Genomic DNA, 57,671 nt, shown 5'->3' with positions numbered 1-57,671 from the left:
ATAATAGCGTATCGGCAAACGAGACTCAGATAGCGCAAGACGTTGTACTGCTTTTCTTGGATGGCACTTGGCGAAAGGCCTATAAATTACTGCAACTGAACCCTTGGTTACAGGATTATCCAGCCTTACACCTTGACCTGGATTCTGCTTCAAATTACACCATACGTAAGGCGAGCCGCAGCGATAGCTTATCGACTTTAGAGGCTGCAGCTATGATGATTAAAGCGATTGATAACACGCAAGATGTCACTCCATTAACCAATGCATTAAGTGCAATGGTTGAGCAAAGATTAGCATCAATGCCTGCAGAGGTTAGAGCGCGATATCGTTAGAAATATGGGCTTTGCTGATAATGACCTTTGCCTGCTGTAAAACATCTAATTGAATGTGGACTTTTGTGATTTGTATTGGTAATTGATTGAGGAAATCTCGTCGAAATCACGCAAATTTTTTGCCCAATGAGGTCTAATACTTTTGTCATCTAAAGATGATAGGAGTAGCTACGCCGGCACAAGCTTTTGCAGGGAGCGATACTGAATAACCTATTCGGTGTGCTTGGCGTAGTTGCGCTTCTATTCAGTCTTGTTAGGCGTTACAGCTAGCTAAAGACAGTTGTTCTGTATGGGTTAGTATTTGTACTGAAAATGTCTTTGCTTTTACAGGCTTACCGAAATAAAAACCTTGTCCCATACCCTTGCCGATAGTTAGCAGCGTATCGCGCTGATGTTGGTTTTCAATTCCCTCAACGATAAAACAGATATCTAATGTTTGCGCCAATTGAATCACGGCTTTGCAGAGTTTTTGCCCTTGTGGGCTATCTAAAGCTTGAGCAAAACCAGAGTCAATTTTTAGTGCATCTATAGGTAAACTACTGAGTCTACTTAGCGATGATAATCCGGCACCAAAGTCATCAATTGCGATGCTGATATTCATCGACTTTAATTGATTTAATACCTTAGTTATTAGCGCAGGACGTCGAATTAGAGCGCTTTCTGTTACTTCAATCACTAACGCGTCTGCTGGCAACTGTGTGCGATCTAAGGTATCGCGAACCATACTAATAAAATCCGGATGCTCTAGCTGAGAAGCTGAAATATTAACACTAATTTTAAGCGTTGAATTAAACTCTTTATGCCACTGGACCATCTGTAAGCATGCTTGCTCTAAAACCCATTGACCAACACTGACCATAGAGCCTGTTTCTTCCAAAAAAGGTAAGAAATCATGGGCTTCTATCATCTCGCCATTATTACGCTGCCAGCGTAATAATGCTTCCACGGCAACCAGAGCGTTAGATTCAAGATCTACCACACTTTGGTACACTAGGCTAAATTGTCTTAGGCTTTGGGCGTGGCGTAAGTCATTGAGTATGTGTAGTTTCTCTTCAGCAGCTTCACGAATTGTCGCATTATAAAAACGAATATGGCTAGGGCTGTTCTTAGCGGAATACATAGCTGTATCTGCCATGCTCAATAATTGATTTGGTTCATCACTTTGTTGTGGAAACAGAGAGATCCCTATGCTGGTTCCAAGGTAAAATTTTTGACCATTGATTTCGAATGGTGCTTCAAATAACGATAAAACCAACTCAGAAAAAGCTTCTATCTCTTCGGTTGTGCGGCACTCTGGTAGCACTAGTGTAAATTCATCACCACCGAGGCGAGCAATTTCCGCATTTTCAATACAACAAGCTTCTAAGCGCGCTGCGACCAGCTGCAAAACTTTATCGCCAGTTGAGTGACCAAAGCTGTCGTTAATGTTTTTAAATCCGTTAAGGTCTAAAAACATCAACGCTCCCATCAAGCCTGGAGATTGCTTAATATTGCTAATCGCTTTATTGAGTATTTTGATTAAATGAAAGCGATTTGGCAGGCCAGTTAACCTGTCGTACATGGCTTGTTGAGTGAGCTTGGCTTCAAGGGCTTTTTTCTCGCTGATATCACTAAACAAGTTGACGTAAAAAACTTGCTCATCGGCGTATATGCGGCGGCAACTTTGCCATGCTGGAAAAGTAGAACCATCAGAGCGACACTTCCACACTTCTCCCTGCCAGCTACGTTGGCTCGTTGAGCTGTTATTTGATTTGCTTAGCTCAAGATTAAGATCGGCTGGTTTCTTATTCAGTAAGTGCTCAGCGCTGTAACCGCAAATGCGACACATGGCTTTATTAACTGCCAAGATCTGATCATGCTCATCTGTGATATAAACGGCTTCAGCACTGTCTTCAAGCGTTACTGACATTAGCTCTTTAGGTAAGGTTTCAAAGCCGTTACTGATCTTTTTTCGAGTACGTTTACGTCTATCCATCGGCTGGAAAGAGATTACGGTTATCGGGGTGTCGTCTAATTCTGCAGGGTGTAAGGTGAGCATGGTTGGCAGCTCTTTACCTTGTTGACTCATGTGTAGCCAGCTAAAAGAAAGGGTTTCTCCTTTAGCCGCTTTTTTTAGCATCTGCTGGCCATATTCAACGCTACTCTTACCCGAGGATTGAATGCGTGGCGAAAAGTCGAATGGCGTTGCATGCAGAAAGTTTTGTTCTTGGCTCTCAAAGTAATTAAGAGTAGAAGTGTTGGCAGCAATAAATTGTTGCCCCTGAATAATGGCTAATGCTGGAGATTCCGCAGTGGTCTGCGCAAGCTTGAGTTGCTCTAGTAATGTCGGATCTGTGGCCGTTACACGGGAGTATAGTTTGGACCACATTGACGCACTCATACACTCTTCCCTTTTGGCATGACATTATTCAGTTGAAAAATAACGCAAATATTGATTTAAAAATCATCAATTCGATGGAGTTTTAATAATTAAGCGTCAAAAATACCTTTATTTGACGCTTTGCACAATTAAGATGTAACAAAATTGAATCTAGAGAACATTAATTTGAAAATATTGCGACAACGCCAAAATTAATAGTCACTTGTCGTTAACTTAACCGCTAAACGGTTATCGCAGCAGTTATTTTAAAGCGCTGCTTCAATTATAATCAAATAAAGAATATTGGATTCTGGCGCTATCGGAAAAATAGAAACCTGTGATGCTAGGTAACAAGGAAAAGGTTAACCATGAATATATTTGTAAAGATTAGTCATCCACTTATTTTGCTAGTTGCTGCATTGAGTAGTTTTGCGGTAATTGCTAGTGATGACCCGACCCAAAAGCGCGCTGACTCTTTGTCGCAGCAAGCTGAGCAGGTAAAGCAACAAGTTGAACAAGAACAGTTACAAAAGGCCCGTGATGCAGCTGAGCAAAGGACGCAACGAGAAGCAGATGTATTGAAACGACAACAGCATGGTGATTGGGAAAACGATCAAATAGAAAAAGCACAGCAACAATTTAAGCAACGAGAATCGCGAGAAGAAAAATATTTACGCGAAGCGCGAGAAGCGGCCAATAAACAACGTAAAATACCTAAGCCGTTTTAAGTTGTTTCAAATTGGTAATTACCAGTTGAGTGATAGTAGGAATATCTTTTGAGTCATTGTCCTTTATGCCAGCAGCATAGTTTAGTCGCTTTTCATCAAGATAAATTTAGACGTTATATGCGTTGTGGCCACTGCTTATTAGTCAGCGTGCCGAGTGAGTTTCTATTGAGTAGTACAGATGAAAAAGCGATTTACGATCAGCACCAAAATAATGCCGAGGATTTAGGTTATCGGCAGTTTTTGTCACGTGCAGTTGATCCTATTTTAGCGCGAGTGAACGCTAACAGTCAGGGCCTAGATTTTGGCTGCGGCCCAGGCCCTACCATTAGTGTTATGGCAGCAGAGCAAGGGGTTAAAGTTGATAACTATGATCTTTACTACTTTAACCAGCCTGAAAAGCTCACACGCCAATATGATTTTGTCACTATGACGGAAGTCATAGAACATGTAGCTGATGCCAAAGCGCTGTTAACGACACTCGATAACCTATTAAAACCCGGTTCATTGATGTTAATTATGACTAAGCGTGTCAGTGATCAAGCAGCATTTAGCAAGTGGCACTATAAAAACGATTTAACCCATATTAATTTCTACTCGACTGAAACTTTTGAGTGGATAGCGCAGCAATATAACTGGTCATTAGAAGTGTTAGGCAATGATGTGGTGTTATTTACTAAGTGTTAAAAGCGCTTGATAGCACTGCCGGCTTGTGACTAAAGTGTTTGGCAAAATATGAACAAAGGAATGAGTAGTATGAAAGCGACAGTATCGACACTTATCTATGGCATGTGGTTTTGTTTGAGTATCTCATTATCGGGTACCAGCTTAGCAGCTACCAGCGATTCAATAGCATTTCTTAATAAGGTTGATGCTGCAACTGTATTAACTCAAGAGGATGATTTTGTTGGTGGTATTAGCCAATTTGATATGGCGTCACGCATGAAGCGTGCAGACAGCCCAAGCAAAGCGGAATACTTAGCTTTTGTTGCTAGCCAAACTTTAGATTGGAGCGAGCAAGAACGGATAGCGGTGGAGCAAGCGTATGGTAAAATATTACCTAAACTTAAACAGTTAAATGTGTCTTTACCTAAGCCGATTCAGTTTATTAAAACCTCTGGCCTAGAAGAGGGCGGCGCGGCTTATACTCGCGGTCAGGCTATTATTTTGCAGCAAAAGCAGTTAAGTCATGCTGACGGCCTCCCAGGTTTGGTTGCCCATGAAATACTGCATATATTTTCGCGCTTTAACCCAGAGGTAAAACAAAAGCTGTATCAAGCAATTGGCTTTTATCCGGTTGGTGAAATTGCTTTTCCTAGCGACCTTTTGAAACAAAAAATTACTAACCCTGATGCACCTATTAATAACTTTGCAATTCAAGTGAGTTATCAAGGCAATATGGTTTGGGCAGTACCGATTCTTTATTCTGCAGAGCCGCAATATAGCCTAGAAAAAGGCGGTGAGTTCTTTGACTATCTTGAGTTTAACTTTGTTATTGTTGGGGATTCTGAGCAAGCGAGCACTAATATTTATGACCCTGACAATGCTCAAATTGTAAAAGTTTCAGAGTTAAAAGGATTCTTTAAACAGATTGGCCGCAATACCAATTATATTATTCATCCTGAAGAGATTATTGCTGAAAATTTCTCCTTTTTAATGACTGGAGAAACTGAGCTTAAATCACCTAAGTTGTTACATCACATTGAGCAGGTGTTTCTTGCGCGGTAATTAAGGTATCGCAGCAGTGATGGATTCGTTTATCGGGTGACTGCTGCGCTATTCAGTTAGCTGTTTAAGTGCTGTAGTACCACTTTTTGCACTAAATCTTCGGTTTCTTCAGCGCTAGCATCAATGATAAAACCATATTGGGCTAGCCCGGTTTGCGCTTCTAATTGCTGATTTTTTAGGATCACAGCAATAGTTTTAACTTCATCATCGAGCTCAATTTTAAGACGAAACTGACTATCTATAACAAAGTCTGTTCTAGCATCACCGGCAAAAGCACCGCCTTTGATTGAAATATCCTTCAAATGCCCGCTCAACACTACATCGCTAGCATCTGCCGAAATTAGGCTAGCTTTGATATTTATAGGTACACGAGAGTGTTGTCTTAAAGATACGGTTTGCAGCTCTTTGGGGTAGGTGATGATTAACCATTGCCCAGTCTCGCTGACGACTTTTTGAATCGTGCTGCGAAACGCTAAAATGTTAGCATCTTGCTCATCGCTATTGACCACGCGGATCACTACGCTCTGTCTTTCCCGGATATATGGGTTAGCGGTTTGCCAGCTCTTATCGTTACCTAAGGTTAAAATTACCGAGCGCCCGGGATCGACGCCGATTAAACGGCTACGCAAACGTATGGTCTGAGTGGGAGTGAGTAACTGCAAATGTACGTCTGTGTTGCAGTTGAGCGTATCTAATGTATTGAAGTCCTTTTCTGACTGCATAAGCGGCCTACCTCTCGCGGAACAGAATTTGAAACTAGCATAAAACCCTTGCTAACAAAACGTCATTACAGCTTTGTTAAGCCATGTTTACCTAGGGTTACAAATATTTGCTGTCATTAATTTGATTTTCATCGCCATTTGCTTTTTGATGGGGGCGGAATTCATAGTGAGAATCGCTATGATTTATAGCCGAAAGCCGAGTTTTGGTTATATTGTGGCTATAAAAATCAGCATATAACAAGAGTGCTTATAACAATCAGTATAAAACGTTGACTAGCACAACTTCTTATACTGGTTGCTATTAAACAAGGAGCGAATAATGAAGCGCTATACCAAGGCATTATTTTTAAGCCTAGGCATGCTGCTGGCAATGCCGATGGCACAAGCCACAGAAGCCAAAGATATTCAAAGTTTCACTTTGGACAATGGCATGAAGATTATGGTGTTAGAGGACAGTTCAATCCCTAACGCCAACATGTACCTTTTCTGGAAGGTTGGTTCACGGAATGAAGTTCCGGGGATCACTGGGATCTCACACTTTTTCGAGCATATGATGTTTAACGGCTCTAAGAAGTATGGCCCAAAGATGTTTGACCGCACTATGGAAGCGGCCGGTGGTGCAAACAATGCCTACACTACCGAAAACTTAACAGTGTATACCGATTGGTTCCCAGCCAATGCCATTGAAACTATTTTTGATCTTGAAGCCGATAGAATTGAAAACCTCGATATTAATGAGCAGATGGTGGAAAGTGAGCGCGGTGTGGTTGCATCAGAGCGTTTAACAGGGCTGGAAAATTCTAACTGGCGAGTGATCCAAGAAGAGCTAAAAGGAGCGGCATTTAGAGCGCACCCTTATAGCTGGTCGGTGATTGGCCATGAGTCAGATATTGAGGCTTGGACCTTAGATGATTTAACTCAATACCATAAAACGTACTACGCGCCGAACAATGCCGTCGTGGTGATTGCAGGTGATGTAAAGCTGGCCGAAGTGAAAAAGCTCGCCAATAAATACTTTGCTCCAATTCCGGCACAAGCACCGCCAAGAGAGGTGAAGACCGTTGAGCCGCTACAAAAAGGTGAGCGCCGCGTATTTGTGCAAAAAGCCTCAGTGAGCACGCCAAATGTAATGTTGGGTTACCACGTACCAGCTACATCAAATAGCGACTACTATGCGCTGGATCTATTGGCATCGATATTAACCACAGGCAACAGCTCACGTATGTATCAAGGCTTAGTAGATAAGCAAGTTGCCATCGAGGTCGATACTTATATGCCTATGTCGTTTGACCCTAACTTATTTTACGTTATGGGGGTGGCAAACCCAGGGGTAACAGCACCTGAACTTGAAGATGCAATGATTAGTGAAATCAATCGAATTTCACAACAAGGTGTGACAGAAGCTGAGCTTGAAAAGGTTAAAAACATTAAGCTGATGGGCTTTTACCGTGCGATGGAGACTATTAATGGTAAAGCCAATACGATTGGTACTTATGAGCTATTTTTTGGCAGTTACGACAAGTTATTTAACGCGCCAGAGGCTTATAACAAGGTGACGCCTGCAGACATTCAGCGTGTGGCACAAACTTACCTAAAACGTTCAAATCGCACCGTTGCTGTGCTGGCTGCAGAAGAGGAGGCTGACCAATGAAGACCTTATATTCAACCTTAAGCGGCAGAACGTTACAGCAACCTAAGCAGCTGCTCACGGCAATCGCCGTTGCGGGCGCGTTAGCTTTATCTGGTTGTGCAACGACGCAAGCACCAACCACCATTGATACTGGTAGCTTTAGTGTTCCAGCTTATCAACAGGTTAAGCTTTCTAACGGCTTAACTGTGTATATGATGCCGCAACGTGAAGTGCCACTCATTACCATAGATGCCACAGTACGAGTTGGTGCCGTTAACGATACAACTTCTGGTGTTGCAGAGATGACCGCTGCTGGTTTGATGCTAGGCGCCGCGGGCAAGACTAAGCTTGAAATTGAGCAAGAAATTGACTTCTTAGGTGCGAGCTTAAGCAGTGGTGCAGGTAAAGAAGGTAGCTTTATTAGCAGTAATTTTATGGCAAAAGACGCTGATAAAATGTTGCCGCTAATTAAAGACATGCTGGTTGCGCCGGACTTTGATGCCACCGAGTTTGATAAATTACGCCAACGCGAAATCGCCGGACTATCGCAAGCAAAAGAGAGTCCGCGAGCGGTGATTAGTCGTTACTACGACAAGCTTATTTTTAGCGAACATCCTTACGGCAACGCAACATCAGGCAATAGCACATCACTTGCAGAGCTAACCATCCCGCAGCTACGTGCATTCCATAAGAGCTACTATCAGCCATCAAATACGGCAATTAGTGTAGTTGGTGATTTTGAGCCTGCGCAGATGCAGGCCAAGTTAGAAAAGTTATTTGCTAACTGGCAAGACTCAGAACCAGTGACTTTAGTCGACCTTTCTAAAGGTTTGCCTAAACTAGAAGAAGCCGATGTCTTGTTAGTGGATAAGCCAGACGCCATTGAAACAACGTTTTTGATTGGTGGCATGGGGATTAGTCGTGACAACCCAGACTATGTAGGCCTTACAGTGATAAATACCATTTTAGGTGGCCGTTTTACCTCATGGCTTAATGACGAGCTTAGAGTTAATGCGGGTTTAACCTACGGTGCTCGCTCAGGTTTTAGTGCTTACTCGGCGTCAGGTACCTTTAAAATCAGTACCTTTACCCAAACGGCGACCACTAAGGAAACTATCGATCTAGCCTTAAAAACTTATGCAAGACTGTGGGAGCAGGGCTTAGATCAAGTCACCCTAGACTCGGCTAAAGCCTACGTTAAAGGGCAGTTCCCGCCTAAGTACGAGACCAGTGGTCAGCTTGCAGGGCTAATGTCTGATATGTATTTATATGGTTTTGACGATGCGTTTATTAATGAGTTTCAGGCTAAAGTTGATGGCTTAACGCTAGAAGAGTCAAAGCGCTTAATTGATACTTATTTCCCTAAAAAGAACCTGCAGTTTGTCATCATAGGTAACGCCGCTAAGATTGCGCCGATAGCCCAAGAGCATGGCAAGGTTAAGCAAGTGAATATGACCGATGTAGGTTTTGGTGGATAAGCATAAGTTTTAGATTGCTTACATCAGCTTAAATAGCCAAAAGCCGCGATTATCGCGGCTTTTTAATGTCTGGAACATTTATGGCAAAAGCCCATGGATGGGCAGCTTTTGGCGTTGTGTCTGGAACATTTATGGCTGTATTTTTTTAGCTAAGATTTACACGCCTGCGTAATCTAGCTGACGCCAAGCCTCATAGCTGATAATGGCTACCGCATTCGACAGGTTTAAGCTGCGGCTAGTAGACATCATCGGGATGCGTAGGCGCTGCTCAGTTGGAATCGAATCGATGATATCTGCCGGCAAGCCGCGGCTTTCTGGGCCAAATAGCAATACATCGTCTTGCTTAAATGTTAGCTCTGAGTGCGGTCGGCTGCCCTTAGTCGTGCAGGCCATAATGCGTTTGCCAGCCATTGCTTCAAGGAAGGCTTCAAAGTTTTTATGGTGGGTCACATTGGCTAAATCGGCGTAGTCTAAACCGGCGCGGCGTAGCTTCTTATCTTCTAAATCGAAGCCTAATGGCTCAATCAAATGCAAATGGCAGCCGTTGTTAGCGATTAAGCGGATGATATTACCCGTATTTGGGGCGATTTCGGGTTCGTAAAGCGCGATATTAAACATGCTGATCTGCCTAAAAATTAGTGAGCCGAGATTATACGGTAAAAATTGCTAAGCGGAAAATAGCTATCATTGCCAAGTCAGGTCGCATAAGGCAATGCAATCGCGTGCTTACGTGAGGCGGCTCGTAATAATCGCAACAGGTAATATACGGCTGCTAGCTTTACTACTATATTGCAGCCTATCGATACCTGCTTTTAGGCTCATTAATGGATCTCGCCAAACTCTCGCGGATCAGCATGAAACATCTGATCACCTTGCATGTGATGCTCGACACCTTGAGCGTTACAGCCAGTGCTGAGCGATTATGCTTAAGTCCATCTTCGGTGAGTAAAACCTTAAGTCAGTTAAGGCAAAGCCTTGATGATGAGTTGTTTTATCGACACGGTAACAAGCTGGTGGCAACCCCATTAGCGAGGCGGCTCGGGCCGAGTGTGCATCAAATTATCAATGATATGAATCAGCTGATGACTCAAGAAGCTTTCAATCCTGCAGAGTATAGTGGCCGTTTTTCATTGGCGATGCGTGAGAGTACCTTTGAACTACTTGCCGCTAAATTTAGCGCGCATATATTGCGTTTAGCGCCGAATATTCGTTTCGATATTTGCGCTAAAGATAGCGTTGGTTTTTACGGTTTAGTTAAAGGCAATTTAGATTTTATTGTATTGCCTCATGATAGAAGTCAGCCGCCAATTTCACAGCAAGAATTGGTTTGGCAAACTTTGATTACTGACGAGATGGTGTGCTTGATGAACCCGGAGCATCCACTTGCACAGCAACAACAGATGTCGATCCACGACTACCTCAGCTTTAGTCATATTGGCATTAGCGATACTGACCTCAATACGCCTTTTTTTGAGATGCAATTAGCCCAGCAGTCGCACAATCGCGCAGTACCTATTTCGGTGGCCGACTTTGGTAGTGCGGCATTACTGTGCCATCACAGTGAATTACTGTTTACCTGCTCACGGCGTTGGGCTGAAAATGCTATTCAAGCCAAAGGCTTAGTAACTAAGGCTATGCCGCTGGATTATGGTGAGGTGGCTTATAGTTTGGTGTGGCACAAGCAAAGTATGAATGACCCAGCACTGCGGTGGTTGCAACAACAGTTAGTTGAGTTTGCGCGCCAAGCGTTTTAGCAAGTTAAAACAAAAGTAAACCGCTACATAGGTTTTGAATTAATTACGTTTTCTAGGGGATTGGTCATGACTATTCATATTCGTAAAGAACAAGCGAATGACGTACAAGCTATAGATTCGGTAACCGTCGCAGCATTTCTTGAAGCGCCGCACACAGATCATACTGAACAGTTTATTGTTAAAGCGCTGCGCAGTGCTGGGGCATTATCGATATCGCTTGTGGCCGAAGAGGGTGACGCGATTGTGGGGCACGTGGCAATTTCTCCGGTAACGATTAGTGATGGGGCTGAGCATTTGTATGGCCTAGGCCCAATATCGGTATTGCCAACAGAGCAGGGTAAAGGGATCGGTAAAGCATTAATGCTGGCCGCCATAGATGAGTTAAATGCCCTTAATGCGGCAGGTTGTGTAGTACTTGGGGAGCCAAGTTATTACGGCCGTTTTGGTTTTAAAGCTAAGGCTGAACTCGTGTTAGCCGGTGTGCCAGCGGAGTATTTTCAAGCGTTGCAATTGCAAGGTGATTTGCCAGCGGGTGAAGTGCATTACCATGAAGGTTTTGCAGCACAAAGTTAGCTTGATTTAACGGTCGATAAAATCATTGCAAGTGACTGGCTGAGGCGTTGTAGTGAATAACTCTTCTGTTGCTAGCTTTAACGCTAACTAACAGAGCTAACTCTCCTGAAGTGGCCTTTGAGTAGTTTTTAAACGCAAACAAATAAAAGTTTGACACGCGTCACGTTTTCTTGCTAGTTTGAACTCAGCGGTTTAGGTCGGAGAGTTCATTGATATAACGAGGACTCAATCGACTGGGAGTTCGACATTAGCTAGCTCCGCTGGCTGGGCCGGATTCGACAGAGCTGAGGCATTGTTATTAGAAGCTTCGACCGGACTACTTTTCAATCCGACTCTTGAGTACATTTTCGGATACCCATTGAGTTACTTTCGAGTAACTTTGAAAGTCTAAGTAGTTGAGTTTTATCTTAGGCTGTAAAACAAAAAAGCATCCCAATGGGGTGCTTTTTTTTTGCTTTGAGTTTTGGGTTGATGGTTAGACGTTGTCTAACAATTCACATTGTGGCTTTGCCACTTATCAGGCTACGCCTGAACTTGAGCAATTAAGCTGCGCTTAATAAACGTCGTGGGATTCCATCCCACACCCGGGCAAGGAGGACTGCTCGTCCTATCCTCCTTGCATCCACCATGACGGCCCTAACGAAGTTGTTGATCCTCAGTCATTTTCAAAAATCGCTATCGCCTCAGAATCGCCATCCATGGCTCTACTAAGGCTACCTCGTCATCCATGACTCGCTCACGCCATTTATCTTCAATGACCTCGGCAACTCCGATGGGGAATCGGTGTATCCAGTAAATTTGGGAGTACTCTTAATAAAAGTTTTCTTATATCTAGATTTAGAATCAAACTTTGTTCAAGAGTTTGTTTTTATTTGCTTAAAACATAGTTGGGTAAGATACTGTTTGCCTGCTTAAGCATTCAATTTAAGAGAAATTATGAAGTTAGAAGGTGGTTTTGACTGGTCTGAAGAACTTAGTATTGAAAGTGGATCTCAACCTTTGGAGCTTTTGCCGCCTGATAGGTTAGGTAGAAAGAAATACGCTGAGTTCATTGCAAAGTTTTTAGTTTCTCAAGGTTACGATGCTCAAAACGATAAGCGTCATAACTATGTTCTTAATTTGAATGCAGAATGGGGAGCGGGAAAGACTTATTTCCTTAAACGATTAGCTGAGGAGCTAAAACCGCATCACCCGGTTGTATATATTGATGCATGGAAGCAAGATTACTCTGACGACCCTTTAATGACGGTTATCTCATCGATGATTAGCCAGCTAAGAGAACAAGCTGGGAAGAATGCTGATGATAGTATTTATAAAGCTCCGAGAAAGGCGATGGGTTTACTAAAAGCTGCTGCACCTGCAATTGTGGGCGGAATAACAAAGAAGTTTTTAGGTATAGACCATGTAGCTATTTTGAATGCTGTTGAAGATGAAGGGGATATTGGTGAGAAAGTCACAGATGAAAAAGGTCAGCCTATCGATATGGGCGCAGCAGCTTCTCAATTAGTTAAACATTTAATTGATGAGCATGACGCAAAGGCTAAATCGATTGAAAACTTAAAGGTTCATGTTAAGGAGTGGGTCGAGGCGGTAATTGGTTTAGACCAAAACAAGCACAAAGAGCTTAAACGGCGCTCATTTCCTGCATTTGTTTTTATAGATGAACTTGATAGGTGTAGACCTAGTTATGCAGTGGAAATGCTTGAAACTATCAAGTACATCTTTGATATTCCTGGTGTAGTTTTTGTGGTTGGTACAGACACTGAGCAGCTTCAACATGCTGTAAAAGCTATCTATGGAGAAGGCTTTAACGCGAGAAATTATTTAGGTCGATTTTTTAATAGCCGTTTTACGTTGAGACAACCAGACATTAAAAGTTTACTAGCAGTCCATTGTGACAGCAGCAAGTTAACAGGGGGATATTTCCGAGATTTGAGGATATCAGTATGGCCTGAGAATGAAAGTGCTGAAGATAATATCGCGAATATAGCAGCTGTTATAAACTGTTTTAATTTACCCGCTCGAACCGTTATTCAGATTACAGACAGAGTGATTGCAACACTCAGTAATTTGCCTATCGGTAGTAAACTAGACCTTTTGATGCTTGTTACATTGCTATGTTTCAGAGAAAAAGATGAAGCTTTATTTGAAGATATAATGGCTGGAGACTTTGAGAGAGAGCAAAAAGGTTACGGCAATAAGTTAAAGCTTAATCAATTTATGACCATTAATTATAAGTCAAAAAGTATAGTGGTATCTAACTTTGAACCCGCTTTAAAGTTACCAGACATTAGGCCTAACTCTGGTAATAAGTATGCAAATGCATCTTATTTTATGACTTTAAATAAATATTTTGAGATATTCTCTTCGTTTTTTTCTGGTGATAACACGGCCACTAACTTGATATTATCAAGAAGCAGGGAAAAGAGTTCTAATCCTATAGAAGAGTTGCAAGTAATACTTAAGCAATTGGAACCGAGCAGGAGTAATGATAATTATAGGGATGAAATTGGCAATACTTGGTTAAAGTATTTATATCTAGATTGTGGTTTAGACAAACTGAAGTCTGATGATTATAAAGATCTTGTTGAGCTATCTTCGTCACTGGATTGGCTGGATGATTAGCCTGTTTTAAATTTATAAATTAGATGCTCCTAGTTCTTTAGGTGTGACTCATAATCCAAAAAATTCGCTTTTCTAACCCAGTGTAGATGCGGCTTAGGCCTTTGATGGCATGGATGCCATCGTTGAGTTTACACGGACGTACTTGCAGCGTGCCTAAGAAGTATCTGCACATACGCCGGCTGCAAGCCGTTGGAACCACCGATGTTAGAAGTTGGCTTGAAGATTCAAGTGATGAAGAATCTAAAGGTTCACCGCTGTAGATTTTTCCCAATCAAAATATACGGCATATACTAAAAGTTTCGCTTTTCTAATTTAGTGTGGATGCGGCCGTGACCGTCCATGACATGGACGTCATGGCCGAGCTTCCATGGATGGACTTGTAGCGTGTCACGGCAGCGTCTGCACATACGCCGGCTGCAGGCCATTGGAACCACCAATGCTGGACGTTGGTTTGAAGATTCAAGTGATGAACAACCCAAAGGTTCAGCGCTTTAACCTAAAGCGTCACACTAGGCTGGCAAGAAAGCCTACAAATAAACATTGGGTAATATAAGATTAGCCACACCATGTTCAGCCAACCGTGCCGCTAACTCAAGCATCTTTTCTTCACTGCATGTTTCCCACTGACGGGCTTCGCCGGTGACGCCATGATGTTGAAAGGCATTGAGCTTTACCCTAACACTCGCAGGTAACTGGGTTAAATAGCCTGCTATGGCGTTAACCTCAGTATCGATATCACTGATTTTGGGAATATACAGTAGACGTATTTCGTAAAGCTTATTTTGCTCCGCGAGTAGCTTTAAACTACTGAACACTCTATGGTTGTCACGACCGGTAATGTAACGATGGGTGTGTTCTTGCCAAGATTTTAAATCAATCATTGCGCCATCTAGATAAGGCATGACTTGTTGCCAGCCGCCTTCAGAAACATAACCGTTACTGTCTATCATGCAACTTAAATGGGCTAAATCGTCGCTGGTTTTAATCGCTTTAAATAACTCGATGATAAACGGCAGTTGCAGGGTGGCCTCACCGCCACTGACGGTAATGCCGTTAATAAAATGCACTTGCTTACGGATCTGTTCTAGCATCTGCGGCACGCTGTATTGGCGAGTCTTAGGGCTAGATTGCTTAGGGCAGGTGGATAAACAGGTATCGCATTGAGTGCAGCTATTACTGTTCCACACAACCTGAGGCTTACCTTGTGCGTTGTAAGTCAGTGATAAGGCATTTGCTGGGCAGGTAGCAACGCAATTACCGCAATTGTCACACATATCTATGGTGTACGGGTTGTGACAATTTTTGCAGTTGAAGTTACACCCCTGCAGGAAGATGACCAGGCGGCTGCCTGGTCCATCGACACAAGAGAAGGGAATAATTTGGTTAACGGTTGCGACTCTGCCCATCTTTTTAATCTACTTCCTTACGTCAATCATATATCTGAATTACTTGCTATATGCAGGTGTGTGCTCATGAGCGACAACCCGTGGTTGACGTTGTAAAAATTTAGCGGTTTCCGCAGCTTCAGCACCTAAGCCTGTCGTGTTAGTGCGCGAGCCTTGCTCTTTATAGCGAGCGATATCTGACTTCTTCACCATGTAACCAGTGACTCGAACTAAATCATGAGAGGCAACGTTGGCGCTAAATATACGTAAACCTTGGTTTAACGCACCTTTGCACAACTGCATCATCGCCAGTGGATTAGTCTTGATTGTTTCATCGATAGTCAGAATGTCGCTAATGCCGGAAGTGTAGTATTGATGATGCTCAGCTACGGCTTGGATGTGCGAAATCGCGTCGGGTTCGGTACCGTACGGAATGCGTACTCCAGGTGTCACATCTCTATCTGTGTTCATGCCACCTTGAGAGTGCAGCAGTGCGCGACCTTTATAACCGAATTTTACCGGTGTCGATTTAACGATGGCATCAAGTGCTTTAGAGATCTTATGCCCTAGCTCGTTGGCGGCAGTGTTATGACCATAAAGGTTACTTGGCTGCTTTGCTATAGAGTGGTCTAAGCTGTCTTCATTAAAGTCAGGTTTGCCTTGTAAGATATTAACGGCTTCAGCCATGCCATAAATACCAAACATAGGCGCAAAGCGTGACTCTTCAATTAATCCCTCTTGTACTAAGAAGCTATTAAAGAAGTTTGATTCTTGGTGCAAGAACGAAGCGCGTGCATCGATTAACTCATAGGTTAGCTGGCAATAGTGCGGCAATACATTAGTGAAAAAGTCACCTATGCTGCTTGCTTTTAACGCCACTTCTTTAAGGTTGAGTCGAGACAAGGTATTAGCCCCACCAGCGAGTGGCAACGAGTTATAGCAGCTGACAATACCAAAACCCTGTTGATCAAATGCGCGGGTATTAATAGGGTAGTTGGCAATGTGCGGCTTACTGCATTCGCAAATGTTGCTGGCGGCAATTTGCAATAGTGCCTCTGGGGTGACGGCAGGATCGTACATAAAGGTCAAATTTGGCGCGATCTGCTTTAGCTCGGCATCGATGCGTAAAATGGTGCGGCAAACGATGTTGTCAGTCGGACCAATGTTGACGTGCATAAAGGCGTCTGGCAGGGTGCGATCTAGCATGATCCAAAATAGTCTTAGCTTGCGGTAAATAGTCTCGTCATCTAACCCTTGGCAATAAGGCAATAACACATCGTCAAGCTGACCTAAGTAAACTGGGATATTGGTGACCGATGGCACGTGATGATAAATAATCGTTAGTGCGTTTAAGGCTTCGTCAAGATCTTGTGCTGGGCTTAGCTCCAAATATTCAGAACCATTTTGTAAGAATTTGACATAGTCTGGTAGCACATATCGTGGCTTGAATGGCGCATTGCCTTCAAACATATCGCAAATTACCCCTTGGGTTTTGGCCTGTGCTAAAGCCTCTGAGATCTTTACATATGGCAAGCTTGATTCAGCTTCTAAGGCTAAGTAGTTGGCTTTTTGTTTTGGCGATAGACGAGGGTCACGGGTAATTTGTGCGAAACGATTTTCTACAGTCATGATGCAGTATCCACTATTTTTTGTGGGGATATTTTACTGCGCTAAAATTGAATTCTAATAGTGAAAAACTGCTAAAAAGTGATTTCCATTATGGAAATACGCTTGGTGAGATCGCAAGTTTCGGGAAACTGCTAACTAACATAAAAACAGGCTAGCAAAAGGGGTCGCTAGCCTGTTGGATGAACATAAAGCCGTTAGGCTTATTTAGTGACCATAAGCCGACTAAAAAAAGCCCAGCGGGTTAGCATCGTAGCTAATCAATAGGTTTTTAGTGTTTTGATAATGATCCAGCATCATCTTGTGGGTTTCACGACCAATGCCCGATTTCTTATAGCCACCAAAGGCAGCGTGAGCAGGATAAGCGTGATAGCAGTTAATCCACACGCGACCGGCTTGAATACCGCGGCCCATACGTTGGGCGGTATTCATATCGCGAGTCCAAACACCTGCACCTAGGCCATACTCTGTGTCGTTGGCTATGGCTAAGGCTTCAGCCTCATTTTTAAAGGTGGTCACCGAGATCACCGGCCCAAAAATCTCTTCTTGGAAGATGCGCATATCATTGGTGCCTTTGAGAATGGTCGGGGTAATGTAAAACCCTTGGCTTTGATCGCCTTCAAGCTTGCATAAATCACCGCCAATAAGCACTTCAGCGCCTTCATCTTTACCTATCTGTAGGTAACTCAAAATCTTATCAAACTGCTCTTGCGAGGCTTGTGCGCCCACTTGAGTTTCAGTATCTAGCGGGTTGCTTTGCTTAATGGTTTTACTGCGCTCAATGACCTTGGCAATAAACTTGTCGTAAATCGACTCGTGAATTAAAGCGCGTGATGGGCAGGTACACACTTCGCCTTGGTTGAAAAACGCCAGTAGCATGCCCTCAACGGCTTTATCTAAATATTCATCTTCATGATCCATCACATCGGCAAAATAAACATTGGGCGACTTACCGCCTAGTTCAACGGTCGACGGAATTAACGACTCGGCCGCGCATTTTAGAATATGGTGACCGACTTCTGTCGAGCCCGTAAAGGCAAGCTTGGCAATGCGTTTGCTGGTGGCCAGTGCTTGGCCTGCTTCAGCACCAAAACCGTTAACTACGTTTAGCACACCCTTAGGCAGTAGGTCTTCAATCAGCTCTAGTAATACTAAAATTGATGCAGGAGTTTGTTCGGCAGGTTTGAGTACCACGCAGTTTCCGGCAGCAAGCGCTGGAGCGACTTTCCACGCAGCCATTAATAATGGGAAGTTCCATGGAATGATTTGGCCCACTACACCGAGTGGTTCTGGAAAGTGATAACTCACGGTATTAGCGTCAATATCAGCGGCGCTGCCTTCTTGGGCGCGTATACAGCCGGCAAAATAACGGAAATGGTCGACCACTAATGGCAGATCGGCAGCGAGTGTTTCACGTACCGCTTTACCGTTGTCCCATGTCTCAGCAATTGCTAGCGATTCGATGTTTTGTTCGATGCGATCGGCAATGCGCAGCAGGATGTTGGAGCGCTCGGCGACCGAGGTTTTTCCCCAGTTGTCTTTGGCGGCGTGAGCGGCATCGAGCGCGAGTTCTATATCGACAGAACCTGAACGTGGTATCTGGCAGAATACTTGGCCGTCTACCGGTGAGGTGTTGTCAAAATAGAGGTCATTTACAGGTTTAACCCACTCACCACCAATGAAATTTTGGTACTGTGACTTGAAGTTAACTTTAGCGCCGGGTGCACCTGGCTTGTTATAAATCATACTGTTCTTCCTTGTACGTTTTTTATGCGGCAACTCAGTGTAGTCTATAAAATAGTGTTGGCAGTATAGGAATAAAGTCGACTAGATAAGCGATGGTTTTCTAGTCTAATATTGCTGAGCCGGACTATTAGCAGGTTACTTTTTATTGTTATGCGTGTAGTGCATTGTTCTCATGCAAAATATGCACTTCATTCATACTGATTTATCGCCTATCCTTATCAGCATCAGATTTAATAGGAACTTGTCATGTTTAACGCATTGGTTTTGACTCAAGAAGAAAAACGTACTTTAGCGAACGTTAGCCAAATTTCAGAAGCTGATCTTCCTGAAGGTGAAGTATTGGTTGAGGTGGCTTGTTCATCACTAAACTATAAAGACGGTTTAGCAGTAACAGGTGTTGGCAAAATTATCCGTAACTTCCCTATGGTTCCGGGCATTGATTTTGCGGGTACGGTACTTGAGTCAAGTGATGAGCGTTATCAAGCCGGTGACAAGGTTATCCTTACTGGCTGGGGCGTCGGTGAAAATCACTGGGGCGGCCTAGCTGAAAAAGCCCGTGTTAAAGCAGATTGGCTAGTGCCAATGCCAAGTAATTGCGACGCCGCTAAAGCGATGCAAATTGGTACTGCAGGTTTAACTGCGATGTTGTGCGTGAAAGCGCTACAGCAAGCAGGTATTAAGCCAAAAGATGGTGATATTTTGGTAACCGGTGCCAGTGGTGGTGTTGGTTCTGTTGCGGTGACCTTGCTAGCGCAGTTAGGTTATCGTGTGGTGGCAAGCTCGGGTCGTGTTGAGCAAAACGGTGCCTTACTGACTAAGCTAGGTGCTAGCGAAGTCATCGACCGCAGTGAGCTTGAAGCTGACTCGCGTCCACTTGAAAAGCAGCGTTGGGCTGGCGTAGTTGATACCGTAGGTAACAAGGTATTAGCGACTGCATTAGCGCAGATGAATTACGGCGGCGCCGCGGCTATTTGTGGTTTAGCGGGTGGTTTTGCACTACCTACTACGGTAATGCCATTTATTCTACGTGGCGTAAACCTTCTTGGTGTTGACTCCGTTTCTTGTCCATTCGACAAGCGCCAAGCAGCATGGCAAGCCGTGCTCGAACTATTACCTGCTAGCTACTTTGAAGACGCTTGCGAGACGATTTCACTTGAGCAAGTCCCAGAGTTTGCTCAGCGCATCATTAAAGGCCAAGTAACAGGCCGCGTATTGGTTCAGCTATAAGTAGGTGCTAGGAAAAGCTGAGAAAGGTTCTAGGTCCTAGGGAAAGCAAAGACGAACGGCCTGCGGCCTAGGGAACGTGACTGCGTCACTGACGGAACGCTAACAAAGAGCACGGGCCGTGCTGTTGGCTTTTTGCTTTTCCTAGCAGGGCGCAGCCCGTCCTCGTAGCGTCCTAGGGCCTAGTACCTTGTTTATTCAGTCCGTCCTCGCTGCGAATCGTCCTAGGTTCTAATAATTAAATATTTTGTGGAGTCTGAGTGAGTAGGTCTTTGATGGCAGAAGCAAACTGTTCACGTAGCCATCTTTGCGCTTTATCTTGGTCGCAGCGAGAATGCCAAAACAGATTGTAATCCAAACTCTGCAGCTTAAAGGGCAGTGGTTTAACTTTAAGTTTATGACGCTGCGCGGCAATTTCTGCCATACCTTCAGGCAAGGTTATAATTAGCGGATTAACCGATTGCAGTGCCAGTGCAGTATCTAGATGCGGTGTTCTAAGTAGCTCTGTACGTGCTGGGTATTGGCTAATCGCCTCATCAAGTAGCGCTTTCACCCCGTCACTAATTGCGATGGTGGCATGGGGATAATATAAATAATCCTCTAAGGTGATATCGTTATTTGCCAGCGGATGATTAGGTGACAATAAGCAGCTGACCCCCACCTTACCCAAGAAAGTGTGCTGTAAATTTCCGGTTTGACCGATAGCACGGCAAATTGCCATATCGGCCCCTTTTACACTGAGCTGTGCCTGTAACTCTTTTTGTTGCACCGGTACAATTTCAAGGCGGATCTGCGGCGCATTTTTATAAATGCTTGGTAAAATAAACGGAATAAGTGCCTGCATTGCATAATCGGTAACGGCAATAGAAAACTGTTGCTGGCACTCCTCAGGTACAAATGCTTTAGGCGTTAGTAGTTCGATTAATTGCCCTGTTGGTTGCCGCAACTGCTGATAACACTCAAGTGCAAATGAAGTTGGCACAAGCTGTTGACCAACCCTGGAAAATAGCGGGTCATTGAGCATTTCTCGTAGGCGCGACAATATACGGCTGGTGGCAGACTGACTTAAATGCAAACGCTTAGCCGCTTGAGTGACACTACGCTCTTCTACCAGAATTTGCAGGGCAATCAATAAGCTTAGATCCTGACGATAGATCTCTTCTAGTTCCATAACTTCCTACGTTTGTTAAGCTATAAGGCTTGTTAATAGGGGATTTCTCAATGTTAGCCTAATGATGGCATAGGAAGTGCGTTACGCAAAAATATTATCCAATTTCCACAAGATAATCCCTTACTATTTAGTTGGTTATCGGTGTCTATTTTTACAAAAAAATAACAAGCTTTTTAAAGCGTATTATTAGCACTTTAGATAGTGGTAAATGACATTTTAAAAAGTCGGTGATAAATCAAATAAAATTGCACTAAGTCAGAGCTATGAAGGTTTTGTTGTTTGAAATTTTGCACTGTAGCGACATTTGGAATTGGTTCCAAAATACCTCTAAAGTAATAAAAAACAGCAATATTAGACTTGGGTTAAAAATCATCAATGTTATTTTCTTGTATGCAGAAAATACTTGTTCAACTCCCGTTTTGGAACTCATTCCAGCTTTATCATTCTTGCGTCTAATAAAAACTAATAGGGTGATGACAGATGAGCAATAAAGATCTGCTAGGACGCCGTAATTTCATTAAAGGATTCGGAGCTGCAGCAGGCGTAGCAATAGCTGCACCAGCATTAGCCGTATCTGAGAAAGCGGATGGCGTTAAATGGGACAAAGAAGTTGAAGTCCTAATTATAGGTTCAGGTTTTGCGGGTTTAGCGGCGGCAATTGAAGCCACGCGAAAAGGTGCAAAAGATGTGCATATTTTTGAAAAGATGTCTTACTTCGGTGGTAACTCAGCCATTAACGGTGGTTTGTTCGCAGCCCCAGGCACACCAATGCAAAAGCAAGAAGGTGTTAAAGACTCTGTAGAGATTATGGTGGCTGACCAATTAAAGTCAGGCCGTGGTATTGCTGATGAAGCCTTATTACGTCACGTCGCTGAACATGCTGTTGAAGCATTGCAGATGACTTTAGATGCGGGTTCTGAATATCACCCATATCTACAACAATTAGGTGGCCACTCAGTTGCTCGTACTTACCAAACGACAGTGAGCTGTGGCGCTGGTATTACTCAGCCGCTATTACATGAGTGCCGTAAACTTGGTGTTCATACTCATAACCGCGCTAAGTTCGAAGGTTTCTTAGTGGGTGATAAAGGCGAAGTTGTTGGCGTGAAAATGCGCGATAACTATCACTTTGGTGAAGATCAACCTGGTAAAGTGACTAATATCCGCGCAACACGCGGTGTGATAATGGCTACAGGTGGCTTTGCTCAAAACGTTGATTTACGTATGGCGCAAGATCCAACTTTGACCGCAGAAGTAGGTTGTACTAACGCACCAGGCGCTACTGGTGAAGGTATGTACGAAATGTTCCGCCTAGGTGCGGTACCTGTCCATTTGGCACATATCCAGTCTGGTCCATGGGCATCACCTGATGAAGGTGGTTTTGGTTATGTATCTAACTACTCTATCTATAACTTCCCGCATTCAGTGGCGATTGACCGTCTAACCGGTAAGCGCTTCATGAACGAAATTGCAGACCGTAAGACGCGGGCCGACGCTGAGCTAAATTGTCGTGATGAAAAGGGTAATGCACTGCCTCCAATTTTAATTACTAGCTATGAAGATTCGAAGAAGCATCCAAATACTAAGAAAGTTATTAAGTACAACGTAGGTTGGAAGTTTGATTCAATTGAAGAGCTAGCTAAGCATTTTGATGTGCCATTGGCGCCACTTAAAGCACAAATTGCTGAGTATAACGAGTACGTTAAGACTCAAAATGACCCGCAATTCGGTAAGAACATGACCGAAGCTAAGGGCAAATATATTAAAGCGCCATATACTGTTGTTCGCTTATGGCCAAAAGTGCATTACTGCCAAGGTGGTGTGCAGATCAACACAAATGCAGAAGTGAAAGACAGCTTTACCGGCCAAGCTATTCCAGGTCTATATGCGGCTGGTGAAGTGTGTGGTGGTATTCATGGTGTGAGCCGTTTGGGTAGTTGCTCAATTCCTGAATGCATGGTGATGGGTATGACTGCTGCACGCAGCATGATGAAAGCCTAAATTTGCCAGATAATAGAGAGGAATGAGCGATGATTAAATTAAAAGCGGTATTAGCGCTAACCTTTGGTTGCCTATTAAGCCTATCTGCACAAGCTGTAGAGATACGTGACCACCACAAAGAAGTGATTGGTAAAGACTGTAAAACATGTCATGACAATGGCATTAAACAGTTTCCATCAGATCAGGCGTGTTTACAGTGTCATGACGTTGATGACTTAGCAGAACAAACTGCACGCAGTGAAGAAGATAAGTGGCAGAATCCACATAACAACTTGCACTATGGTAAAGAGCTTCCTTGCCAAGAGTGTCATAGTGAGCATGGCACTAAGCAGCCGCTATGTAGCAATTGTCATACGTTTAAGTTTGATAAGTTTAAAAAGTAATTGTAACTCAAAAAGTCTTAATGTAGTTTCATCTCAGCTGCAATAAGAAGTGAGTTTGGCCATAAGGATTCGAGTTATGGCCTCTTCCCTGCATTGTTTTATTTCGGCCTTTCAATATTATTGGAAGGCCTTTTTTATCTATTAGCCTTTCTAAATTTATTTTCTTTTATATTAACTAATTCCAATGTTTCTATTTTTGCATATTTAAAATCTTTGTTTTGAATATGTGACGAATAATGGATTTTATTGGTTATAATCAGCTATTGCCCCATTTTTGGAAATAATTCCAAATATAGTATTTAAATGGAGATTAAAAATTATAATTTAAATAATAGGGTGATATATGAATAGTAAACTAGTACTAGCAACAATGCTGTTATCAAATAGTGTTATAGCTGCTGATATTCCAGACTTTCTTGATAGATCTGATATTGATAACGCTCAATTTCAGTGCTTAGGTGAATCACCTAAATATAATGCAAAAGATCAAAAGTATATTGATATTTTGTGGGATGAAACACTGACTTATTTACGAGCCTATGCTGAAGCATTAACTAATGATCAAAACAGTGGCTGCCTAAACTCAGATATGGCAATGGTTGACTCAACTGAAGGTGGCCAGCACATGTGTGTAATGGATCGCCGTGATATGAAGCTGATGGTTAAGAATATCTACCAAGTGATTAATAACGCGGATGAGGCTAAGAAATGTTTTGGCGCACGTGAAGATGTGAGTTGGATTTATAACCCAGGCGGAGAGTTAACTGAAAACTCTCCGGTAGCGCAGCATTTCAAGCGCACGACCTTTGAACAATTCTTCGATAACAAAGTTACTGATAAGCAAGTTAAAAAGCATGGTGAGAGCTTTACCAAAAACTTTTACAAGATGGTGACAGGCGATGAAGTAAAAATGCCTGCAGTATTCCCATATGACATCAGTGCTAATTCATTACCTAACTTATGGGCTTCAGCGGGTTGGTTCCCTATGTATGCTGAAGAAGGTAAGCGCAACGATAAGAACTTTGACAACATCCGCGGCGGTTACGCTTACGCAGAAATCTTTGGTCATTGGGGACTATTACGTATTGATGAAATCAATGGTGAGAAGGTCGGTGCTGAAGTGGGCATGACAGTTCAATCTGTTGATACGCTATATCCGTTCCACAACCATGCGATCTCTGAAATGTACTACAACATGCGTGTGCCAGCCTGTACTAATCAGTTTAAGACTATTGCAGTTCGTGAAGATTCGCCGCTAGTTAAAACGGTAAAAGAAGACGACAGCATGCGCCGTGTTCAGTTTGATGAAGGGCAACATAACTCGCAAACCATGTGGTTATCTGGCAGTGCAGAGCAAGATTCATTGATGTATTTCCACCAAAATACTATTCATGCTTTTGATATTGATGGTAGCTGCGAAGCGAAGCCAGAAGAGCGTGCGATTGTGTCTGTTTGGGCCCGCAGTAACGCCAATGATAAGCGTAATGACTATGGCACAACATTATTGTGTGAGTCTGCTGAAAACCCTGGTACACCCGCTAAGCGTGGTGAAGTTATTCAGTGTGATTTAACCAAAGTTAAATGGTAATTCATTGTTAGGTGTGGGCGCCTAGAGCTCCCCTTGGCGCCCTTACCAAGGAATACATTGATTTCAGCATATTAATAAAAATATAAATTATAAAAAATGGGGTTAGAATTTAGGTATCTTAATTATTAAAGTATGACAATGTATATTGAATCCATAAATTGATTTTATGATATTTAGATTTTGCTGAACCCCTCTAATATTAAATGAAGGGTGATTATGAAAAAGTCTATTATTAATTTAGCAGTAGCAAGTATATTGCTTCCAGTTTTTGCAGCTCCAGCAGTTGCAGATGATTTAAATATTGGTGGTTCTGTTAGAGCTAATTACAGCTATAGCGATTATTCTGAGTCTTCTAAAGATAAAGGCGGTGATTTCGATTTTAACTTAGTGTCAATTACCTTTGCAGATAAGTGGAATGATATTGGCGTGAAAGCTGAATATCGATTCTATGACGGTTACGATCATTTAAAATATGGTTATGCATTCTGGGATGTTAATGAAGATCTAACGATTAATGGTGGTGCTATCAGCAAACCATTTGGTAATAAAGGCTATGCCTCTCACAACTGGTGGTACAGCTTAAATTATTACATGGGCTTTGAAGATGATTACGGCGTAGGTGTGAGTGCGCAGTATGAAAATGGTATCTCTTTATCTGAATTCGCCTTCATTAAAAATGCTATCTATGGTGGTACTGACCACCGTGACTTTGCAGGTACGGTAGCCAAAGGTACTGTTGGCGATACCAGTTATAACAATGAAGAAACCAATACGTTAGCTGGCCGTCAAAGCTTCACATTAACCAGTGGTGAGTTAACGACGATAGTTGGCGCTTCTGTTGAATATGGTCAGCTGTATAACTCAGAGTTCGGTGAGAATGGCGATACGTTTAATTATGCACTGCACCTAGATATGAACTATGCGGGTTGGGGGTTGCAAGCTCAATATCTGGCGTATGACTTTGACCAATATGATGATGGCAAGATTGATCCAAATAAGATTGGTATGGGGATGCTAGGTGGTTTTTATGAGGTCGCAAGTAAAGGTAATATTTACACTGCTAACCTTTCTAAAAATATCGCCACTTCTTGGGGCTCGCTAACTGTGTACAATGATTTCAGTATGGTGCAGCCAGATGTAGAAGAATTTGATGATTCAATTTTAAATACAACTGGTGTTTCTATTGCCTATGGTCCTCTATTTATTTACGTCGATCATTATATGGCGAAAAATGTGCTGTGGCTTGGTGGTAACAGTTTAGGTTTAGCGCAAACCGATGATGATTGGGATCACCGCTTCAACATCAACTTCGCTTACTATTTCTAAGTTATAGAATCGCGGTATTTAGTCACTATTGCTAACATAAATGCCAACCTAAAGGGTTGGCATTTTTAGTTTTAATCTCGCATTTTTATAAAGGCTTGTTTCTAGCTTAGCTTCTTTTATTAACGTAATTAGCCAAGCATTTGTGCTTGATTGACTTCACCTAGCCCTAACACATTAGCCTTAATCAAGTTGATCAATTGATTGGTCGCATCAGTTTGTGTGTCAGGATTAAGATAAAGCGACTCATTAAAGGTTGGTAGAGGCGGGATGTTGCACTCTATCGGATCGATGATCTGCATTTTATCGGTAATACGAAATTCGGCAATAGGGGCGATCACTAAATCGTTTTCTACAGCCATACACATTGCCGTTGGCGAAGGCGTTGATAGCAATACGCTCATTGGGCGCATTGATATTTGGTGGTTAGCAAATACTTGTGCGCGAATAGGGCAGTTCTCAGGGTAAAGGGCCATAGGTACTGTTTCGCGTTTATGGGCGCTACCGCCTTTGGCAGCAACCCAATGAAAGCGTCGTTCAAACAATAGCTCCCCGTGGCCTGCAGCTGGCGGTTGCCAGTGAGTAGCCACAATCACATCAAACTCACCGTTATGCAGGCGCTTATAGAGGTTGCCGCTAACGTCAGTATCGATGACTAATTCGATACAGGTAAACTCACGAATAAACTCTAATAAGAAGCTTCCAAGATAACGATTGATATAATCTGTAGGTACACCAAGGCGTATCACTTCACGGTTTTGGCAATCTTTTAGCTCATCAATTGCCTGTGAACTGAGCTGCAACATCTTATAGGCATAGTTAAGAAGCGTCTTGCCTGCATCGGTCATCGTAACGCCTTTGTTATCTCTAAGTAACAAAGGTTTGCCAACGCTCTCTTCTAACTTCTTGATTTGCAAACTGATGGTTGACTGTGTACGGCAAAGTTTCTCAGCCGCTTTGGAAAGATTTCCGCATTCAACTACAGCAATAAAACTTTCTAATAGTTCAATTTTTAGCATGAGATATCGATTTTATTCATAGTGGTATCAGTATTACTCAATATCTGAATGCGGCCTAGAGTGCTACTTTATCAATGTGAACTAAATTTCAATTGATTGTTAGATTTGTGAAGAGGTCGACATGAGTAACTGGCAGCAACGAGAAAGCTATTTAACCGATATTGCTGAACGCTGTTTACGTGGTCATAAAAGTTTTGATTTGCGTCGTTCACATCTTGTTGAAGCGAGTCAGATCTCCAAAGGCACTATTTACAATCATTTTCCCAGTGAAGCTGACTTAATGGTTGCGGTTGCTAGCGCACATTATAGAAAACGCTTAGAGCGAGCTGCTATTGATGATTGCGATTATCAAGATTGTTTAATTCGGTTTTTAATGCACCATTGTTGGGGCCTTCGCGACGATCTGCTTTACGACCGCTTTATTATTTCGCGGGTCATGCCAAACGTTGAATTGCTCGAGCAGGCCACAGACGATAATCGTGCTGCATTTGAGCAGGTTTATGGCGAATATATTCAGTGGAATAATGCCTTAATACAGTCAATTGGTGTGGTTGAAGGCTTCAATCGTGCGGAGTTGGTTGCTAATTACTTACGCGGCGCACAAATTAACTGCGATGACGCAGGTAAGCATTACAATGATGCCAGCATGTACCATCAGTTTAGTTTTGCGTTAGCTCAGTTGATGGGCCACTCAGATAAACGTCTTCCTAAACTCGCTGCATATATAAGCTGGCTTGCCGAACAAGAAGAAACGGCAAACGCAGCTTAAACTGTTGTCGCTATTGCAGCGGCAGCGAAATAGTAATTTTTAGGCCAGCTTGCTGATTATTCTCTGCGCTAATTTTACCTTGGTGCGCCTGTACGGCTGCCTTAGCGATTGCTAATCCCAATCCCCAGCCGCCGGATTCTCTTTCTCGAGCTGATTGCGGTCGGTAGAAAGGTTTGAAAATCGCCTCAAGATCGGCTTCATTGCTGATCCCTGGACCATCATCAATAATTTCTATCTGTACTGCTGTGGTATCCATCATTGCTTGAATGGATACTTGAGTATTGGCGTAGCGAATCGCGTTGCGCAGCAAGTTCTCTACCGCGCGGCAAAGTGGTCGCGGATAGAGTGGTAATACAATTGATTCATCAATGTCGATGTGCAACTGCTTTTGCTGTTGTTGGGCTTCAAAGTCTGCGTCATCTAAGATCTGACTTAAGATCTCAGCGAGCTCAAGCTTAGGCTTATTGTCGTTGGCATTCAGCTTTACGCGTGACAGCTCTAATAGTTCAGCAATCATCTGCTCGAGCTGGTCTGCTTCGTATTCAATACGCTCGGTTTCGGCGGTCTCTTGGCCCTTTTTACGACTCAAAGCTAAAGACAATTTAAGTCGAGTTAAGGGCGTGCGCAGCTCATGAGAAATATCGCTAATCAGTCTTTGTTGGCTCTTGACCATATCTTCAACCGAGTCAGCCATACTGTTAAATGCTTGAGCCAATTGACCTATTTCGTCATTGCGTTTAACCGTTGCCATATCGACACGGCTACTTAAGTCGCCATCAGCTAACGCATCAGCACTGCGTTTTAGTGAGCGTAACGGTTTACCTAAGTGCCAGGCAAATAAGCCGCACAATAGGCCTGAAAGCAAAATGGCAATGCTCAGAGTTAAAATCTTATTGTCGATAAAGAAGAAAAACCAAGGGCGCGGATGATGCTCGGGTAAGCGTCCAAATAAGCTATAGGGTTTACCACCAATTTCAAAATTATAGGGGCCGAAAATTAGCTCGTCTCTAAATTGATGTTTAATCGGCTCACCCGCTTCGTCAGCGAGTAACATAAAGCGCCTAAGTGAGCGTGATGACTTATGACTGTTAAGCACCTTTCCGTATTCATCGACTAAATAGATGCGCGCAGGTCGGCCTTTAAATTCTTTAAAGCGGCTCCAATGTTTGAGCTTATCTGACTCTAAAATTTGTGGATTCTGGCTTATGCGTTTAGCGCTTTTTTCTAACAAGCGTTCAAGTGGATAGGGGATGGCCGACTGATCATGATTTTGCTGCATCAGAGGTAGTAAACCAATAAGGGCAATGATCAACGAGCTACAGAGCCAAAAGCCCAATAGTAATTTTACGAATATATTGTTGGGGTTTTTTCTGAGCTGCATTTACGGTAACCAGATATAACCTTTGCCGCGTATTGTTTTTACGCGTGGGCGACCGTCGCTGCGTTCAGGCATCTTTTTTCGCAAGTTAGAAAGGTGCATATCTAAGCTACGGTCAAAAGGCATCAACTTTTTGCCTAAGACTTTCTCACTTAAAGTTTCTTTGCTTGCCAGTTCTCCGGTATTTTTAACCAGCTCAAATAGAAGGCTAAACTCGGTACCCGTTAGAATGATTAACTGCTCTTGGCAGTGCACTTCTTGACGCGCTGGATCTAAATTAATGTCGCCATATTGGTGAGTGGATTGTGGAGCATCGTTTGCTTGGCTGTGAGTGCGGCGAATAATAGCGCGAATGCGTGCAACTAATTCACGGTCGTTAAACGGCTTTGGTAGATAATCATCGGCACCAATTTCCAATCCTACCACACGGTCAATTTCATCCCCACGAGCGGTGAGCATTAATACTGGTGTTTGCTTTTTACTGCGCAGTGCACGTAATACTTCAAAGCCATTAAGTTTTGGCAGCATTACGTCGAGTAAAATGAGATCAAATTGCTGCGCAATCGCGAGATCGAGTCCTGTTTGGCCATCATGGGCCAGTGTCAGTTCAAAACCTTCAAGCTCTAGCAGTTGTGCAAGCAACTCAGATAGACCTAAGTCATCATCTATCAATAATATACGGCTCATATTTACCCTTCAAAAATAATCTCACTGGAGGGAGTATACCCTTTTTGATGTCAATTGCAGTTTAGGAGTGTAATGCTAAGTAAAGATCGATAAGCGTTAGCATAATCGAAGTTAATTTAAACTGCTTTACAGAGCTTTACGCTAAATAAACCCAACATTACATTGGGCTAGCTACACTGGTAACCGTCAAATGAAGCTTAGCAGGGCTAGGCAAATTAAATTGAGGCTACCATGATGAAAAAGAATACGTTAAAAGCAGGTTTGCTTGCCATAGTGGCCAGCAGTGCATTACTAACCGCTGGTGTTAGCGCTGGCGAAAACCACCAGGGGTCAAACGAAGGCAAAAGCGGTTATCACCAGATGAAAGGTAAGCATGGTGGTCACCATGACATGCGCAAAATGTTCCGTGGTTTAGATTTAACTGCTGAGCAAAAAACTGAAATGAAAGCACTATTTAGTGCGCATCGTGATGAGATGAAGCAAAACCGTCCTTCAAAAGAAGAACGTGCGGCGCAAAAAGCCAAGATGCTAGATTTCATCACCACAACTAACTTCAGTGAAGAGGCGGTTAAGCAAGCTTTAGCGGCTAAACAAGAAGCGCGTCAGCAAAAAGCTGTTGATATGCTGAAGTTACAAAACCAAGCTTACCAGCTGCTAACTCCAGAGCAGCAAGAGAAATTCAAAAAACGTTTTGCTAAGCACCATAAAAGATAACAGCTTTGAGACTAAAAATGACAACACGCTTAATCGTGTTGCTCTATTAAGTCGATTGCTATTAACTTGAGGGAAATCATCCGATTCTCCCTCAAGTTGTTATAAACTTAAGATCTGTGCTTCCCTTACTTTATCAGTAAACAGATTTTATGAATGACACTTCCCAATATGATTTCTGGGTTAAGCTCGCTAGCCGCGCTGCGGTTGCGACTGCATTAACCCTTATTGTCATCAAGTTAGCCGCGTGGATGTATTCTGGCTCTGCCAGTATGCTGGCTTCTTTGACTGACTCCTTTGCTGATGCATTAGCATCAATCGTCAATTTTATCGCGATTCGTTATGCCATCGTGCCAGCAGACCAAGATCACCGTTATGGTCATGGTAAGGCTGAGCCATTAGCGGCTCTGGCGCAATCGGCATTTATTCTCGGTTCTGCATTCTTGCTATTTTTCCATGGTGGTGAACGTTTAATTAACCCCGTTGAAGTTAAGCATGCCACTTTAGGTGTGGTGGTATCGGTTATTGCCATTGCACTGACATTTGCTTTAGTGATGCTGCAAAAAAGAGCGTTGGCGGCCACATCAAGTACAGTGGTTGAGGCTGATTCGCTGCACTATAAGTCGGATTTATTCTTAAATGCGGCGGTATTGTTAGCGTTAGTGTTATCGCAATACGGTTGGTGGTGGGCTGACGGTTTATTTGCCCTGTTAATCGCTTTATTTATTGGTCAACAGGCTATTGGCTTGGCTTATCGTTCGGTCCAATCACTGCTAGACAGGGAACTCGATGATGAAACTCGCACTAAAATCACTGAGATCGCTGTGCAAGATCCGCAAGTGAAGGGTATTCACGATTTACGTACACGTGAGTCAGGTAAAACCATGTTTATTCAGTTACATCTCGAGCTAGATGGTGACTTGAGCTTACATCAAGCGCATAAGATTGCGGTGGCCACCTCTGAAAGAGTGCGGCAAGAGTTTGTTGAATCTGAGGTGATTATTCACCAAGACCCAGTCTAATTAAATTGAAATAGTTACAGTGTAATTTAACGAAGTACAGGTCAATGTTTAGTGCCCAGCCCGCTCAAATGTTTATGACATTGTTATGATTTAGATCGCTCAGTGTAATATTTGGCTTTAATTGCATCAGAATGTATCGATGGTGGTTGTGAATATGATAGCGTTCGTTCATCAAAAATAATTTAAGGGAATAATGATGAATAAACTATCGATACTAGCGCTCGGTATAGCTGCAATAACTAGCTCTGCAAATGCGTTTGCTACCACTGACCGTACCGGTTTTTATGTGGGTGGCGAAATTGGTGCGATTGAAGCAAAAGAAGGCGGTGAGTCAGAGTCTGGACAAAGCTTTGGTGCTTACGGTGGCTATAACTTTAATGACTGGTTCGGTTTAGAGGCCACGTTATATGGCACAAATGATTTAGCCGACAACGATTTTGCTAGCGTTAATGCGGCGGCATTTTCAGTAGCACCTAAGTTCACAGTTGTATTAAACGATACTTTTTCACTATACGGTAAAGTCGGCGTATCTTCTGTTGCAGTCGTGATTGATAGCGCTTTTAGAGACGTTGATTATTCGGGCTATGGCGTGACTGTTGGTGCTGGTGTAAACGCTGCATTAACTGAGAGTTTGAATCTACGTTTAGGTTATGACTATACCAATGTCGACCTTGATTCTGACGACTTTGGCGCAGCTGACTTTGACGTCGATTTATCGCGATTCACTTTGGGCATGCATTACCAGTTCTAAGTGGCACAAAAAAGGATATCAATGAGATATCCTTTTTTGTTCTATGTCATTGATTAGTCCATTTCAAGTTCTTTGAGCTTACGAGTCAAAGTGTTACGCCCCCAACCTAATCGCTTAGCCGCTTCTTGTTTGTGACCATGAGTATGTTTGAGTGCAGTTTCTAACAAAATACGCTCAAAGGCTGGCTGCACTTCAGTTAGTAGATCGCTATCGCCATCGCTAAGACGCTGGTCAATAAAGTGCTTTAATGCACTTTGCCAATCACTGCTATCACCAACAGAATGACTATTAATCTTAGGCTCTTGCAATAATTCAGGCGGTAAATCTAACGGCAGAATTTCTTGGCCTGAGGCCATAACGGTTAACCATCTACAGGTGTTTTCAAGCTGGCGCACGTTGCCCGGCCAAGGCAGTTGTGACAGCTTAGTGGCGGTTTCTTTGGTTAGCACCTTGGGCTCTACGGCAATTTCTTTGGCTGCAATTTGTAGAAAGTGACGAGCAAGTTGCGGAATATCTTCGCGGCGCTGTGACAGCGGCGGCAAGTGCACTCGAATCACATTTAAGCGATGAAACAGGTCTTCACGAAAATCACCTTGGTGTACCAGCTGCTCAAGATCTTGGTGGGTCGCGGCAATAATACGTACATCGACTTGTACTGGTGAGTGACCACCGACGCGGTAAAACTGACCGTCGGCTAATACTCGTAATAATCGGGTTTGTACATCAAGAGGCATATCGCCGATTTCATCTAAAAATAGGGTGCCGCCATTTGCTTGCTCGAAACGGCCTTGGCGTACACTCCCAGCTCCGGTAAAGGCACCTTTTTCGTGACCAAATAGCTCTGACTCGATTAAGTCTTTAGGGATTGCCGCCATATTGATGGCAATAAAGGGCTTACCTTTACGCGGGCTGTGTTTATGCAGTGCGCTTGCTACTAATTCTTTACCTGTACCAGATTGACCGTTAATTAACACGCTGATAGATGAGCGTGATAAACGGCCAATGGCGCGAAACACTTCTTGCATTGCAGGTGCTTCACCAATAATTTCTGGTGTAGCAATTAATGGTTCGGTGACGGTGACGCCCGATGATTGTTCTTTTGCATGGGTTAGTGCGCGGTCAACCAGAGAGATAGCTTCATCGATATCAAACGGTTTAGGTAAGTACTCAAAAGCACCGGCTTGATAGGCACTCACTGCGCTATCGAGGTCGGAATGCGCAGTCATGATAATAACCGGGATATGCGGATAATGGTTTTGTAGGCGTTCGAGTAAGGTCAAGCCATCAGTGCCTGGCATTCGAATGTCGGACACGATGACTTGCGGCTGTGCCATCTCTAGTGCTTGCCAAAGTGACTCAGCAGCAGCAAAGCTCGCACTGCTAAATTTGGCGCTTTGTAAGGCTTTTTCTAATACCCAACGTATCGAGCTATCGTCATCGAGGATCCAAACTTGTTCAGTCATTATATGTATTCCTCTTATTAACTATTGATGGGTAAAGTGATAGTAAATTCGGTATGGCCGCGTGTTGAGTCACACTCAATGCGGCCACCATGCAAACGGGCAAAGTTATGGGCGATAGATAAACCTAGTCCTGATCCCTGTTCACGGCCTGTAACCATAGGATAAAACAAGGTATCCATTAGCTCTGGCTGAATGCCAGGTCCGTCGTCAATTACTGACAGCATTAGCACCAATTTATGGCGAGTTGTACCTATGGTGACTTGGTGTTGAGTGCGGGTCTTTAGTCGCACATTACCGCCAGCGGGTTCAAGCGCTTGAATCGCATTTTGCACGATATTTAAAATGGCTTGTTGCAGTTGATCGGGATCCATCTCTATATCAGGGATAGACGGATCGTAGTCTTGAGTCAGCGCAATGTTGGCAGGCAAGGTGACATTCACAAGCTTAACCACTTTTTGAATCACTTCGTGAATGTTGTACAAACTATGCAGAGTAGGCTTTTGTGGGCCAAGTAGACGGTCGACTAAATTACGCAAGCGATCGGCTTGTTCAATAATCAGGTCGGTAAACTCGTTAAGCTCTGGTTCTTTTAGCTCGCGAGACAATAACTGCGCAGCACCTCGTAATCCCCCGAGTGGATTTTTGATTTCATGAGCAAGATTACGCACTAGGTATTGCGCAGCTTGTTGCTGGGCATCTTGGGTTAATTGCTGGTGGATCCGGCGCTGTTGGTCTACTTGGCGTAACTCGATTAGTGCTAGGTTTTGCTCATTTTCAAGCGGTGTCAGCGTGACATCTACCGTATGTTGTTGTCCGTCGATTGTTACTAGCGGCACAGTATTAATACTGAGCCCTTGGCCATCACAAATAGCCAGCTTAAGTACTTGTGGATCGACGCCTAAGAGTTGGTAATGTTCTGGCAATGGTTGTTCTGTCAGGCGGTTGCTTCCCACACCGAGTAATTGCTCGGTTGCCGCATTAACATAGAGTAACTCTAGCTCGTCATTGATAACGAGCACTGCCGTTACTAAATGATTGAGCAATAAACTTGTATCCATCAGTTACTCCGAAATATGCACTTGCACCAGATTGGGCATTTTAGTTGCTTGCACTACTATGGTGCACCAAAGTGGTGCAGGCTGCAACTCGACATCATCGGAATGTAAGCTAAATCAATATAATCCTAAGTTTCTCTATTTATAGAGTTTTACTAGTTGGTTCTAGGTTGAGGCCTTATATACTTAGGTTGATTCAAATTTGTCCGATGAAGAAATACCTTGCGTGGAGGAGTAGATGCAAGTTGTTTGCCGTTGTTAGCCAAGGCTTTTACAACAAAGATGTGTTCACCGCGATCGATATTGGTGAGTTTGAATAGGCCGAGGGTTTGTTTGCTGCCTATTTGTTTGCCATCCATATATAGGGCTAATTCGTGGTTGGCTGCGAGTTGCGGGGTGATATTGGTGATAATGGTAATGTCACCTTCATTGCTGCGAATGGTCGCTTCTTCGCTGGGCGAGGCGATGCTCATTTTATAATTAGGTTTGTCTGCCGCAGGAGCTTGATCACTGCCGGGGAGCGCAACGATCTCTGGTAGCTTAATGTTGTTTTGAGTATTTTCTTTGAATTCGACTTCTTCGGCATTTTTCACTGGCTTATCGGAGAAGTGCACGTTTCCTTTTTCATCGACCCATTTATATACTGTGGCGTGAGCGAACGCAGTGCACAGTAGTAAAAGCAGTATTAAGCTAACACGCATTGTGACATCCTATGTTACAGGGTTGTGATGCTCTGAAGATTAGCTGTTTTTGATTAATAAATCATGAAGTTTCTGGTGATAAGCTACAGAAAAAAGTGTGTCTTCAAAAATATTGCTATCTTTGATGTTAAGGTAGACTGAATTGAATTTACCTAAAAGTTGTTTATTTAGCGCAGCCAAAAGGAATAGGTGTACAAGCATGATACAAAATAGGAAATTGACCGGTTTTACGCTAATCGAGCTGGTTGTTGTGATTATTGTGCTCGGTATTTTAGCGGTTATTGCGTTACCCAAATTTATTGATTTTAGAAATGACGCCGACACGGCAGTGTTAAAAGGTATGCAAGCAAGTTTGAAGTCTGCCCGCGATCTTGTTGCCGCGCAAATTGAGCTAAGGCCTGAAAATCTAAATAATGCCCAAACCCGTTTCACACTGGAAGATGGTCAAAGCATTAGGGTTCGGGGTCATTATCCTGATGGTCGCTGGAACAATACCTTTGCTTATTTAGTCGACTTCGACTCAGTCACTTATATCACTTCAAATCAATGTACCGATGCTAACTCTGATACGGTTTGGTGTGCCCGAAATCGCAATTTGGGCTGGTTCACTCAAAGAGGGTATACAACAGCGACTGATGGTCGGGGTTTTATCATTTTTCCTCGTGGTAATAACGTTAATAGAGATCGCTGCTATTTGTACTACTTCACGCCTAATGACAACAATCTAACCCAAAAGGGCACTTTGCCTGTGGTTGCGCTTGATCTGTCTGAGTGTGGTCAGTAATCCACTGAGCTAGCTTAAAACTTACTTTCTATTTCTATCTATATTAGAGGTTGTGTCATGCAAAAATTAGCGTTTATGAGTTGTTTGTTTCTATTGACGGCTTGTCAGGCGACGAGTGAGTCAGAGCCTGCTGCAACTGAAGTGATAGAGCCGAGCTTTGACTGTCAAAAGGCGCAAGGTCAAGTGGAAATACTGATCTGTAATGACCAAGAGCTGGCGGCGTTAGATAGACAAATGTCAGAGGTTTATCAGGCTGCGCTGGCAAATATCCCTGCATCGGCACAGCCGAAAGCGATGCAAAGAGGGTGGGTAAAAGGCCGTAATGATTGCTGGAAATCACAAGATGTACGTCAGTGCACCCTAGATAATTATCAAGACCGAATTCGTGAATTACAAATCGAAGGGCAGTTAATTAAACCTCTTAATAGCGCCACTTTTGATTGTGGAGAGTATCCAGCCATAACTGCGGTTTTTTACACTCAGCTCGACCCTGTTGTAGGCGTCTTTACTTTTGCTGAGCAGAAGATTTTAGCGAATAATGTACGCAGTGGTAGCGGCGCTAAATATCAAGGACGCAATTTTGAGTTTTGGGAGCATCATGGTGAGGCCAGTGTGCAGTTTTTAGGTGATAGTTATCAGTGTCAATTACGACCGTAAGCAAAGCGAGACCATAAACAAAAAGCAGCCAATGAGCTGCTTTTTTGTTTATCTATCGTCATAAGACGAATAACCGTGGTAGGTACGGTATGTGTTGATTAGCTGTTGTCGTATTCTTGCTCAATCTGGCTGGCTTTGGTGCTGTTTTCATGTTGACTGAGCTGTTGAGCATAAGCGGCAATATGTGGGTACTTTTTCACTTCGCCGCTCTGACTAAGTAGTTCAACAATAAACGACATCATAATATCGGCACCAGTGAGTTTGTCTGCTACTAGATAGCGTTTGCCCTCAAGAGACTGATTGACATGGCTCAGTACCTTTTCTGTTTCTGCGGCAGCGTAGCCCTCTAAGAAGTTAGTTAGGCAGCCATCTTTCGCAACAAACATTCTTAGCAATAATGGCAAAATCGCGGAGCTTTCAGCAAAATGCATCCATTGTAAATACTCAACGTATTCAGTAGTGCCTTTTTCTGGTGCCAAGATCCCCGCTGCATGTGTATCGATTAAGTACTCGGTAATGGCACCTGATTCGGCGATAACCTGTTGGTCATATTCAATGACAGGTGACTTACCCAATGGATGAATCGCTTTAAGCTCTGGTGGCGCTAAAAAGGTTTGGCTGTCACGCTGGTAGGCTTTTATTTGATAGTCTAGTCCTAATTCTTCAAGTAGCCAGATTATGCGCTTTGAGCGGGATTTGTTGAGGTGATGTAGAGTGATCATTGGCGGTCCTTTAATATTCAAAAGATTACATCTGACAAGCACTGTGGAGCTCGCCAGAAATCATATTAGGTAGCAGAGCTATTTGAGTTGCTTGATAATTTCATCGGCGACAACTTCAGAAGATGCAGGGTTTTGACCTGTAATAAGGTTGCCGTCAACGGCAAGGAAACTGCCCCAGTCATCACCTTTACGGTAGTATGCGCCATTTTGTTGCAGCATATCCTCAACTAGAAAAGGTACTATATCAGTAAGTTGCACGGCGGCTTCTTCGCCGTTAGTAAAGCCTGTCACTTGTTTCCCTGCCACTAATGGTGTGCCATCGGCAGACTTAACGTTCTTCAGAGCGCCTGGAGCATGACATACCAAACCGACCGGCTTGTTTGCTTGATGGAAAGCTTCAATCAGTGCAATGGAATGAGCGTCGTTAGTTAAATCCCATAGTGGGCCATGGCCACCAGGGTAGAAAATAGCATCGTAATCGGCTTGGTTAATGTCAGCTAACACATGAGTGGTAGCGAGTTGTTGTTTAGCTTGCTCATCTTGGTTAAAACGTTCAGTTGCGGCAGTTTGAAAATCTGGCTGTTCGCTGCTTGGATCGAGCGGTGGTTGACCGCCTGCTGGCGAGGCTAAAGTGATTGTAAAATCTTGGTCTTTAAAGCGATAAAAAGGACTGGCAAACTCCTCTAACCAAAAGCCGGTTTTTAGACCTGTGTCGCCTAGTTTGTCATGTGAAGTCAGTACCATTAATACGTTCATATTGTTGTCCTTTTTATCTGTTGGTTTGCCAACTAGTGACATCTTTATTATCCGATGTCAGCTAGTTAGCCGAGGTCTCTTTTTACGTTTTTTCTGATATGTGTTTATAAATTACGTTCTAAAATCTTGCGGCTCATCGCCAGATCAACATCTTGGTTTTCACCAAGCGCTGTCATGCCGTGAGCTTCAAGCTGGGCAAGAATAGTATCTATGCTGCTGTTGTCTAAGCCGTAATCTGACAGGCGCGTCTGTATGCCCATTTGTTCGAAGAATTGACGAGTTTTCTCGATCACCTGATCAATAATCTCGTCTTCAGAGCCTTGAGTAATGCCCCATACTCGGCTGGCATACTGTACTAACTTGTCTTTTTTGCCTTGGCGACGAACGTCGAGTAAACCTGGTAAGATCATCGCTAGCGTACGGGCGTGGTCAACGTCATATAAAGCCGTGATTTCATGACCAATCATATGGGTTGCCCAGTCGTGCGGAACACCTTTACCGATAAGACCATTTAATGCCATGGTTGCGACCCACATAAGGTTAGCGCGGACATCAAAATCTTGTGGTTCAGATAGTGCTTTAGGACCAAGCTCGACTAAGGTTTGCAGCAAGCCTTCAGCAAATCTATCTTGTACTGGTGCATTAACTGGGAAAGTAAGATATTGCTCAGTAATGTGTACAAACGCATCAACCACACCGTTGGCCACTTGGCGTTCAGGTAATGTGAAGGTTTTACTTGGGTCTAATACCGAGAACTTAGGGAATACATGGTCACTCATAAAGGCCAGTTTCGCTTTAAATTCTTTACGAGTGATTACGCTACCGCTGTTCATTTCTGAGCCTGTTGCTGGCAAGGTTAACACGCTACCAAAAGGCATAGCTTGGGTTACCTTAGCGCCCCAGCTTAATAGGATATCCCATGGTTCACCTTCAAATAGAGCCGCAGCAGCCACAAACTTAGTACCATCGATGACTGACCCACCGCCTACAGCAAGTAGGAAGTCGATATCTTGTTGTTTAATGACATCTACTGCTTGCATTAAGGTTTCGTAAGTTGGGTTGGCCTCGATACCGCCAAACTCTACTACAGGGCGTTGCTTGAGTGCTGTTTTTACTTCATCAAGGGTGCCGGTGCTTTTGGCACTGTTGCCGCCAAATAGCACTAACACTTTAGCGTCTTGTGGTACGAGGTTATCTAGTTCAGCAATCTTGCCTTCACCAAAGCTAATGTGAGTTGGGTTGTAGTATTCAAAGCTATACATAATTAAATCCTTTAATCGACGGATGTGTCGAATGAAACTCCGGCCTGGTATAAGTAGACCAGTCGTCTAGTTAATAGTTAAAAAATACCCGCCATAAGCTCGTATAAGCATAGGCGGGGGAGATAAACTTGTTAAGTTACTTTTTCGGGCATTGTTAAGGCCGATACTGGGGTGGCCAACATAGCTTTGGTTACCAGCAATACGCGCTCAATAACTTTTGGATCACGGCTTAATTTTTTTCTTAAGCTTGCACCTAACCAGAGTTGATATAAAGTCTCTGCAGTATGGGCTGCATGCATTGGTGCTATTGATCCGTCAGCAATGCCAACTTCAATACAATCGGCAAGCCTCGCAATAACTGCTGTCGAACCTTTATCCAACGCAAGACGCATTGATTCAGAAAGATCTGCAACTTCGGCGCTAAGCTTAACCACTAGGCATTTTTGGTCTGCGCAAGTCTCACTTTGAGTACTCTGCCAGCGTAACCAGTAATTCATTAGCCTGTCTAATCCTGATCCTTCTGAAGCAAACAAGGCATCAATATTGGCTAGGTAAGACTTAAAGTAATTGTTAATGATCTCTTCACCAAACTGCTCTTTAGATTTGAAGTAGTGGTAAAAAGAACCTTTAGGCACATCGGCAAATTTAAGGATCTGCGACAAACCAACATTAGAGAAGCCTTTGCTGGAGATTAGGCCATAACCTGAGTCGATGATGTGTTGTCTTGTTTGTTGAGGTTCTGTTTTCATAATGCATACCTTAACACAATTAGACCGGTCGTCTAGTGGTTTTTGAACAAAAATGAATCATCGTAGAACTAAGGGCTAGATTTGACTGGCTACAGACCTGATATATAAGATTGAAGCGCCGCTATAGCGGTAATGTATTGCGGGAAAAGTTTTGCTTTAGTACCACAGTTGACTCAATACCTGCGATGCAGTTTAAACTGCCAAGAGATTTTTTCACGAAGCTTTCATAGCTTAACAGATCGCTAGCGACGATTTTTAGGACATAATCATGGGCGCCAGTTACCACTGAGCACTCCATTACTTGTTCTAAGTTTTGCATGCTTTCTTCAAACATAATGGCGTGTTGGTCTGAATTTTCTTTCAGCCTAACAAAGGCATATACCACAACATTGAGCCCCACTTCTTTAGGATCTATTTGCGCTGCATAGCCGCTAATGACACCACTTTGCTCTAGCTTTCTAACTCGGCGTAGACAGGGCGTGTCTGACATATTTAGCCTTGCTGCTAGTTCGCTAATAGCGATACGCCCTTGACGTTGCAGTATTGCTAGTATGTTGCGGTCCTTATTATCCATGGGTACAGCCTTTTTATTTTTATGGTGAAAATCAGTAACTACTATTCAATTTATAGGGGATTTCGATCTTAATTGGAAGTTATTGAAGCGAATTTGCCGATTTACACTGACCTTAAGCTGCTAGGCTAATTAGCTAGATAATAATAAGGACTGGCAGATGACGCACAATACTCAGGCGTTCGACCATTGGATCCGTACCCGTTTTGTTGAGCTTAATAGTGAGCTTGAATCTTTATATGCAAAACAAGACGATAGAGCAAATGTTGAAGGTATCGGTGAGCACTTGAAAGTGCAGTTAGAAACGGAAGGTAGTGAACTTATCAGCTGCTTACTTCTAGAAGGGAATACTGATGAAGGTTTTGATCATGCATTTGATTTGCTTGGTAATGTAGGTTTGTATATGGCAGCTTGTCGGCGCCATGAAATTACTGAACCTTCTAGAGAAACGACTTCACCACTTGTCGAAGCATCGACCTTAGCTATGCATATTGGTGCGTCTATTGGAGTGACGCCAAGGTTTGCAACAGCTCATCTCACGACTCATAACCGTTCGCAGCAAGGCGTGTATAAACGCTTTACCAACTTAGACGCTGAAAAGTTGTTTGTTGATTACAATACCAAAGGTATTTTGGCTTATAAGCGCGCCGCTGATGCCTTACTTAAGATCCAACCATTGGGAATCGACCATCCTATTGCCTATGACTTATTGCGTGTTGCTAAACACGCTTTACAGGATGTGATTGAATCTAACCGAATCCTGTTTCAGCAACTGAATGCTGATGACTTTTTCTATTGTGTGAGGCCTTATTACAAGCCCTACCGAGTCGGTAGTCAGGTTTATCGAGGAGCGAATGCTGGTGACTTTGCCGGGATTAACGTCATCGATATGCTACTGGGCCTTTGCGCGGCAAACGAGCCAGGTTATTCGCAGATGTTGGTAGATAAGTTTCTTTATATGATGCCGGAAGATCAAAGTATTTTACGTGACTGTATGCGCCGCACTAGCTTTATGGATGAGTTATTAAACATGACGCACTTAAGCAAGCAGGATTGGTACCAGCAAAACGTCGGCGCATTTCTTGAAGTATGTGATCTTCATGGTGAAACCGCGATTCAGCATCATAACGAACTGGTTACTAAATATATTGCGCTGCCATCAAAAGAGATGGCTGAACAGCATATGTCAAAAGTGACTGCGAGCGGTCCTCCTTTACCTGTATTACTCAACTCACTAGAAAAATTGCGTGATAGAAGATCTGCGGCAAAACGCGATGATATTAATACCCGTTTTGAGGATATAAAGGTACTTAAGGCTAGTCTGGAGGTGCGCTAATATGAGCTCATTTAAAGATGATTTTATCTTAGCGTCTGGCAGTTACTTGCTTAACCACTCCGTAGGTCGCCCATTGAAAACAGCTGAGCAGGCGTTTAGCACTCAGTTTTTCACGCCGTGGCAGACATCTGGTAGAGAACCTTGGCAAGATTGGTTGCAGGTTATTGAGAAGTTTAATCAAAGTTTGGCTAAGTTGTTTAATGCCAAAGTCACTGAATTTTGCCCGCAAGTGAATCTGTCGAGTGCGTTGACCAAGCTGATAATGTCGCTTGAACGATTAGAGCGACCTAATGCTGTGGTGTTGATGAGTGAGATTGATTTTCCGAGTATGGGTTTCGTGTTGCAAAAAGCTCTACCAGTTACCTGTGAATTACGCTTTATTCCAAAAGAATTAGACGTAACTGATGCTGCTGTGTGGCAGCAATATATTAGTGAGGATGTTGATTTAGTCTTTGTCAGTCATGTGTATTCTAATACCGGACAACAAGCCCCTTTAAATGAGATTGTTAGCGCTGCTAAGTCGCAAGGTACATTGACTTTGATTGATGTTGCGCAATCCGCAGGGATAATTCCACTCGATCTGAGTCAGCTACAGGCTGATTTTGTTATTGGTTCAAGTGTGAAGTGGTTGTGCGGTGGCCCAGGGGCGGCATACTTATGGATTGATTCAGTGCATATAAGCAAGTGTCAGCCAAAAGATGTCGGTTGGTTTAGCCATGAAAACCCTTTTGAGTTTGATATTCATGAGTTTCGCTATCATCAAACAGCATTAAAGTTTTGGGGCGGAACGCCATCAATTGCACCTTATGCGATTGCAGCCCATAGCATCGACTATTTTGCCAATATTGGCTCATTGAAGCTTAGGGAGCACAATCAGATGTTGATTGAGATAGTTGCCAAGCAATTAGAAGATGTCCTGATATCTCCAAGAGAGCGGTATGCACGTAGTGGAACCATAGTGCTGCATTTTGGGGCTAGACAACAGCAAGTACTGAAGTCTCTAAATACTGCAAACATTAGCGTAGATGTGCGCTGTGAAGGTATACGAGTGTCACCACATATTTACAATGATATGAATGATATTGAGCAGTTATTAACGGTTATTGCTATAAGCTAAACAAGTATAGAAAAGGTCTTATCAAAGACCTTTTCTATACTAAATTGCCTATCTGGGTTAAGGCTTAACAGCTCTTAAATTTACTTTTCTATAATCAAATTGCTGATTAATTCTGTTTAGCTCTCCAACAGAGATCTTCGAAAGTAAGGTTGTACCTTGCGCATCGGTAACAAACTTCTTTGCAGTGCGATTAACAAAGTCGACGACATAAACACTATCATCATTTTGGGCTTTAGCTGTGGCAACGGCATCTTTGTCAGAGCAATCATTACACTTAGTAATAGGGCTCATAGCAGCAAGACTAACGCTGGAAAACAATAGTCCTGCGCTAAGCAGTGTTATCTGGGTAATTTTCTTTTTCATTGTAAGTTCCTTATTACATAAATGTGATCTTGGTCACACTTTTAATTTAGGGGATAGGTTAGGAAATGTCCAGCTTAAATGTTATTAACTTGTTGTTTCGTAATGTGTTATTTAGTTTGTTCTAATTGTTGTTTCCGGCAGTTTTTTGATCTAAGTAACTAAGTTAATTATGTTATTTTAGCTTGCCTATCACACATGATTGGCCGATAGTTAAGATTAGTACTGCACTATAAAAGGAATTTTATGAAACTATTCATGCTGTTAATTAGCATCTGCTGTTTCAGTGTTTCAGCAATGGAATGGCGCATAGAGTCTATCGCGTCAGGCGCGTCATTTCGTGGTAGTGCGGTATTTGAAGATATCGCTTGGGTGACTGGTAGCGGCAATCGAGTGTTTATCTCTAAAGATGGCGGCCAATCGTGGCAAGATATTTCAGTTAAAGGCCAGCCGTTAACGGATTTTCGCGATATTGAGGTATTTGATGCCAATACTGCCATAGTAATGGGCGCTGGCGCGGGCGGTTTATCAAAACTCTACATCACTAAAAATCAAGGGCTCAGCTGGGAGCTTTTATTTGATAACCCTGATGATCTTGGTTTTTTCAATTCCATTGCTTTTTGGGATCGTAATAATGGCTTATTACTTGGTGATCCCGTTGGTGGCTGCTATGTGATTTTACGTACAAGTGATGGCGGTAAAACTTGGCAGCGTATCGCACAAGCTGAGCTACCTGAAATGCTCGATAAAGAGGTGGCTTTTGCGGCTAGCGGTAATACGTTAATTGTTGATAAGCGTAGTAGAGCTTGGTTTACCTCTGGCGGCTTTAGTAGCTCAGTTTACAGTAGCGCAGATTCAGGTGCCCATTGGCGCAGACGGCCAGTGGCACTTTATGATGATACTCAAACTGCTGGTGGTTATGGCTTAGCTTTTAATACCTTAGGCGATTTATTTGTATTTGGTGGTGATTACCAACAGCGCGACAAACATGATGCCAATATGGTGTATCGAAAGGGCTATGTTTGGCATAAGCCTCCGGGGGCAACACCGGGGTTGCGCACTGCGATGGCGTGTTATCAAGAAACTTGCATTGCAACGGGTAAGCTGTCGACGGATATTTCCCATGATCATGGTTATAGCTGGCAGCCACTGCTGATCAACGGTGAATCACAAGGTTTCTTTACCTTAGCTATTGATGGAAATACATTAGTTGCAGCAGGGCATAATGGTCGCGTTGTAGTGCATCAGTTTTAGTTTATTGTTAGCTGTTATTTTATGACTAGATACATAATTAATGCGCCAATGCAGCCGCCAAATAAAGTGGTAACAGTGAGCAATATTCGTTGTTGGTATAACGACACCTGTTGCATCTGCTCATGAGTTGGTTTGGGGAGTACAAGTAATTGCTTTTGTTCCACTTCAAAAACTGCACATAAACCCAATAGCGTGTCATTCGATGCGGCTACCTTCCTTCTCTACTCGCTGCACTGTCCGTAGGCTAATGGCGCATGCATCTGCCAAGTGCTGCTGCGTCCAGCCTTTTTCCTGTCGTAATGTCCTGATCGCGAAGGGGTTAATTTCCATATCTGACTCCGCTAGCTTCCTTGTAAAGTGGCAACATGTATCTACTTACCCTATAAAATAGTGGGTAAATAAGGCAAATAAACCGCCAAAAATCAATCCTGCTACAAAGCACATAAATATTTGCTTACGAGCGGATTTATTATCCTTGTCGAGAAAGGCTTTGGTTTCAGTGGCTAGATGTTCACCGCTGCGATACAAACTGCATTCAACCGTGCCTTTGAACAGGCTAGTGACTTTAAACCTGACTTCATAGTCACTACCTAAATGGCAAAATTGATGTGAACTACGCATGCCGAAACTGCGCTTCTCAGTGATAACTTCATCGTTGAGGTAAATGGTTTCTTTACCTGAATATCCCGAACCATGAGCTGTGATGCGCACATCTTGATCGTTGAAGTAATACCAGTATCCATTGCTGATTGTTACTTGTTCCATTTGGCTATCCATTTTATGGCGATTGATTGAGTGTTCCATACTTGCTCCTTGCTATGTTGACAGTAGAAGTTGACGAGAGCAAGTTCAGCATGAATAGATGGTTTTCTCTGCGTCATGGATATGACAGGCATTAAAAAGTCATATGACAGTGAGGCTGCCATATGACTACGTGCTTGTTATTTATGACTTTAATTTGTTTGGGTGAAAAAACTGACTTTTAGGTACTATCCAAGCCTCTACTGCTTTACATAGTGGCGACCACTGATCCGCTGGATAATTTGGGTGGCATTAAGATCATGGATCACGTTGATGACGGTTGCAGGAGCATCGGTAACAGCACCAATAATCACTAGAATAGGGATAGCTTCAATCGGCAAGCCTAAGGTGGTGACAATGAAAATCTCACCAAGAAACGCACCGCCGGGGACGCCGCCAATCACAAAGGCTGACAGCACTGAAATCAATATTGTGATCGCAAAAACATCGGCGCTAAAATCTAAGCCTAGAATCGAATAGATAAACACAATCTTAAGCGCTGTGGTCATGGCTGCGCCGCCCTTATTAAGATTGACTAGCAAAGGCAAACTGATGTCGGCGATGTCTTCTCGCAGCCCCATTTTATTGGCGGCTCGAATATTTACCGGTAACGAAGCCAATGAAGAGCTGGTGCCTAAAGCCGTTGCTGAAGGCTCAATAGCGTTACGCCAAAACTGTTTAACCCCATTAAAGCCACCGCCTAGCCATGCATAGAAAGTGCTGCCTAAGGTGTAATAAATCGCTGCTGCGATAAAGAATAAGCCAATTGCGCGGGCAAAGGTGCTTAATAGCTCGCTGTCTTGACTGGCCATGGTTGACGCAAAGTAAGCCCCAAGACCAATAGGTGCAGCAACCATTAAGATTGATACGATTTTCATTATTACAGTATTGAGGCTATCGAGCATGGCTGAGACTTTCTCACCATCTTTACCTGATTGGCCAATCGCGATACCGCTAATTACCGACATAATAATCAACGCTAAAATGTTGGATTTTGATAATAGACCGACAAAGTCATTAGTGGTGAGTAGGCTGACAAAATCCATATCCCCAGAGCCAGCAGTGATTTGCTGCTGTAGATCTAAGGTCACGCCTTGAGCGGGATCGTAAATTGATGCTAAACCGATAATGCCGAGTGTGGGGATAATAGCCATGACAATTGATACTAAAAAAATAGTTATTAGTATTGCGCCGAGACGTTTTAAGTCTGTCATGCGTGCAATAGATGAGGTTACGCTAATAGCCACTAACGGCACGATAATCATAAACAATAGGTTTAAAAATATCTGGCCTAATGGTTTTAGTTTTAAGGCAAATTCAGGCGCAAAGATCCCGATTATGCCGCCTAGCATTAATGCTGAAAGTAAAATAAATGAGCTGCGATAAGGCGCGAGTTTTTGCCACATGATTATTATTCCGTGAATGATGTCTGATGATATTCAAGACATGGGTTAAGCCAGTAATCAGCAAATAAAGAGGCCTGCGTGTGGCAGGCCTATTTGAGTACCATGACTGTTAACGTCCGCGTCTTCCTTCACGCATGGAACCATGCTGACGGGCGTTACGGGCACGATTTAGGCCTTCTCGGTCAAAGTTGTGATTATTCACTGGCCGATTGATACTGTTGGGCCGATTTACTGGGTTGTTAGGCCTTGCAGGTTGAGGATTAGACAGAGATTTAGGCTGAGATATTTCACGATTGTTTATCCCTGTTTCAATTTTCTGACGTGTTTCAGGTGCAGGTGTCCAGCTACCTTTATCACGGCTTTGCCATTTTCCATCTAAGTCTCTAGCTACATTGCCATTTTTATCGGCAAAGACGTTATTTGTGCGAGCATTGTTGTGATTGGCTTGTTTAAACTTATTATTAATCTTTGCTGGATCAGCATTGCGATTACGGGTTTCTGGACGGTTATAAAGATTGTTTTTACCGACTCGGTTGCCAGTGAGCTTGTTGCCGGAAATATTGGTATTAGCGAGTTTATTAGAGATGTTGGTGCGATTACCAATACTCACGCTGTTACCAATATTGATATCACCCGTATTAATCACCACTGGGCGACGATAGCCACCTCCATAGTAGCCGCCACAGCAGCGACCCGGATAATAGTGATTGCCCCATCCGGCACTCCAACCTATGCCTACACTAAAGAAACCATTGCTCCAACTTACGCCCGCGTTCCAGCCTGTCCATGGGTTATAACCCACGTGTAAACCCCAAGTCGGTGGTCGTGGATAATAGTAACGTCCCCAATACGGAGGGTAATACCAGCCTGTGCCATAAACGGGCACGCCATAATAAGGGTATGACCACATATAACCTGGGGTATAACCGACATACACTACTTCAGGTGTTGAGTCGTAGATTTCAACGTAAGTGGTGTTATACACAGGTGAGCTTGGCGGGATTTTGGCGATTTCATCATTAGGAATGTTATCAGCAACTTGCCAAGGCCCTTTGGCATTGGATGCTGTAAACCAAACGCCGTTATCAACAGCATAATATTGGTTGTTAATTTTTAATACTTGAGTAGCAGTGTTGACTGCGTAGGCGACTTTAGTGCCGGGAATGGCATCAAACTTAGGCTCACCATCATATTGCACACTGAGCTTTGCCGCATCACGTTTAATGGCGGCAGTTTGTGGAATTTGTGCATCAAGCATAGCTTGGTCGGCTTCAGTGGTGCCTGCCACCGACACGCGTAAGCCACCGATATCTGATTCTGGCGGAATATCATTAAAGCTCGTAGGCAGTTTGTCTGCGCGGACGAAACTCCAAGGACCTGCTTCTTTTTTAGATTTAAACCAACGACCAGAGAGTAGCAGATACATTTCACCGCTTGAAGTTTCACGGATCCATGCCGTTTCAGTATTACTGACATACAGCAGCTTGCCTGCGGTTAAGCTTTTCCATTGCGGTTTACCATCGGTAGATACTAACTCTGTTGGTTTATCGACGGCAATGACAGCGGGGGCATCTGCCGTAGCTGCGTTGCCGTTGTTGGAGTCAGGGAGCATCTTAACTAAGTCTTCAGGCGGATATTCGGTCGCTTGCCATGGCCCCATAGGGTTATCAGCCGTGTACCAATACGTACCATTGCTAAGGAAGAGTTTTTTGGTTTGCTTATTACGTGCAACGGCAAAAGGGGTGTTAAGTGCGCGTTCATACGGACTATTTTCAATATCTCTAAATTGTGGCGTGCCATCAAAAGCAAGTAGTACCGCTAGCTGTTGACGAAATAAAATATCGGGGGCATCGCTTTTGATTTCCGCCAGACTTTGTTTTTCTTGTTTAGCGTTAGCAAGACTTGCAGATAAACGCTGCATAGAGATTTCAAACTGACTATTTTCAAGTTCCTTTTCAACCACTTCTGTAAATCGCTGCTCATCAGCGGGTTGAGAGTCTGGCCAGCGTACCTTGGTGACTTCAATATTGCGCACCGTAGCAACGTCTTGGTTAGTATCGATGCGGGCACTAAACCAGAAAGCACCGAAAATAGGCTCGTCTCTGTCGATTAACTCAAGTGACATCGCCGCGCGGCCTTGTAAGATATTGCCATTTAATGATTCAGGTTGTGGCTGATACACCACAATGGTGCCTTCTTTGGCGGTGACATCTTGTGGCCATTCAATGGCTTTAGCGGGCAAGATGCCGAGCGTTAATAGCAATGACAACCAAATCACAGTTTTGGTTAAGATTGAAATGCGTGCAGACATGATAGCTCCCTCTATTACAGTTAAGTACAAGCTAACATAGTTGCTTGTTTTTGCAGCACCTTTATGTCAATTGGTATTAGGTATATTTAGTTTTGTATGGCGCTGATATAACTATAGTGGGTTGAGAGAGTGTAAGAGGAATTATGATCTAATAAAAAAGCCCTAAACATTGCTGTTTAGGGCTTAAAGGCTAACCAAATGCTTGGTTAGCGGCTCAACTCAAGGATTACAAGCTGTAGTAAAGCTCGAATTCTACTGGGTGAGTTGTTTGGTTAATGCGCTCAACGTCTGCAGACTTAAGGGCGATGTAAGAATCGATAAAGTCGTTAGTGAATACGTCGCCACGAGTTAGGAACTCACGGTCAGCATCTAGACACTCAAGTGCGTTTTCTAGTGAAGTTGCAACTGTTGGGATTTCTGCAGCTTCTTCAGCTGGAAGATCGTATAGATCTTTATCCATTGCTTCACCTGGGTGGATCTTGTTTTGGATACCGTCAAGGCCTGCCATTAGCATTGCAGAGAACGCTAAGTATGGGTTAGCTACTGGGTCACCAAAACGAACTTCGATACGACGACCTTTTGCACTTGGTACCACTGGGATACGGATAGAAGCAGAGCGGTTAGCTGCTGAGTAAGCTAGCATCACTGGCGCTTCAAAGTGTGGTACAAGACGCTTGTAAGAGTTAGTTGATGGGTTAGCAAATGCGTTAATAGCACGAGCATGCTTAATTACACCACCGATGTAGAACAATGCTGTTTCACTCAATCCGCCGTATTTGTCACCAGCAAATAGGTTTACGCCGTCTTTAGCTAGAGACTGATGCACGTGCATACCGCTACCGTTGTCACCAACGATTGGCTTAGGCATGAATGTCGCGGTCTTGTTATAAGCGTGAGCAACGTTATGTACTACATACTTAAGCACCTGAACTTCATCAGCCTTAAGGGTTAGCGTATTGAAACGTGTTGCGATTTCGTTCTGACCAGCAGTCGCCACTTCGTGGTGATGCGCTTCAACAACCTGACCCATCTCTTCTAGTACTAAACACATAGCACTACGGATATCTTGTGAAGAATCAACTGGTGCTACAGGGAAGTAACCACCTTTAACCCCTGGACGGTGACCTTTGTTACCATCTTCGTAGCTGGTACCTGAATTCCAAGCTGCTTCTTCTGCGTCAACTTTGTAGAAACAACCTGACATGTCAGCACTGAACTTCACATCGTCAAATAGGAAGAATTCTGGCTCTGGACCAATCAGCACTGTGTCAGCAATACCTGTTGAACGTAAATAATCTTCTGCTTTCTTAGCAATAGAGCGTGGGTCACGGTTGTAACCTGTCATTGTGCCTGGATTTAGAATGTCACAACGGATGTTAGCTGTCGTTTCAGCAGTGAAAGGGTCAAGTACGAAACTTGCTGGATCAGGCATCAATACCATGTCTGATTCGTTAATGCCTTTCCAACCTTGGATTGAAGAACCGTCGAACATTTTACCATCTTCGAAGAAGTCAGCGTCAACTTGGTGAGTAGGAATTGAAACGTGTTGCTCTTTACCTATGGTGTCGGTAAAACGCAAATCAACAAATTTAACTTCTAGTTCTTTTAGTTGTTGTAAAACTGATTCTGCAGACATTCTCAAATCTCCGAGTAGGGTAAAGGGTTGTCCCTTTGTTTTATCTTTAAATATTTAGCGCTTAACGCGATTCTGATATTTGTATAGCGAGAGTCGTGCCAATATTATAACTTATTGAATAATAATAGTTGTTTGTTTTCGTAATAATTCAGGTTAACGCGTTTTGCACTATTTTGGTGCGCGCAATGGATCTATATGGTGCACGCGCTATTACGGTGCAGGCAGCCTGTGAACTAGATTATGGCTGGCTTGCTCTTGCGTTTTAAACGAGCGGACAGAATAGCTAAGCTAAATCGAATTTTATAGGGTGTAGCTCAAGGAAATAGCATCTGTATTTCAATAAGTGTTATTGCGATTAAAAACAGTCAACAGCGAGAGAATAAAAGGCGTAAATCTATTGGTTAATATGGCTGAAATTACTTTTAAATCGCTAAATATTGAATTTATCTAGGAAGCAGATACTAATAGTGTCACACAAGGAAAGTATAAAAAAGTGTATAAAAAGCGGGCGTTAGAGTGAAAAAAATCAATGCGAAAGAGTTATTTTTAACGATTGGTTAAAAATAATCCTGTGAGATAACGCCGAGCTAGAGTAGAATGTCACGCTTTTTATTGCAACTACTATACTAGATTGGTTTTAGTCGTTGTCAGTAACCCCCCTATATTTTATACCGATGGTAAGAGGTTTAGCCGTGTTAGAGAATTTACGTAACATCGCCATTATTGCACACGTTGACCATGGTAAGACTACCTTGGTTGATAAGATGCTGGCGCAGTCAGGAACCCTTGAGTCTCGAGGAGAAGCCACTGAGCGGGTGATGGATTCAAATGATCTTGAAAAGGAACGTGGTATCACGATTCTGGCCAAGAACACTGCCATCAAGTGGAACGATTACCGCATCAACATCGTAGACACCCCAGGTCACGCCGATTTCGGTGGTGAGGTTGAGCGTGTTCTATCTATGGTTGACTCAGTATTACTACTAGTTGACGCAGTTGATGGTCCAATGCCACAAACTCGTTTCGTAACTAAGAAAGCTTTCGCTCAAGGCCTAAAGCCAATCGTTGTTATTAACAAGATTGACCGTCCAGGCGCACGTCCAGATTGGGTTATTGACCAAGTATTTGACTTGTTCGACAACCTAGGCGCTACTGATGAGCAGCTAGATTTCCCAATCGTTTATGCTTCTGCACTAAACGGTTTTGCAACATTGGATCCAGACGAAGTTAGCGCTGACATGACGCCGCTATTCGAAACGATCGTTGAAAAAGTTTCTTCACCAGATGCTGATGCTGAAGGTGATTTCCAGATGCAAATTTCGCAAATCGACTACAACTCATACGTGGGTGTTATCGGTATTGGCCGCATCAAGCGTGGTAGTGTTAAAACTAACCAACAAGTTACAGTTCTTGGCGCTGACGGCAAGAAACGTAACGGTAAGATTGGCCAAGTATTAGGTTACATGGGTCTAGAGCGTCACGAAGTATCTGATGCTAATGCTGGTGACATCGTTGCAATTACTGGTCTTGGCCAGCTACAGATTTCTGACACCATTTGTGCCCCTACTACTGTAGAAGCACTACCAGCTCTATCTGTTGATGAACCAACTCTAACCATGACTTTCCAGGTGAACACTTCTCCGTTCGCTGGTAAAGAAGGTAAGTTCGTTACTTCACGTAACATTCTTGAGCGTCTACAACAAGAGCTAGTACACAACGTAGCACTTCGTGTTGAAGAAACTGACAGCCCAGATCGTTTCCGCGTATCAGGCCGTGGTGAACTTCACCTTTCAATCTTGATTGAAAACATGCGTCGTGAAGGTTACGAGCTAGCAGTATCTCGTCCAGAAGTTATCATCAAAGAGATTGATGGCGAGATGTGTGAGCCGTTCGAAACACTAACTGTTGACGTTCAAGAAGAACATCAAGGTGCAGTAATCGAGAAGCTTGGTACTCGTAAGGGTGACATGAAGGACATGCAGTTAGACGGTAAGGGTCGTGTACGTATCGACTTCGTTATCCCTAGCCGTGGTCTAATCGGTTTCCAAACTGAATTCATGACAGCGACTTCTGGTACTGGTCTAATTTACCATTCATTCGACCACTACGGTCCTCTGAAAGGCGGCGATATTGGTCAACGTGCACGTGGTGTATTGATCTCTAACGCAACTGGTAAGGCACTAACATTCGCACTATTCGGTCTGCAAGAGCGTGGTCGTCTGTTTATTACTCACGCTGCAGAAGTATACGAAGGTCAAGTAGTTGGTCTTCACGCACGTGCTAACGACCTTACAGTTAACTGTTTGAAAGGTAAGCAGCTAACTAACATGCGTGCATCTGGTACTGACGAAGCGCAGGTACTAACTCCGCATATCGAAATGACACTAGAGCAAGCTCTTGAGTTCATCGATGATGACGAATTAGTAGAAGTAACGCCACTGAACATCCGTGTTCGTAAGCGTTTCTTGACTGAAAACGAGCGTAAGCGTCATAACCGTAAGTAATGACCGCGTTTAGCTTCAACCTTTAATTAGGTTAAGTATTGAAAGCCCCCAACATGCAAATGTTGGGGGCTTTTTTGTTATCTGCAGTTTTGTGTGTTTAGTGGCATTGCTCACCCTATTCCCAGATCTTTGTTTTAAATCCCATTAATTCAAGCTTTTAGCCTAGAGTCACAACTCGCTTTAGAGTGTGAATCTCTACTCGCCAGTCTGCTAGCCATAAGCGCTAGCGCTCACTAATTTAGTGATAAATGAACCTGCTTAGCAAAAATCAGAATACGCTAATACTCATTTGGAGGTATGGCGGTTGCGGCACATTATTTTAGTTCGATTTACCGTAATTTAGTCTCAGCTTGAGTAACTTGCACTACAAATTACCAAGTATTACAGCGATTGCTGTCGACATTTTTAGCCGATATTTGGCTTATTGCTAAGCGCATTTTTGAATTGAGTTCTAGTGAACTCTATTGGAGAAAGTTGTGGAATTTCTACTTTTTTGCCTAATTTTTATTGCTTGTTTCTTGGTTGCCTTTAAACCTCACAAACAAAAAATGGCGCATATTTTTTTGGCTCTGAGCATTTTAATGAGCATGGGAATTTGGTTGATCGCCACTTGGGGCATGTTAGTGCCTGCTGGTAACTTGTGAGAACACTATGATGAATGAATTAACAGTAAACAGAATTATATCGTTAGCGGCATTAGCGCTAATTGCTTTACCAGTCGGTATCGCTTGTATCATCTTGGGCTTTGCCATGGGTGACACCCCTTGTATTCTTTGCTGGCAAGAGCGCACCGCGATGGTGCTGGTATCGCTAATCGCAATTTTCATCATGCGTTACGGTTTAAAGCCAAAGTATATCGGCGCACTGATTATCACTGCCGTATATGGCTTATGGGCGGGTTACCGTCATAGCTCAGCGCATATTTTGCGTGATATTGGTCAGGGCTTTGGTCCGGCGATTTTTGGCGTTCACACCTATGTATGGGTGATTGTGGTCTTTGCGATTATCTTATTGTTTGCCGGCGTATTAATGCTGCTACAAGGCGACAAGCTAGTAGAGAAGAGCGATAGCAGTGAATGGAGCCTACTGAACAAGATCACGGTCAACGTGTTCCTAGTCATTATTGGCTTCAACATCGTACAAGCCTTTACGCAAACAGGCCCATTCCCCTATATCGGTCAAAGCGATCCTGTGCGTATGACCTTTGATTCAGAGAAAACCATTTGGTCTACGGCTAACTGGCCAACGCTTTCTAAGCTGTCAGCTCGTGGTGCTTACTCAATCGAGAAACCTGATTTTGCAAGCATGACTCAAAATGATGCGACTAAAGTTGCCACAAGCGACGAGCTTCAATTGCTTAAAAGCGTTGAGCTACCAAGTGACATCTTCGGCTTAGCAACGGGTATGAGCTACAACCCTCAAAGCAAGTTATACGCAGTAGTGACTAGCAATAATTGGGTTTATTTCTTAGATGACACGCTGACAAGTATTTTAGCAAAAGTGCAGATTGATGCTGCTTTCTCTGCTGAGATCTCTAACCTTGCGGGTGTGACTTTTGACGGCGAAACATCGGTATTAGTTACAGCGGATCACAAGAGCTTTGTACGCGTTGAGTACGATCCAAGCGTGAAGTTTGATGATACTTATGGTCGTTTCATTGAGGGCACAGATGGCGTGCGTGAGCTAAAGCGTAGTCGTTTTGCGACAGTGCGAGCTAAGTACAACTACGTTGCTAACGTGGGGTGGGACGCGAACACTCAAGAGTACTTAATGGTGACCTTGCCTGATCTGAAGCGTAATAACTTTGTGGTTTCGCGTTTAAGTGGCAAAGACTATGAACTTAACAGTGAAGCGATTATTAGCATTGACGTTGAGCAGTACCCGAATGTAACCGGTATTAGCGTAGCGGGCGATAAAGCTTACTTGCTTAGCCATTCGGGTCAGCAAATGTTAACTATGGATTTAGCTTCAAATGCCGTTGTTACAGCGAGTGATATTGCGGGCCTTAATAACCCACAAGCGATGACTGTTGTGAATAATAACTTTGCAGTACTGGATGCGACAGAAGGTAATAACCGCGTTAACTTTTACCAAGTTCAGCATTAATCTGTTAAAGCTAAGCATTAAATTGCGTTGAGAATACCCAGCCCTTAATTAATCGTTAAGGGCTTTTTTTTATGTCAGAAGTTAGCCTACATGGCGCTTAAAGACTGGCTAATGCTAACTTGTCGTATCAATCTCACTACAAATATCAGTGTAATAGCTCACAGGTTGATTAAGTTTGAGAATACTAATTTAGCCTAATTGGTATAATCGATAAAAATCTCTGCTAGCTGTCAATCAACGGCAATAGAGCACCCTCAATCAACATCGCTAATAAAATTAAAGGTAGTGAGCAATGAAGCGGATCTTATCCATTCAATCCCATGTGGTATTTGGCTGTGCTGGTAACAGCAGCGCAGTATTCCCTATGCGTCGTCTAGGAATGGAAGTTTGGCCGATTAATACGGTGCAGTTCTCAAACCATACGCAGTATGCACAAGGTTGGGCTGGAATGATCATGCCAGCGGGTCAGATCACTGAGTTGGTGCAAGGCTTAGATAATATCGGCGAGCTGAAAAACTGCGATGCACTATTAAGTGGCTACTTGGGCAGTGCTGAACAAGGTGCTGAAATTGCCGCAGCAGTGAAGAAAATGAAAGCGCTTAATCCTAATGCCATCTACTTTTGTGACCCTGTTATGGGCCACCCTGAAAAGGGCTGTATTGTGTCGCCAGGTGTGCAGGAGTTTTTAAAAACTCAAGCCTTAGCAGTAGCAGACATTATTGCGCCAAACTTATTAGAGCTAGAAACCCTAACTGACACCGAGCTGCATAATCTAGACGAAGTGATTCAGGCTTGCCAAAGCCTACTCGCGAAAGGCCTGAAAATGGTTGTGGTTAAGCACCTTGCAAAAGCGGCCACCAATAAAGATCAGTTTGAAATGCTGTTAGTGACTGAAGATGGGAGCTATTTAATCTCGCGTCCATTATACGAATTTGAAAAGCAGCCAGTGGGTGTGGGCGACTTAATCAGTGGCTTGATGTTAGCTAATCTGCAAGCGGGTTGCGACCCAGTGGAAGCTTTTGAGCGTACTAATGCGTCAGTTGATGCAGTATTGCTAGAAACCTTTAATCAAGGTGCATACGAGTTGCAATTAATCCGCGCTCAAGATGCCATAGCAGCCCCTTCGATTAAGCAACAGGCGCAAAAAGTTAGCTAGTGTTAACTTGTCGCTAAATGTGCTCAATGATGAACACGAAAAAGCCCTGAATCTGACATTGATTCAGGGCTTTTGCTTATTGGGTGTAGCTAATAGAGTGTTTAGCTCTCTGCAGAAGTGAAAACCACGCCTAAGCTCGACATTATAACCACCGCCAGTCCCGCATTAGGTATCAACTTATTAAACTGTTTCTCAGGGAGTTGATATCTAGTCAGTCTCTGCTTTTTCTAGACCCTTCTATCAATGCCCAATCC

Annotated in this window: 52 protein-coding genes (2 of these 52 cut by a window edge); 27 read left to right on the top strand and 25 right to left on the bottom strand. The window is 43.3% G+C overall.

Going from position 1 to position 57,671, the window contains the following annotated elements:
• Positions 1–332, top strand: partial view of a tRNA-uridine aminocarboxypropyltransferase gene (locus AB4298_RS06575; protein ID WP_371986116.1) — the 3' portion only. The gene continues 262 nt to the left of window position 1, outside the view; 332 of the gene's 594 nt are visible here — the last part of the coding sequence; the start codon falls outside the window, past its left edge; its stop codon occupies positions 330–332.
• Positions 333–585: 253 nt separating this feature from the next.
• On the opposite strand, the gene AB4298_RS06570 is transcribed toward AB4298_RS06575, so the two are convergent.
• The gene (locus tag AB4298_RS06570) at positions 586–2,712 is read right to left on the bottom strand and encodes an EAL domain-containing protein (protein WP_371986115.1); all 2,127 of its coding nucleotides are present in this window, start codon (positions 2,710–2,712) and stop codon (positions 586–588) included.
• 347 nt (positions 2,713–3,059) lie between these two features.
• Between AB4298_RS06570 and AB4298_RS06565 the strand changes: the two genes are divergently transcribed.
• From AB4298_RS06565 to AB4298_RS06555, 3 genes are all read left to right on the top strand, one after another.
• Positions 3,060–3,419 carry a hypothetical protein gene (locus AB4298_RS06565; protein ID WP_249000707.1) on the top strand — a complete coding sequence of 120 codons (360 nt, stop codon included), beginning with the start codon at positions 3,060–3,062 and terminating at the stop codon, positions 3,417–3,419.
• A 48-nt stretch (positions 3,420–3,467) separates the two neighbouring features.
• Positions 3,468–4,103, top strand: a complete 636-nt coding sequence (locus AB4298_RS06560) for a class I SAM-dependent methyltransferase (protein ID WP_371986114.1) — start codon at positions 3,468–3,470, stop codon at positions 4,101–4,103.
• 69 nt (positions 4,104–4,172) lie between these two features.
• The gene (locus tag AB4298_RS06555; protein WP_249000705.1) at positions 4,173–5,144 is read left to right on the top strand and encodes a hypothetical protein; all 972 of its coding nucleotides are present in this window, start codon (positions 4,173–4,175) and stop codon (positions 5,142–5,144) included.
• Between the two features lie 56 nt (positions 5,145–5,200).
• Here the strand turns inward: AB4298_RS06555 and AB4298_RS06550 are convergent, their stop codons facing one another.
• Positions 5,201–5,866 carry a flagellar brake protein gene (locus AB4298_RS06550; protein WP_249000704.1) on the bottom strand — a complete coding sequence of 222 codons (666 nt, stop codon included), beginning with the start codon at positions 5,864–5,866 and terminating at the stop codon, positions 5,201–5,203.
• 319 nt (positions 5,867–6,185) lie between these two features.
• On the opposite strand from AB4298_RS06550, the gene AB4298_RS06545 reads away from it, so the two are divergent.
• Together AB4298_RS06545 and AB4298_RS06540 are read left to right on the top strand one after the other, a co-directional pair.
• Entirely contained in the window at positions 6,186–7,517 is a 1,332-nt protein-coding gene (locus AB4298_RS06545; protein ID WP_371986112.1) for a M16 family metallopeptidase, read from the top strand.
• A complete protein-coding gene (locus AB4298_RS06540) occupies positions 7,514–8,974 on the top strand; it encodes a M16 family metallopeptidase (protein ID WP_371986111.1) in 1,461 nt (486 codons plus the stop codon). The genes AB4298_RS06545 and AB4298_RS06540 overlap by 4 nt, the downstream gene beginning before the upstream one ends.
• 156 nt (positions 8,975–9,130) lie before the next feature.
• On the opposite strand, the gene trmL is transcribed toward AB4298_RS06540, so the two are convergent.
• The gene (gene trmL / locus AB4298_RS06535) at positions 9,131–9,592 is read right to left on the bottom strand and encodes a tRNA (uridine(34)/cytosine(34)/5-carboxymethylaminomethyluridine(34)-2'-O)-methyltransferase TrmL (RefSeq protein WP_249000701.1); all 462 of its coding nucleotides are present in this window, start codon (positions 9,590–9,592) and stop codon (positions 9,131–9,133) included.
• Positions 9,593–9,798: 206 nt separating this feature from the next.
• Between trmL and AB4298_RS06530 the strand changes: the two genes are divergently transcribed.
• The 4 genes from AB4298_RS06530 to AB4298_RS06515 all read left to right on the top strand — a co-directional run bounded on the left by AB4298_RS06530 (position 9,799) and on the right by AB4298_RS06515 (position 14,186).
• Positions 9,799–10,728, top strand: a complete 930-nt coding sequence (locus AB4298_RS06530) for a LysR family transcriptional regulator (RefSeq protein ID WP_371986110.1) — start codon at positions 9,799–9,801, stop codon at positions 10,726–10,728.
• A 66-nt stretch (positions 10,729–10,794) separates the two neighbouring features.
• Complete coding sequence (locus AB4298_RS06525) at positions 10,795–11,301, top strand: GNAT family N-acetyltransferase (protein WP_371986108.1); 507 nt, start codon at positions 10,795–10,797, stop codon at positions 11,299–11,301.
• Positions 11,302–12,237: 936 nt separating this feature from the next.
• Positions 12,238–13,926: a KAP family P-loop NTPase fold protein gene (locus tag AB4298_RS06520; protein ID WP_371986107.1), complete on the top strand. Its 1,689-nt coding sequence runs from the start codon at positions 12,238–12,240 to the stop codon at positions 13,924–13,926.
• Positions 13,927–14,030: 104 nt separating this feature from the next.
• Positions 14,031–14,186 carry a hypothetical protein gene (locus AB4298_RS06515; protein ID WP_371986106.1) on the top strand — a complete coding sequence of 52 codons (156 nt, stop codon included), beginning with the start codon at positions 14,031–14,033 and terminating at the stop codon, positions 14,184–14,186.
• Positions 14,187–14,453: 267 nt separating this feature from the next.
• On the opposite strand, the gene AB4298_RS06510 is transcribed toward AB4298_RS06515, so the two are convergent.
• The 3 genes from AB4298_RS06510 to exaC all read right to left on the bottom strand — a co-directional run bounded on the left by AB4298_RS06510 (position 14,454) and on the right by exaC (position 18,683).
• Positions 14,454–15,332 carry a YjjW family glycine radical enzyme activase gene (locus AB4298_RS06510; protein ID WP_371986105.1) on the bottom strand — a complete coding sequence of 293 codons (879 nt, stop codon included), beginning with the start codon at positions 15,330–15,332 and terminating at the stop codon, positions 14,454–14,456.
• A gap of 39 nt (positions 15,333–15,371) precedes the next feature.
• Positions 15,372–16,940 (bottom strand): YjjI family glycine radical enzyme, encoded by a 1,569-nt coding sequence (locus AB4298_RS06505; protein WP_371986104.1) that lies wholly within the window; start codon positions 16,938–16,940, stop codon positions 15,372–15,374.
• Positions 16,941–17,162: 222 nt separating this feature from the next.
• A complete protein-coding gene (gene exaC, locus AB4298_RS06500) occupies positions 17,163–18,683 on the bottom strand; it encodes an acetaldehyde dehydrogenase ExaC (protein ID WP_371986103.1) in 1,521 nt (506 codons plus the stop codon).
• A gap of 246 nt (positions 18,684–18,929) precedes the next feature.
• Here exaC and acuI point away from each other — a divergent pair, with 246 nt between their 5' ends.
• Positions 18,930–19,910 (top strand): acrylyl-CoA reductase (NADPH), encoded by a 981-nt coding sequence (acuI, locus tag AB4298_RS06495; RefSeq protein WP_371986102.1) that lies wholly within the window; start codon positions 18,930–18,932, stop codon positions 19,908–19,910.
• A gap of 235 nt (positions 19,911–20,145) precedes the next feature.
• Here the strand turns inward: acuI and AB4298_RS06490 are convergent, their stop codons facing one another.
• Complete coding sequence (locus AB4298_RS06490) at positions 20,146–21,078, bottom strand: LysR family transcriptional regulator (protein WP_371986101.1); 933 nt, start codon at positions 21,076–21,078, stop codon at positions 20,146–20,148.
• Between the two features lie 480 nt (positions 21,079–21,558).
• Here AB4298_RS06490 and ardA point away from each other — a divergent pair, with 480 nt between their 5' ends.
• The 4 genes from ardA (at position 21,559) to AB4298_RS06470 (ending at position 26,376) form a co-directional block, all read left to right on the top strand.
• Positions 21,559–23,079, top strand: a complete 1,521-nt coding sequence (ardA, locus tag AB4298_RS06485) for an acrylate reductase flavoprotein subunit ArdA (RefSeq protein ID WP_371986100.1) — start codon at positions 21,559–21,561, stop codon at positions 23,077–23,079.
• Between the two features lie 29 nt (positions 23,080–23,108).
• A complete protein-coding gene (ardB, locus tag AB4298_RS06480; RefSeq protein ID WP_249000690.1) occupies positions 23,109–23,462 on the top strand; it encodes an acrylate reductase cytochrome subunit ArdB in 354 nt (117 codons plus the stop codon).
• A 343-nt stretch (positions 23,463–23,805) separates the two neighbouring features.
• Positions 23,806–25,050, top strand: a complete 1,245-nt coding sequence (gene dddY / locus AB4298_RS06475; RefSeq protein WP_371986099.1) for a dimethylsulfoniopropionate lyase DddY — start codon at positions 23,806–23,808, stop codon at positions 25,048–25,050.
• A 216-nt stretch (positions 25,051–25,266) separates the two neighbouring features.
• Positions 25,267–26,376: a hypothetical protein gene (locus AB4298_RS06470; RefSeq protein WP_371986098.1), complete on the top strand. Its 1,110-nt coding sequence runs from the start codon at positions 25,267–25,269 to the stop codon at positions 26,374–26,376.
• 128 nt (positions 26,377–26,504) lie between these two features.
• Here AB4298_RS06470 and AB4298_RS06465 read toward each other — a convergent pair whose 3' ends face one another.
• Positions 26,505–27,392 carry a LysR family transcriptional regulator gene (locus AB4298_RS06465; RefSeq protein ID WP_249000687.1) on the bottom strand — a complete coding sequence of 296 codons (888 nt, stop codon included), beginning with the start codon at positions 27,390–27,392 and terminating at the stop codon, positions 26,505–26,507.
• 121 nt (positions 27,393–27,513) lie between these two features.
• Here AB4298_RS06465 and AB4298_RS06460 point away from each other — a divergent pair, with 121 nt between their 5' ends.
• Positions 27,514–28,161, top strand: a complete 648-nt coding sequence (locus AB4298_RS06460) for a TetR/AcrR family transcriptional regulator (RefSeq protein ID WP_371986097.1) — start codon at positions 27,514–27,516, stop codon at positions 28,159–28,161.
• 10 nt (positions 28,162–28,171) lie between these two features.
• Here the strand turns inward: AB4298_RS06460 and AB4298_RS06455 are convergent, their stop codons facing one another.
• Positions 28,172–29,542: an ATP-binding protein gene (locus AB4298_RS06455; protein ID WP_371986095.1), complete on the bottom strand. Its 1,371-nt coding sequence runs from the start codon at positions 29,540–29,542 to the stop codon at positions 28,172–28,174.
• Positions 29,543–30,226, bottom strand: coding sequence for a response regulator (locus AB4298_RS06450; protein ID WP_248999994.1), 684 nt, complete (start codon positions 30,224–30,226; stop codon positions 29,543–29,545).
• Positions 30,227–30,457: 231 nt separating this feature from the next.
• Between AB4298_RS06450 and AB4298_RS06445 the strand changes: the two genes are divergently transcribed.
• From AB4298_RS06445 to AB4298_RS06435, 3 genes are all read left to right on the top strand, one after another.
• Complete coding sequence (locus AB4298_RS06445) at positions 30,458–30,940, top strand: Spy/CpxP family protein refolding chaperone (protein WP_248999993.1); 483 nt, start codon at positions 30,458–30,460, stop codon at positions 30,938–30,940.
• Between the two features lie 149 nt (positions 30,941–31,089).
• A complete protein-coding gene (fieF, locus tag AB4298_RS06440) occupies positions 31,090–31,959 on the top strand; it encodes a cation efflux pump FieF (protein ID WP_371986093.1) in 870 nt (289 codons plus the stop codon).
• A gap of 193 nt (positions 31,960–32,152) precedes the next feature.
• Positions 32,153–32,710 carry a porin family protein gene (locus AB4298_RS06435; protein WP_371986092.1) on the top strand — a complete coding sequence of 186 codons (558 nt, stop codon included), beginning with the start codon at positions 32,153–32,155 and terminating at the stop codon, positions 32,708–32,710.
• Between the two features lie 53 nt (positions 32,711–32,763).
• Here the strand turns inward: AB4298_RS06435 and glnG are convergent, their stop codons facing one another.
• The 3 genes from glnG to AB4298_RS06420 all read right to left on the bottom strand — a co-directional run bounded on the left by glnG (position 32,764) and on the right by AB4298_RS06420 (position 35,929).
• On the bottom strand, positions 32,764–34,173 hold the full coding sequence (gene glnG / locus AB4298_RS06430; RefSeq protein WP_248999990.1) for a nitrogen regulation protein NR(I): 1,410 nt from the start codon (positions 34,171–34,173) through the stop codon (positions 32,764–32,766).
• Between the two features lie 17 nt (positions 34,174–34,190).
• A complete protein-coding gene (gene glnL, locus AB4298_RS06425; protein WP_248999989.1) occupies positions 34,191–35,231 on the bottom strand; it encodes a nitrogen regulation protein NR(II) in 1,041 nt (346 codons plus the stop codon).
• 152 nt (positions 35,232–35,383) lie between these two features.
• On the bottom strand, positions 35,384–35,929 hold the full coding sequence (locus tag AB4298_RS06420) for a DUF4124 domain-containing protein (protein WP_248999988.1): 546 nt from the start codon (positions 35,927–35,929) through the stop codon (positions 35,384–35,386).
• Between the two features lie 199 nt (positions 35,930–36,128).
• On the opposite strand from AB4298_RS06420, the gene AB4298_RS06415 reads away from it, so the two are divergent.
• Both AB4298_RS06415 and AB4298_RS06410 read left to right on the top strand, forming a co-directional pair.
• Positions 36,129–36,713 carry a prepilin-type N-terminal cleavage/methylation domain-containing protein gene (locus AB4298_RS06415; protein ID WP_371986091.1) on the top strand — a complete coding sequence of 195 codons (585 nt, stop codon included), beginning with the start codon at positions 36,129–36,131 and terminating at the stop codon, positions 36,711–36,713.
• 57 nt (positions 36,714–36,770) lie between these two features.
• Positions 36,771–37,370, top strand: a complete 600-nt coding sequence (locus AB4298_RS06410; protein WP_371986090.1) for an MliC family protein — start codon at positions 36,771–36,773, stop codon at positions 37,368–37,370.
• A 98-nt stretch (positions 37,371–37,468) separates the two neighbouring features.
• Here the strand turns inward: AB4298_RS06410 and AB4298_RS06405 are convergent, their stop codons facing one another.
• From AB4298_RS06405 to AB4298_RS06385, 5 genes are all read right to left on the bottom strand, one after another.
• Entirely contained in the window at positions 37,469–38,092 is a 624-nt protein-coding gene (locus AB4298_RS06405) for a glutathione S-transferase family protein (protein ID WP_371986088.1), read from the bottom strand.
• 78 nt (positions 38,093–38,170) lie between these two features.
• The gene (locus AB4298_RS06400) at positions 38,171–38,848 is read right to left on the bottom strand and encodes a type 1 glutamine amidotransferase domain-containing protein (RefSeq protein WP_248999985.1); all 678 of its coding nucleotides are present in this window, start codon (positions 38,846–38,848) and stop codon (positions 38,171–38,173) included.
• A 104-nt stretch (positions 38,849–38,952) separates the two neighbouring features.
• Positions 38,953–40,110 (bottom strand): iron-containing alcohol dehydrogenase, encoded by a 1,158-nt coding sequence (locus AB4298_RS06395; protein WP_248999984.1) that lies wholly within the window; start codon positions 40,108–40,110, stop codon positions 38,953–38,955.
• A 131-nt stretch (positions 40,111–40,241) separates the two neighbouring features.
• Positions 40,242–40,859: a TetR/AcrR family transcriptional regulator gene (locus tag AB4298_RS06390; protein ID WP_248999983.1), complete on the bottom strand. Its 618-nt coding sequence runs from the start codon at positions 40,857–40,859 to the stop codon at positions 40,242–40,244.
• A 121-nt stretch (positions 40,860–40,980) separates the two neighbouring features.
• Positions 40,981–41,433 carry an Lrp/AsnC family transcriptional regulator gene (locus AB4298_RS06385; protein ID WP_248999982.1) on the bottom strand — a complete coding sequence of 151 codons (453 nt, stop codon included), beginning with the start codon at positions 41,431–41,433 and terminating at the stop codon, positions 40,981–40,983.
• A gap of 157 nt (positions 41,434–41,590) precedes the next feature.
• Here AB4298_RS06385 and AB4298_RS06380 point away from each other — a divergent pair, with 157 nt between their 5' ends.
• On the top strand, positions 41,591–42,766 hold the full coding sequence (locus tag AB4298_RS06380; RefSeq protein ID WP_371986087.1) for a PrnB family protein: 1,176 nt from the start codon (positions 41,591–41,593) through the stop codon (positions 42,764–42,766).
• 1 nt (position 42,767) lies between these two features.
• Positions 42,768–43,883 carry an aminotransferase class V-fold PLP-dependent enzyme gene (locus tag AB4298_RS06375; protein WP_371986086.1) on the top strand — a complete coding sequence of 372 codons (1,116 nt, stop codon included), beginning with the start codon at positions 42,768–42,770 and terminating at the stop codon, positions 43,881–43,883.
• A 57-nt stretch (positions 43,884–43,940) separates the two neighbouring features.
• Here AB4298_RS06375 and AB4298_RS06370 read toward each other — a convergent pair whose 3' ends face one another.
• Positions 43,941–44,246 carry a hypothetical protein gene (locus AB4298_RS06370; RefSeq protein WP_371986085.1) on the bottom strand — a complete coding sequence of 102 codons (306 nt, stop codon included), beginning with the start codon at positions 44,244–44,246 and terminating at the stop codon, positions 43,941–43,943.
• A gap of 243 nt (positions 44,247–44,489) precedes the next feature.
• Here AB4298_RS06370 and AB4298_RS06365 point away from each other — a divergent pair, with 243 nt between their 5' ends.
• Positions 44,490–45,497, top strand: coding sequence for a WD40/YVTN/BNR-like repeat-containing protein (locus tag AB4298_RS06365; RefSeq protein WP_248999978.1), 1,008 nt, complete (start codon positions 44,490–44,492; stop codon positions 45,495–45,497).
• 195 nt (positions 45,498–45,692) lie between these two features.
• Here AB4298_RS06365 and AB4298_RS21380 read toward each other — a convergent pair whose 3' ends face one another.
• The 5 genes from AB4298_RS21380 to glnA all read right to left on the bottom strand — a co-directional run bounded on the left by AB4298_RS21380 (position 45,693) and on the right by glnA (position 51,651).
• The gene (locus AB4298_RS21380) at positions 45,693–45,827 is read right to left on the bottom strand and encodes a helix-turn-helix domain-containing protein (RefSeq protein ID WP_527251183.1); all 135 of its coding nucleotides are present in this window, start codon (positions 45,825–45,827) and stop codon (positions 45,693–45,695) included.
• A gap of 45 nt (positions 45,828–45,872) precedes the next feature.
• Positions 45,873–46,301: a hypothetical protein gene (locus tag AB4298_RS06355; RefSeq protein ID WP_248999976.1), complete on the bottom strand. Its 429-nt coding sequence runs from the start codon at positions 46,299–46,301 to the stop codon at positions 45,873–45,875.
• Positions 46,302–46,498: 197 nt separating this feature from the next.
• Complete coding sequence (locus AB4298_RS06350) at positions 46,499–47,704, bottom strand: dicarboxylate/amino acid:cation symporter (RefSeq protein ID WP_371986083.1); 1,206 nt, start codon at positions 47,702–47,704, stop codon at positions 46,499–46,501.
• A 109-nt stretch (positions 47,705–47,813) separates the two neighbouring features.
• On the bottom strand, positions 47,814–50,015 hold the full coding sequence (locus AB4298_RS06345; protein ID WP_248999974.1) for a carbohydrate-binding family V/XII: 2,202 nt from the start codon (positions 50,013–50,015) through the stop codon (positions 47,814–47,816).
• 226 nt (positions 50,016–50,241) lie between these two features.
• Positions 50,242–51,651: a glutamate--ammonia ligase gene (gene glnA, locus AB4298_RS06340; protein WP_248999973.1), complete on the bottom strand. Its 1,410-nt coding sequence runs from the start codon at positions 51,649–51,651 to the stop codon at positions 50,242–50,244.
• A 674-nt stretch (positions 51,652–52,325) separates the two neighbouring features.
• Here glnA and typA point away from each other — a divergent pair.
• The 3 genes from typA to pdxY all read left to right on the top strand — a co-directional run bounded on the left by typA (position 52,326) and on the right by pdxY (position 57,417).
• Complete coding sequence (gene typA / locus AB4298_RS06335) at positions 52,326–54,155, top strand: translational GTPase TypA (protein ID WP_248999998.1); 1,830 nt, start codon at positions 52,326–52,328, stop codon at positions 54,153–54,155.
• Between the two features lie 651 nt (positions 54,156–54,806).
• Positions 54,807–56,261, top strand: a complete 1,455-nt coding sequence (locus tag AB4298_RS06330) for a disulfide bond formation protein B (protein WP_371986082.1) — start codon at positions 54,807–54,809, stop codon at positions 56,259–56,261.
• 292 nt (positions 56,262–56,553) lie between these two features.
• On the top strand, positions 56,554–57,417 hold the full coding sequence (gene pdxY / locus AB4298_RS06325) for a pyridoxal kinase PdxY (protein ID WP_371986081.1): 864 nt from the start codon (positions 56,554–56,556) through the stop codon (positions 57,415–57,417).
• Between the two features lie 240 nt (positions 57,418–57,657).
• Here pdxY and AB4298_RS06320 read toward each other — a convergent pair whose 3' ends face one another.
• Positions 57,658–57,671, bottom strand: partial view of a 4Fe-4S binding protein gene (locus AB4298_RS06320; RefSeq protein WP_371986080.1) — the 3' portion only. It continues 1,201 nt past the right edge of the window; the window shows 14 of its 1,215 coding nt (coding positions 1,202–1,215); the start codon falls outside the window, past its right edge; it ends in the stop codon at positions 57,658–57,660.

It is taken from the genome of Shewanella sp. 10N.261.52.F9 (assembly GCF_041471165.1).
Lineage (GTDB): Bacteria > Pseudomonadota > Gammaproteobacteria > Enterobacterales > Shewanellaceae > Shewanella > Shewanella marinintestina.
Note: the sequence above shows the minus strand (reverse complement) of the source record. Positions and strands in the feature narration are given on the sequence as shown.

Excerpts from the sequence above, each read along its gene's own strand:
- AB4298_RS06365 (WP_248999978.1), top strand. The coding sequence starts at position 44,490 with ATGAAACTATTCATGCTGTTAATTAGCATCTGCTGTTTCAGTGTTTCA.
- AB4298_RS06435 (WP_371986092.1), top strand. The coding sequence starts at position 32,153 with ATGATGAATAAACTATCGATACTAGCGCTCGGTATAGCTGCAATAACT.
- AB4298_RS06505 (WP_371986104.1), bottom strand. The coding sequence starts at position 16,940 with ATGACTGTAGAAAATCGTTTCGCACAAATTACCCGTGACCCTCGTCTA.
- AB4298_RS06445 (WP_248999993.1), top strand. The coding sequence starts at position 30,458 with ATGATGAAAAAGAATACGTTAAAAGCAGGTTTGCTTGCCATAGTGGCC.
- AB4298_RS06465 (WP_249000687.1), bottom strand. The coding sequence starts at position 27,392 with ATGCTAAAAATTGAACTATTAGAAAGTTTTATTGCTGTAGTTGAATGC.
- ardB (WP_249000690.1), top strand. The coding sequence starts at position 23,109 with ATGATTAAATTAAAAGCGGTATTAGCGCTAACCTTTGGTTGCCTATTA.
- AB4298_RS06455 (WP_371986095.1), bottom strand. The coding sequence starts at position 29,542 with ATGCAGCTCAGAAAAAACCCCAACAATATATTCGTAAAATTACTATTG.
- AB4298_RS06380 (WP_371986087.1), top strand. The coding sequence starts at position 41,591 with ATGACGCACAATACTCAGGCGTTCGACCATTGGATCCGTACCCGTTTT.
- glnG (WP_248999990.1), bottom strand. The coding sequence starts at position 34,173 with ATGACTGAACAAGTTTGGATCCTCGATGACGATAGCTCGATACGTTGG.
- AB4298_RS06400 (WP_248999985.1), bottom strand. The coding sequence starts at position 38,848 with ATGAACGTATTAATGGTACTGACTTCACATGACAAACTAGGCGACACA.
- AB4298_RS06350 (WP_371986083.1), bottom strand. The coding sequence starts at position 47,704 with ATGTGGCAAAAACTCGCGCCTTATCGCAGCTCATTTATTTTACTTTCA.
- AB4298_RS06415 (WP_371986091.1), top strand. The coding sequence starts at position 36,129 with ATGATACAAAATAGGAAATTGACCGGTTTTACGCTAATCGAGCTGGTT.
- AB4298_RS06490 (WP_371986101.1), bottom strand. The coding sequence starts at position 21,078 with ATGGAACTAGAAGAGATCTATCGTCAGGATCTAAGCTTATTGATTGCC.
- glnA (WP_248999973.1), bottom strand. The coding sequence starts at position 51,651 with ATGTCTGCAGAATCAGTTTTACAACAACTAAAAGAACTAGAAGTTAAA.
- acuI (WP_371986102.1), top strand. The coding sequence starts at position 18,930 with ATGTTTAACGCATTGGTTTTGACTCAAGAAGAAAAACGTACTTTAGCG.
- AB4298_RS06420 (WP_248999988.1), bottom strand. The coding sequence starts at position 35,929 with ATGCGTGTTAGCTTAATACTGCTTTTACTACTGTGCACTGCGTTCGCT.
- AB4298_RS06460 (WP_371986097.1), top strand. The coding sequence starts at position 27,514 with ATGAGTAACTGGCAGCAACGAGAAAGCTATTTAACCGATATTGCTGAA.
- AB4298_RS06330 (WP_371986082.1), top strand. The coding sequence starts at position 54,807 with ATGATGAATGAATTAACAGTAAACAGAATTATATCGTTAGCGGCATTA.
- dddY (WP_371986099.1), top strand. The coding sequence starts at position 23,806 with ATGAATAGTAAACTAGTACTAGCAACAATGCTGTTATCAAATAGTGTT.
- AB4298_RS06520 (WP_371986107.1), top strand. The coding sequence starts at position 12,238 with ATGAAGTTAGAAGGTGGTTTTGACTGGTCTGAAGAACTTAGTATTGAA.
- AB4298_RS06385 (WP_248999982.1), bottom strand. The coding sequence starts at position 41,433 with ATGGATAATAAGGACCGCAACATACTAGCAATACTGCAACGTCAAGGG.
- AB4298_RS06515 (WP_371986106.1), top strand. The coding sequence starts at position 14,031 with ATGGCATGGATGCCATCGTTGAGTTTACACGGACGTACTTGCAGCGTG.
- AB4298_RS06550 (WP_249000704.1), bottom strand. The coding sequence starts at position 5,866 with ATGCAGTCAGAAAAGGACTTCAATACATTAGATACGCTCAACTGCAAC.
- fieF (WP_371986093.1), top strand. The coding sequence starts at position 31,090 with ATGAATGACACTTCCCAATATGATTTCTGGGTTAAGCTCGCTAGCCGC.
- AB4298_RS06410 (WP_371986090.1), top strand. The coding sequence starts at position 36,771 with ATGCAAAAATTAGCGTTTATGAGTTGTTTGTTTCTATTGACGGCTTGT.
- AB4298_RS06525 (WP_371986108.1), top strand. The coding sequence starts at position 10,795 with ATGACTATTCATATTCGTAAAGAACAAGCGAATGACGTACAAGCTATA.
- AB4298_RS06395 (WP_248999984.1), bottom strand. The coding sequence starts at position 40,110 with ATGTATAGCTTTGAATACTACAACCCAACTCACATTAGCTTTGGTGAA.
- ardA (WP_371986100.1), top strand. The coding sequence starts at position 21,559 with ATGAGCAATAAAGATCTGCTAGGACGCCGTAATTTCATTAAAGGATTC.
- exaC (WP_371986103.1), bottom strand. The coding sequence starts at position 18,683 with ATGATTTATAACAAGCCAGGTGCACCCGGCGCTAAAGTTAACTTCAAG.
- AB4298_RS06540 (WP_371986111.1), top strand. The coding sequence starts at position 7,514 with ATGAAGACCTTATATTCAACCTTAAGCGGCAGAACGTTACAGCAACCT.
- trmL (WP_249000701.1), bottom strand. The coding sequence starts at position 9,592 with ATGTTTAATATCGCGCTTTACGAACCCGAAATCGCCCCAAATACGGGT.
- AB4298_RS06570 (WP_371986115.1), bottom strand. The coding sequence starts at position 2,712 with ATGAGTGCGTCAATGTGGTCCAAACTATACTCCCGTGTAACGGCCACA.
- pdxY (WP_371986081.1), top strand. The coding sequence starts at position 56,554 with ATGAAGCGGATCTTATCCATTCAATCCCATGTGGTATTTGGCTGTGCT.
- AB4298_RS06355 (WP_248999976.1), bottom strand. The coding sequence starts at position 46,301 with ATGGAACACTCAATCAATCGCCATAAAATGGATAGCCAAATGGAACAA.
- AB4298_RS06375 (WP_371986086.1), top strand. The coding sequence starts at position 42,768 with ATGAGCTCATTTAAAGATGATTTTATCTTAGCGTCTGGCAGTTACTTG.
- AB4298_RS06510 (WP_371986105.1), bottom strand. The coding sequence starts at position 15,332 with ATGGGCAGAGTCGCAACCGTTAACCAAATTATTCCCTTCTCTTGTGTC.
- AB4298_RS06545 (WP_371986112.1), top strand. The coding sequence starts at position 6,186 with ATGAAGCGCTATACCAAGGCATTATTTTTAAGCCTAGGCATGCTGCTG.
- AB4298_RS06565 (WP_249000707.1), top strand. The coding sequence starts at position 3,060 with ATGAATATATTTGTAAAGATTAGTCATCCACTTATTTTGCTAGTTGCT.
- AB4298_RS06450 (WP_248999994.1), bottom strand. The coding sequence starts at position 30,226 with ATGAGCCGTATATTATTGATAGATGATGACTTAGGTCTATCTGAGTTG.
- AB4298_RS06390 (WP_248999983.1), bottom strand. The coding sequence starts at position 40,859 with ATGAAAACAGAACCTCAACAAACAAGACAACACATCATCGACTCAGGT.
- AB4298_RS06530 (WP_371986110.1), top strand. The coding sequence starts at position 9,799 with ATGGATCTCGCCAAACTCTCGCGGATCAGCATGAAACATCTGATCACC.
- AB4298_RS06370 (WP_371986085.1), bottom strand. The coding sequence starts at position 44,246 with ATGAAAAAGAAAATTACCCAGATAACACTGCTTAGCGCAGGACTATTG.
- AB4298_RS06345 (WP_248999974.1), bottom strand. The coding sequence starts at position 50,015 with ATGTCTGCACGCATTTCAATCTTAACCAAAACTGTGATTTGGTTGTCA.
- AB4298_RS21380 (WP_527251183.1), bottom strand. The coding sequence starts at position 45,827 with ATGGAAATTAACCCCTTCGCGATCAGGACATTACGACAGGAAAAAGGC.
- AB4298_RS06555 (WP_249000705.1), top strand. The coding sequence starts at position 4,173 with ATGAAAGCGACAGTATCGACACTTATCTATGGCATGTGGTTTTGTTTG.
- AB4298_RS06470 (WP_371986098.1), top strand. The coding sequence starts at position 25,267 with ATGAAAAAGTCTATTATTAATTTAGCAGTAGCAAGTATATTGCTTCCA.
- typA (WP_248999998.1), top strand. The coding sequence starts at position 52,326 with ATGGTAAGAGGTTTAGCCGTGTTAGAGAATTTACGTAACATCGCCATT.
- AB4298_RS06405 (WP_371986088.1), bottom strand. The coding sequence starts at position 38,092 with ATGATCACTCTACATCACCTCAACAAATCCCGCTCAAAGCGCATAATC.
- glnL (WP_248999989.1), bottom strand. The coding sequence starts at position 35,231 with ATGGATACAAGTTTATTGCTCAATCATTTAGTAACGGCAGTGCTCGTT.